We start from the raw sequence: 56,977 nt of genomic DNA, 5'->3' as shown, positions 1-56,977 counted from the left end.
TCCAAGTTTTGCCCGAACGCCAAGATCATTCACATCGACATCGACCCGGCTTCGATTTCCAAGACCATCAAGGCCGACGTGCCTATCGTGGGTCCGGTCGAGAGCGTCCTGACCGAAATGGTCGCGATCCTCAAGGAAATCGGCGAGACCCCCAACAAGGAGTCCGTGGCCAGTTGGTGGAAACAGATCGACGAGTGGCGCGGTGATCGCGGCCTGTTCCCTTACGAAAAGGGCGACGGCAGCAAGATCAAGCCGCAAACCGTGATCGAAACCCTGTGCGAAGTGACCAAGGGCGACGCCTTTGTGACCTCCGACGTAGGTCAACATCAGATGTTTGCTGCGCAGTACTACAAGTTCAACAAGCCGAACCGCTGGATCAACTCCGGTGGCCTGGGCACCATGGGCTTCGGTCTTCCGGCAGCCATGGGTATCTCGTTGAGCTTTCCGGATGCGGACGTCGCCTGCGTAACGGGCGAGGGCAGCATCCAGATGAACATTCAGGAGTTGTCCACCTGCCTGCAATACGGTTTGCCGGTCAAGATCGTCATCCTGAACAACGGTGTACTGGGCATGGTTCGCCAATGGCAAGACATGAGCTATGGCAGCCGTCACTCGCACTCCTACATGGAGTCCTTGCCTGATTTCGTCAAGCTGGCAGAAGCCTACGGTCACGTCGGCGTGCGCATCACTGAATCGAAAGATTTGAAGTCGAAGATGGAAGAGGCGTTCGCCATGAAAGATCGCCTGGTGGTCATCGATATTTCGGTCGACACCAGCGAGCACGTCTATCCGATGCAGATCAAAGACGGCTCCATGCGCGATATGTGGCTGAGCAAGACGGAGCGTACCTAATCATGCGGCACATTATTTCCTTGCTTCTGGAAAACGAACCCGGTGCTTTGTCTCGCGTAGTCGGCCTGTTCTCGCAGCGCAACTACAACATTGAAAGCCTGACCGTGGCACCTACCGAAGACCCGACATTGTCGCGTCTGACGCTGACCACTGTGGGCCACGATGAGATCATCGAGCAGATCACCAAGAACCTGAACAAATTGATCGAAGTGGTCAAATTGGTCGACTTGTCGGAAAGTGCTCATATCGAGCGCGAACTGATGCTGGTCAAGGTCAAGGCTACCGGTGCCCAGCGCGCCGAGATCAAACGCACTACCGATATTTACCGTGGGCAGATTGTTGATGTCAGCGCCAGCGTTTATACCGTTCAACTGACCGGTACCAGCGACAAGCTCGACAGCTTCATCCAGTCCATCGGCACCGCTTCGATTCTGGAGACCGTCCGCAGTGGCGTCACCGGGATTGCCCGCGGCGACAAAGTACTCAGCATCTAAACCAAATTAGCGAATGGCCTGAACGGCCTGGATATATAGGGGAAATTCATGAAAGTTTTCTACGATAAAGACTGCGACCTGTCGATCATCCAGGGCAAGAAAGTTGCCATCATTGGTTACGGCTCCCAGGGCCACGCTCAAGCGTGCAACCTGAAAGACTCCGGCGTTGACGTTACCGTTGGTCTGCGTAAAGGTTCGGCTACCGTTGCCAAGGCTGAAGCCCACGGCCTGAAAGTGACCGACGTGGCTGCCGCCGTTGCTGGTGCCGACCTGGTCATGATCCTGACTCCGGACGAATTCCAGTCCCAGCTGTACAAGAACGAAATCGAGCCGAACATCAAGAAAGGCGCCACCCTGGCCTTCTCCCACGGCTTCGCGATCCACTACAACCAGGTTGTACCGCGCGCCGACCTCGACGTGATCATGATCGCGCCGAAGGCTCCAGGCCACACCGTGCGTTCCGAATTCGTGAAAGGCGGCGGTATCCCTGACCTGATCGCGATCTACCAGGACGCTTCCGGCAACGCCAAAAACGTTGCGCTGTCCTACGCTGCAGGCGTGGGTGGCGGTCGTACCGGCATCATCGAAACCACCTTCAAGGACGAGACTGAAACCGACCTGTTCGGCGAACAAGCCGTTCTGTGCGGCGGTACCGTTGAGCTGGTGAAAGCCGGTTTCGAAACCCTGGTTGAAGCTGGCTACGCGCCGGAAATGGCCTACTTCGAGTGCTTGCACGAATTGAAGCTGATCGTTGACCTCATGTACGAAGGCGGCATCGCCAACATGAACTACTCGATCTCCAACAACGCCGAGTACGGCGAGTACGTGACCGGTCCGGAAGTGATCAACGCCGAATCCCGTCAGGCCATGCGCAACGCCCTGAAACGTATTCAGGACGGCGAGTACGCCAAGATGTTCATCAGCGAAGGCGCTACCGGCTATCCTTCGATGACCGCCAAGCGTCGTAACAACGCCGCTCACGGTATCGAAATCATCGGCGAGCAACTGCGCTCCATGATGCCGTGGATCGGTGCCAACAAGATCGTCGACAAAGCCAAAAACTAAGTCTGACACTTGTACGAAAAACGCGGCCCAGGCCGCGTTTTTTCGTTTGGCCGACCGGTTCTGGTATAAAGCTGCATCGTTTGCGATGCGAACCGGTGTCGCAGACATCTGTCGAAACTTTCCACCCCGTTGCAAGGTATTGTCCATGAGCGAACGTCCCGAAGAGCCAAACCAGGCTTCTGACGCCGAAAGCCTGCTGCCCATTGATGAACATGTCGAAGAAGGGCATGACGCAGAAGGCCGTAAAGTCCGGCATCGTGGCATCTATCTTCTGCCGAATCTGTTTACCACTGCGAATCTGTTCGCAGGGTTCTACTCCATCATCAACTCCATGAGCGCCCAGAGTGCCTTGAGTGCCGGTGATTCTGTGGGGGCGAGCAAGTATTTTGCTTTCGCCGCCATCGCCATTTTTGTCGCCATGGTGCTCGACGGCCTCGACGGTCGCGTTGCTCGCATGACCAATACCCAGAGCGCCTTCGGTGCCGAGTACGACTCGCTATCGGATATGGTCGCTTTCGGTGTCGCGCCGGCATTGCTGGCCTTTGGCTGGGCCTTGGGTGACATGGGCAAGGTCGGCTGGATGGTGGCCTTCATCTATGTTGCGGGCGCGGCGTTGCGTCTTGCGCGCTTCAATACCCAGGTTGGCACTGCCGACAAGCGCTACTTCATTGGCCTGGCCAGCCCGGCTGCCGCCGGAGTGGTGGCGGGAATTGTCTGGGCGTTCAGCGACTACGGCATTCAGGGTTCCAAGATGTCATTCCTGGTGGCGTTGATGGTTGCAGCTGCGGGTATGCTCATGGTCAGTAACATCAAGTACAACAGCTTCAAGGAATTGGACCTGAAAGGGCGTGTGCCATTCGTGGCAATCCTCGCTGTGGTGCTGGTGTTCGCGGTCGTGTTCAGTGATCCACCGCGCATTCTGTTGCTGGTTTTCCTTGCTTACGCAGCATCCGGTCCGGTGCAATATCTGTTACGTCTTCGTCGGAACAAAAACGCGTAATTTCCCCCATACTCCGCAGTCTATTGGTACATACATCCTCCAGTACTGCGGAGTAGCCATGCTGATCAAAGTCCCCAAGACCTCCGACTGTCGTGAGTCGGAGGTCACGCCTGAATCCTTCTATTTTTCTCGACGTAATGTATTGGGTGCAGCCGTTGCCGGCTTGGCCATGAGTGGTCTGCCGCGCTGGGCAAGCGCCGAGAGCGCGACGCGTTATGCCGATGCCGAACCTGGTCAACCGCCCTCATGGTTTAGCGAAAAACTTCCGTCAACCAAGTGGGGGGAGGTCAGCGTCAAGGATGAGGCGATAACGCCGTTCAAGGATGCAACCCACTACAACAATTTCTATGAGTTCGGTACTGACAAGAGCGATCCGGCTGCAAATGCCGGTGGACTAAAGACTGAGCCATGGACGGTGGTGGTGGATGGTGAGGTGGGCAAGCCTGGGCGTTATGCGCTGGAGGACTTCATGAAGCCTTATCAACTGGAGGAGCGCATCTACCGTCTTCGTTGTGTTGAGGCCTGGTCGATGGTCATTCCATGGATGGGGTTCCCTGTTTCGGCTTTGCTTAATCAGGTCGAGCCAACGTCAAAAGCCAAATTCATTCGTTTCGAAACCCTGCAGGACCCGCAGAGCATGCCCGGGCAGCGGTCGGGGTTCGCCTTGATCGACTGGCCCTATGTAGAAGGGTTGCGACTGGATGAGGCGATGAATCCATTGGCGATGCTTGCAGTGGGGATGTACGGGCGAGAGTTGCCGAATCAGAACGGGGCGCCGCTGCGATTGGTTGTGCCGTGGAAATACGGTTTCAAGAGCATCAAGTCTATCGTTCGGATCAGTCTGGTGAGTGAACAGCCAAAAACCACCTGGCAGAGCATTGCCTCAAATGAATATGGCTTCTATGCCAATGTGAACCCGACAGTTGATCATCCGCGCTGGACGCAGGCTCGTGAGCGGCGCTTGCCAAGTGGCCTGTTCAAGCCAAATGTGCGCGACACACAAATGTTCAATGGTTATGCGGATGAAGTGGCCTCTTTATATACAGGGCTCGATCTGCGGAAGAACTACTGATGCGATATCCGCTTTGGCGTATGGGTGTTTTTGTAGTCGCGGTGGTGTGGCCGCTGCTTTGGTTGTATCAGGCTTGGACGGACGTGCTGGGGCCTGATCCGGGAAAGGTGCTGGTAGACCGGTTGGGGTTGGGGGCGCTTGTCCTGCTGCTCATTACATTAAGCATGACGCCGCTGCAGAAGCTCTCGGGGTGGGCTGGATGGGTTGCTGTCCGGCGGCAGCTGGGTCTTTGGTGTTTCGCTTACGTTGTTCTTCATTTGAGCGCCTATTTGGCATTCATCCTTGGGTTCGATTGGTCTCAGCTGGGCGTCGAGTTACGCAAGCGTCCGTACATTATTGTTGGTGTGTTGGGGTTTCTTTGTTTGTTCGCGTTGGCGGTGACTTCCAATCGATACAGTCAGCGGCGTCTGGGGAGGCGTTGGAAGCAGCTGCATCGTCTGGCGTATCTGGTTCTCGGGCTTGGATTGCTGCATATGCTCTGGATTGTGCGCGCCGATCTAAAGGAGTGGTCGATCTATGCCGCCGTTGGAGCGTTGCTATTAGTGTTGAGGCTCCCTCCTGTTACTCGGCGAATCCCACGAATAATGGCTAAAAAGGCACCATCTGCGAAAAAAGCGTAATTAGTGGTTGACGGCAGATTCTGGAGGCCTATAATTCGCCCCACTTCCGGCGCAGTCGAAACGGAAAACTCCTTGGTAAACAATGAGTTACGCAGTTTTCGGCGGCAGGTTGCTTCAGGTCATCGAAGCCGAAAGGAAGTTGAAAAAGAGGTGTTGACAGCAGCGAGTAACGCTGTAGAATTCGCCTCCCGCTGACGAGAGATCGAAAGCGCAAGTGGTTGAAGTTGTTAAGGAAATCCTTGAAAACTTCTGAAAATAATCACTTGACAGCAAATGAGGCTGCTGTAGAATGCGCGCCTCGGTTGAGACGAAAGATCTTAACCAACCGCTCTTTAACAACTGAATCAAGCAATTCGTGTGGGTGCTTGTGGTATCAGACTGCTAGTCAACAGATTATCAGCATCACAAGTTACTTCGCGAGAAATCAAAGATGTAACCAACGATTGCTGAGCCAAGTTTAGGGTTTTCTCAAAACCCAAAGATGTTTGAACTGAAGAGTTTGATCATGGCTCAGATTGAACGCTGGCGGCAGGCCTAACACATGCAAGTCGAGCGGATGAAAGGAGCTTGCTCCTGGATTCAGCGGCGGACGGGTGAGTAATGCCTAGGAATCTGCCTGGTAGTGGGGGACAACGTCTCGAAAGGGACGCTAATACCGCATACGTCCTACGGGAGAAAGCAGGGGACCTTCGGGCCTTGCGCTATCAGATGAGCCTAGGTCGGATTAGCTAGTTGGTGAGGTAATGGCTCACCAAGGCGACGATCCGTAACTGGTCTGAGAGGATGATCAGTCACACTGGAACTGAGACACGGTCCAGACTCCTACGGGAGGCAGCAGTGGGGAATATTGGACAATGGGCGAAAGCCTGATCCAGCCATGCCGCGTGTGTGAAGAAGGTCTTCGGATTGTAAAGCACTTTAAGTTGGGAGGAAGGGTTGTAGATTAATACTCTGCAATTTTGACGTTACCGACAGAATAAGCACCGGCTAACTCTGTGCCAGCAGCCGCGGTAATACAGAGGGTGCAAGCGTTAATCGGAATTACTGGGCGTAAAGCGCGCGTAGGTGGTTTGTTAAGTTGGATGTGAAAGCCCCGGGCTCAACCTGGGAACTGCATTCAAAACTGACAAGCTAGAGTATGGTAGAGGGTGGTGGAATTTCCTGTGTAGCGGTGAAATGCGTAGATATAGGAAGGAACACCAGTGGCGAAGGCGACCACCTGGACTGATACTGACACTGAGGTGCGAAAGCGTGGGGAGCAAACAGGATTAGATACCCTGGTAGTCCACGCCGTAAACGATGTCAACTAGCCGTTGGGAGCCTTGAGCTCTTAGTGGCGCAGCTAACGCATTAAGTTGACCGCCTGGGGAGTACGGCCGCAAGGTTAAAACTCAAATGAATTGACGGGGGCCCGCACAAGCGGTGGAGCATGTGGTTTAATTCGAAGCAACGCGAAGAACCTTACCAGGCCTTGACATCCAATGAACTTTCCAGAGATGGATTGGTGCCTTCGGGAACATTGAGACAGGTGCTGCATGGCTGTCGTCAGCTCGTGTCGTGAGATGTTGGGTTAAGTCCCGTAACGAGCGCAACCCTTGTCCTTAGTTACCAGCACGTTATGGTGGGCACTCTAAGGAGACTGCCGGTGACAAACCGGAGGAAGGTGGGGATGACGTCAAGTCATCATGGCCCTTACGGCCTGGGCTACACACGTGCTACAATGGTCGGTACAGAGGGTTGCCAAGCCGCGAGGTGGAGCTAATCCCATAAAACCGATCGTAGTCCGGATCGCAGTCTGCAACTCGACTGCGTGAAGTCGGAATCGCTAGTAATCGCGAATCAGAATGTCGCGGTGAATACGTTCCCGGGCCTTGTACACACCGCCCGTCACACCATGGGAGTGGGTTGCACCAGAAGTAGCTAGTCTAACCTTCGGGGGGACGGTTACCACGGTGTGATTCATGACTGGGGTGAAGTCGTAACAAGGTAGCCGTAGGGGAACCTGCGGCTGGATCACCTCCTTAATCGACGACTCAGCTGTACCATAAGCTCCCACACGAATTGCTTGATTCATTGAAGAAGACGATAGAAGCAGCCCGAAATTGGGTCTGTAGCTCAGTTGGTTAGAGCGCACCCCTGATAAGGGTGAGGTCGGCAGTTCGAATCTGCCCAGACCCACCAATTTTGTGTGGGAAACGCCTGTAGAAATACGGGGCCATAGCTCAGCTGGGAGAGCGCCTGCCTTGCACGCAGGAGGTCAGCGGTTCGATCCCGCTTGGCTCCACCACTACTGCTTCTGAAGTAAGAGCTTAGAAATGAGCATTCCATCGAGTGATGGTGAATGTTGATTTCTAGTCTTTGACTAGATCGTTCTTTAAAAATTTGGGTATGTGATAGAAAGATAGACTGAACAGCACTTTCACTGGTGTATGTTCAGGCTAAGGTAAAATTTGTGAGTGACTCTTAAGAGTTTTGCGAATTTTCGGCGAATGTCGTCTTCATAGTATAACCAGATTGCTTGGGGTTATATGGTCAAGTGAAGAAGCGCATACGGTGGATGCCTTGGCAGTCAGAGGCGATGAAAGACGTGGTAGCCTGCGAAAAGCTTCGGGGAGTCGGCAAACAGACTTTGATCCGGAGATGTCTGAATGGGGGAACCCAGCCATCATAAGATGGTTATCTTGTACTGAATACATAGGTGCAAGAGGCGAACCAGGGGAACTGAAACATCTAAGTACCCTGAGGAAAAGAAATCAACCGAGATTCCCTTAGTAGTGGCGAGCGAACGGGGACTAGCCCTTAAGTGGCTTTGAGATTAGCGGAACGCTCTGGAAAGTGCGGCCATAGTGGGTGATAGCCCTGTACGCGAAAATCTCTTAGTCATGAAATCGAGTAGGACGGAGCACGAGAAACTTTGTCTGAATATGGGGGGACCATCCTCCAAGGCTAAATACTACTGACTGACCGATAGTGAACTAGTACCGTGAGGGAAAGGCGAAAAGAACCCCGGAGAGGGGAGTGAAATAGATCCTGAAACCGTATGCGTACAAGCAGTGGGAGCAGACTTTGTTCTGTGACTGCGTACCTTTTGTATAATGGGTCAGCGACTTATTTTCAGTGGCGAGCTTAACCGAATAGGGGAGGCGTAGCGAAAGCGAGTCTTAATAGGGCGTCTAGTCGCTGGGAATAGACCCGAAACCGGGCGATCTATCCATGGGCAGGTTGAAGGTTAGGTAACACTGACTGGAGGACCGAACCGACTACCGTTGAAAAGTTAGCGGATGACCTGTGGATCGGAGTGAAAGGCTAATCAAGCTCGGAGATAGCTGGTTCTCCTCGAAAGCTATTTAGGTAGCGCCTCATGTATCACTGTAGGGGGTAGAGCACTGTTTCGGCTAGGGGGTCATCCCGACTTACCAAACCGATGCAAACTCCGAATACCTACAAGTGCCGAGCATGGGAGACACACGGCGGGTGCTAACGTCCGTCGTGAAAAGGGAAACAACCCAGACCGTCAGCTAAGGTCCCAAAGTTATGGTTAAGTGGGAAACGATGTGGGAAGGCTTAGACAGCTAGGAGGTTGGCTTAGAAGCAGCCACCCTTTAAAGAAAGCGTAATAGCTCACTAGTCGAGTCGGCCTGCGCGGAAGATGTAACGGGGCTCAAACCATACACCGAAGCTACGGGTATCACTTAGGTGATGCGGTAGAGGAGCGTTCTGTAAGCCTGTGAAGGTGAGTTGAGAAGCTTGCTGGAGGTATCAGAAGTGCGAATGCTGACATGAGTAACGACAATGGGTGTGAAAAACACCCACGCCGAAAGACCAAGGTTTCCTGCGCAACGTTAATCGACGCAGGGTTAGTCGGTCCCTAAGGCGAGGCTGAAAAGCGTAGTCGATGGAAAACAGGTTAATATTCCTGTACTTCCGGTTATTGCGATGGAGGGACGGAGAAGGCTAGGCCAGCTTGGCGTTGGTTGTCCAAGTTTAAGGTGGTAGGCTGGAATCTTAGGTAAATCCGGGATTCTAAGGCCGAGAGCTGATGACGAGTTACCCTTTGGGTGACGAAGTGGTTGATGCCATGCTTCCAAGAAAAGCTTCTAAGCTTCAGATAACCGGGAACCGTACCCCAAACCGACACAGGTGGTTGGGTAGAGAATACCAAGGCGCTTGAGAGAACTCGGGTGAAGGAACTAGGCAAAATGGCACCGTAACTTCGGGAGAAGGTGCGCCGGTGAGGGTGAAGCACTTGCTGCGTAAGCTCACGCCGGTCGAAGATACCAGGCCGCTGCGACTGTTTATTAAAAACACAGCACTCTGCAAACACGAAAGTGGACGTATAGGGTGTGACGCCTGCCCGGTGCCGGAAGGTTAATTGATGGGGTTAGCTAACGCGAAGCTCTTGATCGAAGCCCCGGTAAACGGCGGCCGTAACTATAACGGTCCTAAGGTAGCGAAATTCCTTGTCGGGTAAGTTCCGACCTGCACGAATGGCGTAACGATGGCGGCGCTGTCTCCACCCGAGACTCAGTGAAATTGAAATCGCTGTGAAGATGCAGTGTATCCGCGGCTAGACGGAAAGACCCCGTGAACCTTTACTATAGCTTTGCACTGGACTTTGAATTTGCTTGTGTAGGATAGGTGGGAGGCTTTGAAGCGTGGACGCCAGTCTGCGTGGAGCCATCCTTGAAATACCACCCTGGCAACTTTGAGGTTCTAACTCAGGTCCGTTATCCGGATCGAGGACAGTGTATGGTGGGTAGTTTGACTGGGGCGGTCTCCTCCTAAAGAGTAACGGAGGAGTACGAAGGTGCGCTCAGACCGGTCGGAAATCGGTCGTAGAGTATAAAGGCAAAAGCGCGCTTGACTGCGAGACAGACACGTCGAGCAGGTACGAAAGTAGGTCTTAGTGATCCGGTGGTTCTGTATGGAAGGGCCATCGCTCAACGGATAAAAGGTACTCCGGGGATAACAGGCTGATACCGCCCAAGAGTTCATATCGACGGCGGTGTTTGGCACCTCGATGTCGGCTCATCACATCCTGGGGCTGAAGCCGGTCCCAAGGGTATGGCTGTTCGCCATTTAAAGTGGTACGCGAGCTGGGTTTAGAACGTCGTGAGACAGTTCGGTCCCTATCTGCCGTGGACGTTTGAGATTTGAGAGGGGCTGCTCCTAGTACGAGAGGACCGGAGTGGACGAACCTCTGGTGTTCCGGTTGTCACGCCAGTGGCATTGCCGGGTAGCTATGTTCGGAAAAGATAACCGCTGAAAGCATCTAAGCGGGAAACTTGCCTCAAGATGAGATCTCACTGGAACCTTGAGTTCCCTGAAGGGCCGTCGAAGACTACGACGTTGATAGGTTGGGTGTGTAAGCGCTGTGAGGCGTTGAGCTAACCAATACTAATTGCCCGTGAGGCTTGACCATATAACACCCAAGCAATTTGACTACTCGAAAGAGCATCAGATTGCGGTGTGTGAAGACGCAATGAACCGAAAGTTCGCGTAACTCGCAAATCACCGAAAGCTGTCACATACCCAATTCGCTGGAACGTCGCAAGACGGCCCGGCTCAAGAATTTCTTGACGACCATAGAGCATTGGAACCACCTGATCCCATCCCGAACTCAGAAGTGAAACGATGCATCGCCGATGGTAGTGTGGGGTTTCCCCATGTGAGAGTAGGTCATCGTCAAGATTAAATTCCGAAACCCCTATCTGCGTATGCAGGTAGGGGTTTTGTTTTTGCCCGCTGTAAAAGCACGATGTTCGCACAAATTGCACAGTTATTTTCGATTCAGGGCACTAGAATAGTCCCAACTTTTTCGGAGCCAGAGCCTTTATGCCAGATCCGGTTGACGCCTCCGGGCTGTCAGAATTACCGCTGGACGATTTGGTGGCGTGTCATGAGTGCGACTTGCTGATGCGCAAGCCTGAGCTCACTCATGGTGAGAAAGCCCTGTGCCCGCGCTGTGGTTACGAGCTCTACGCCCATCGATACAACGTCGTGCAGCGCAGCCTCGCCTTGGTGATTGCCGCACTGTTGCTGTACATCCCGGCGAACTTTTTACCCATCATGCAGCTCAATCTACTCGGGCAGTCATCGCAGGATACTGTCTGGAGTGGTGTTCTCGGCCTTTTCAACACGGGCATGCAAGGCGTGTCCGTGGTCGTGTTCCTGTGCAGCATGGGGATTCCGCTGCTCAAACTGCTCTGCCAACTGGCCGTCCTGCTGACTATCCGTTTTGATGTTGGACGCAGTTACGGCTTGTTGCTCTATCGGATTTATCACCACCTACGCGACTGGGGAATGCTTGAGGTCTACCTCATGGGCGTGTTGGTGGCAATCGTAAAACTGGCAGATATGGCAGCCATGACCTTAGGTCTGGGGCTGGCATGCTTCATCGGATTGTTATTGGTCCAGGTCTGGTTGGAGGTCGTGATGTCGCCTCATCAGATCTGGCAGGCGTTATCAGGAGAGGATGCCCATGCGGGCGATTGATGCAGGCATTCTGATTTGTGCCGAATGCCATGAATTGAACAGACAGGAAGCTGATACGGATGAACAGGTCTGCACTCGCTGTGGTGCGCTGGTTCATGCTCGACGTCCAAACAGCCTGGCGCGGACCTGGGCGTTGCTGATCACGGCGGCAATTCTCTATATCCCGGCCAATGTGCTGCCGATTATGACCATAAACTCACTGGGCAAAGGCGATCCCAGCACCATCATGTCCGGTGTAATTCTCCTGGTTCAGCACGGCATGATTCCCATCGCAGCCGTGGTGTTTATCGCGAGCATCCTGGTGCCCACCTTCAAATTGGTTGGCATTGCACTCCTGTTGTATTCCGTGCAACGCCGTCAGCCTCTCTCGGCCCGACAACGCATCTGGATGTACCGCTTCATTGAGTTCATTGGCCGCTGGTCGATGCTTGATATCTTCGTGATCGCGATCCTGGTGGCGCTCGTGAATTTTGGACGGCTTGCCAGTATTGAGGCCGATCTAGGCGCTATCGCCTTCGCCAGTGTGGTGATTTTGACAATGCTTGCCGCAGTAACTTTCGATCCCCGACTGATTTGGGATAACACGGAGTCGGACGACGACCATGACTGATTTGCCTGTAGCGAAAACCCGACCAGCCTCGAACTGGTCCGCCATCTGGGTATTGCCCCTGATCGCCTTGATCATCGGTGGCTGGCTTGGCTGGCGTGCCTATAACGAGACAGGTATCGAAGTCCAGGTACGCTTCGAAAGCGGCGAAGGCATTCAAGCCAACAAAACCGAAGTGGTCTACAAAGGCATGTCGGTCGGTAAGGTGAAGGCGCTCAAGCTGGATGACGAGGGCGCGTCCAAGGGCGTCATAGCCACCATCGAGATGAACAAGGATGTGGAGCAGTACCTACGTACCAGTACGCGTTTCTGGCTGGTCAAGCCGAGCGTGAGCCTGGCCGGTATTACGGGGCTGGAGACGCTTGTTTCCGGCAATTACGTCGCGGTCAGCCCGGGCGAAGGCGAGCCGACCCGCAAGTTCAAGGCACTGGCCGAAGAACCGCCATTATCCGACGCCCAACCTGGCCTGCACCTGACGATCAAGGCTGATCGACTGGGGTCGCTAAACCGAGGCAGCCCAGTGTTTTACAAGCAAATCAAGGTCGGCCAGATCAAGAGTTACTTGCTATCCGAGGATCAGAGCACTGTTGAACTGAAGGTGTTCATCGAGCCGACTTACGCCAAATTGGTGCGCAAACACACGCGCTTCTGGAACGCCAGCGGTATCAGCATCGACGCCAATCTGTCCGGCGTTAAAGTGCGCAGCGAATCCCTGGCCAGCATCGTCGCTGGCGGTATTGCCTTTGCCACACCGGAAAACCGCAAAGACAGCCCACCGACCGATCCGAGCCTGCCGTTCCGTCTCTACGAAGACTTCGATGCCGCAGCGGCGGGGATCAAGGTCAAGGTCAAGCTCAGCGATTTTGAAGGCTTGCAGGCCGGTCGCACACCCGTAATGTACAAAGGTATTCAGGTCGGCACGCTCAAGGGGCTGAAGGTTGATCCGGATCTGTCCGGCGCCACGGCCGAATTGACGCTCGATCCGTTGGCCGAGGACTACCTGGTCGATGGCACTCAGTTCTGGGTGGTCAAGCCTTCGATCTCCCTTGCCGGCATCACGGGGCTTGAGGCGTTGGTCAAAGGTAACTACATCGCCGTGCGTCCTGGGGATAAAGGTGCAGCACCGCAGCGTGAGTTCGTCGCAAGGCCCAAGGCGCCGCCGCTGGATTTGCGTTCGCCGGGACTGCACCTGGTGTTGTTCACTGAAAACCTCGGTTCGCTGGAAGTCGGAAGCCCGGTGCTCTACAAGCAGGTCAAAGTAGGCTCGGTTCAGAGCTATCAGTTTTCGCGCAAGAAAAACCAGTTGGTGATCGGTGTCCACATCGAGAAAGAGTACGAAAATCTGGTCAACGCCTCGACGCGATTCTGGAATGCCAGTGGCATTACGCTCACGGGTGGGTTGACTGGCGGAATCCAGGTTAAAAGCGAGTCGTTACAAAGCCTGATGGCCGGTGGCATTGCGTTTGAAACGCCGGAAGCAAAGGCGCCGCTGCAGAAACGCATTCCTCGCTTCAAGTTGTTTGCCAGCCACGAAGACGCCACGCAAAAAGGCGCAGTGATCACCATCAAGGTTGACCGTGCCGATGGCTTGCGCGCCGGGACACCCATTCGCTTCAAGGGCCTGGATGTCGGCAAGATCGAAAATGTCGACCTCAGCGATGATCTGCAATCGGTGCTGTTGACGGCACGCATTACTGAAGTGCCCGAGCGCATTGCCCGGGTCGGCAGCGAGTTCTGGGTGGTCAAGCCGGAGTTGGGGTTGATCAAAACCTCCAACCTTGAAACGCTGGTGACCGGGCAATACATCGAAGTGCAGCCGGCACCGAAAAACCTCGGACCGCAGAAAACCTTCGTCGCGCTGGCCAATCCGCCGGAGGCGGCCAAGCAGGAAGCGGGGCTTAGCTTGGTGTTGAGTGCTGCTCGACGCGGCTCTCTGAAGGCTGGTGTACCAGTGACATACCGTGAAATCACTGTAGGCAAGGTGACGGGATATGAGTTGGGCCAGACAGCGGATCGGGTGCTGATTCACATCCTGATCGAACCGAAGTACGCGCCGTTGGTGCGTAGTGGTACCCGATTCTGGAACACCAGCGGTTTTGATTTCGATGTTGGTCTGTTCAAGGGCGCGACACTGCGTACCGAATCGCTGGAAACCATGATCCAGGGTGGCGTGGCGTTTGCCACGCCGGACGGTGATCGTATGGGCAGCGTGGCACGAGCGGCACAAACGTTCCCGCTGTTCGATAAGTTCGAAGAAGAATGGCTGACTTGGGCGCCGAAGATTCCCCTCGGCAAATAACAGAGGTTTTTTCAGTCGTCTGTGATGACGCCTTCGCGGGCAAGCCCGCTCCCACAGGACGTTGCGGTGTCTAAAAGATCTGTGAACAACTGATACCCCTGTAGGAGTGGGCTTGCCCGCGAAGAGGCCCTTGAGTTCACTGCAAAGCTAAATGACTCACCTATGAAAAAGGACGCGATCCATTGGATCGCGGCCTTTTTTGTTGCCATCAACTAAAACCAATCAAACCGCATCCAGCTCCGGCTCATCGGCTTCGACATTGACGGTCGCCTTCACCTGATCATGACGACGAATGTACTTCCAGTCTGCCTCGTCGATGTAGATGCCGGCCGGGCCGCTGCCGCCTTCCAGATCGATCGCCACACTGGCGCAGACCTGCGGCTTCACGCTCGCCAGGATCGGCACGAAGCCCAGTTGCAGGCTGGTCTCCAGCAGCGCTGCCTGATTCTTCTCGTCGATGTCCGCCGCCTCGTCGAGGTAGTACGGCAAGCGCACACGTCCGGCCAGGTCGCGGTCCATCAAGTGCAGCAACAGGTACATGTTGGTCAGCGCCTTGATGGTCATGGTGGTACCGTTGGACGCGGCGCCGTCGATGTCGGTATGGATCACCGGTTGACCGTTGACCTTGGTGATCTCGAACGCCAGTTCGAACAAGTCCTTGAGGCCGAGCTGGTTGTGGTTGGCGGCCACCAGTCGCGCCAGATACTCCTTGGCCTCTTCGTTTTTGTTGTCCTGCTCTGCACTCTGGCTCAGGTCGAAAACCGACAATGTCTCGCCTTCTTCGTACTGGCCGGCACTGTGGATGATCTGGTCGATGTGCTTGAGCGCTTCCTTGTTTGGTGCGAGGACGATGCGGAAGCTCTGCAGGTTCGACACCTGGCGCTTGTTGATCTCACGGTTGAACAGCGCCAGTTGATGTTCGAGGCTGTCGTAATCGCTACGAATGTTGCGCAGGGTCCGGGCGATGTCGGTTACGGCTGCACGGCGGGCCTTGCCCAGCGTCAGGGCTTCATCGGTGCGGTGTGCATAGGCGTTGATCAGCAGTTGCAGGCGACGCTCCATGTCGTCTTCGCTGTCGAACTTGGCTACACCCTTGAGGCGTACCTGAGCGTACAGCGCTTCGATTTGTCCGTCAGCGCGCAGCAAGCCTTGCCAGCTGTCCTGGTAGTCGTTGAGCAGCGGCAGCAGGTTGTCCATGGAGTCGTCGACCGGGTCCATGAATGGCGTGCCGAATGGCAGGTCCGCTGGCAACAACTGACGGCGGCGCAGGGCGTCATCGAGGGTGCGTTGCTTGGCTTCCATATCGGCGATCTGCCGACCGACCAGTTGCAACTTCGCCGAGAGCTGCTGGACACGCTCGGTGAAGGCATCGCTGGAGCGCTTCAATTCGTCCTGCGCGGCCTCCATCTGCGCGAGCTGCTCGAGTTTGTCGCCTTCCTCGGCACTCAAGGTCTGTGTACGACGGAAATCCTCCAGGGCCTTCTGCGCATCCAGCACTTGCTGATACAAGGCCTCGGTTTGAGTCTTGCTCGCGGCGCGGTCGGCGGCGACGGCCTGCTGGGTTTTCAGCTGCTTGAGTTCTTTTTCCAGACGTTCTTTCTGGTCGCGCAACGCCGCCCGATCAGCCAGGGCTTGCAGAGCCGGTGGTTCGATGTGCGACAGGTCGATGGACAGGCCAGGCACTTCGAAGCGTTCGCCCTTGAAGCCGTCGAGAATCAGCTCCACGGATTTGACCCAATCGCCGTTGTCATCCAGCGCAATGCCGTGCTCACCCAGCGGCAGGCTGAACAGTGCGCTGTTGAACAGGCGCATCAAGCGCTCGACATCCTGTTGCGAAAATTCTTCGCGCAGGCGGGCGTAGCTGTTGTTGTCAGCATGATCGAGTTGCTGCTTGACAGATTTCAGGCGTTTTTCCAGATCTCGCAGGCGCTCTTCCAGATCTTCGGCGCTGAACTGACGGGATTGCGCCAGGGCACCGGCCAATTCGTCGTGAGCATCCTTGGCCGCCAACAATTGCTGTTCCAGCACCTTGACGTCGTCGACCAGGGCGAAGCGATGCTTGAGCACGGACAACTCGCCAAGCCAGCGCTGGATGCCGGTGATTTCCCGCTCCAGGCGCATCAGTTCCTGAGTGCCACCACGTTGGTCGTTTTGCAGGTCGTCCTGCTCGCGACGGTAGTGCTCGGCCTGGATGGTCAGTTCTTCCTTACGCGCACTGGCGTAGTCCGACCAGGTGCCGAGCAGCGAGTCGAGCAGTGGCGACAGGCGATGCAGCTTGCCGCGCAGCACGTCGCGCTGTTTCACGCCGTTGGCCAATGCTTCGACCAATGGACCGGCGGCGACCAGGGAGTTGTAGTCCTGCTCCATGCGTCGTACATCGCGGAAGGCTTCTTCGCACGCGGCGATGTAGTCCACGCTGCCGGAACGCAGGCTATGCTCGAAGGCATCGAGGAACAGCTGCTTGAGCTTGGCCGCAGTGATTTCGCGCATGTGCAGCAGGTTGATGAACAACGCGCGGAAGGTCTTCAGGCTCTGTTCGCTGGTGGAACGCAGTGGAATCAGCGTCAAGTCCAGCGGAATCGAGGTGTGACCACCGACCAGCAGTCGGCGCAACTCGTCCGGCTTCAGCTCGTAAGCTTTCAGGCCCTCGCGCTCAAGGTTGGTGAACAACTCTTTCTGGCGCAGGCAGGTGTCGTTTTTCTGGTAATGGGCCAGGTCCAGTTTGCCGGCGTAAGCAAAGAACTGGTGACTGAAACCGCCCCCAGGGCCGCGACCGACCACACCGATCACATGCGGGCCATGGGGCAGCGAGACTTCCACCAGGATGTAACTGGTGTCCGAGGCGAAGTAGAAACGTCGGGATTGTTCCAGGCTGTACTTGCCGAAGCTCATGTCCGACATGCGCGCCAAGATCGGGAACTGCAGCGCGTTGATCGAAGCGGATTTACCGAGGTTGTTCGCACCGTAGACCGACAACGGCTCCTCCAGCGGGAACAGGCCGAGGCTATAGCCGGCGGTATTCAGAAGGGCAAAGCGGCGGATACCGTAGCGTTCCTTGCTCATGCGTCGAGCTCCTGTTCTTCGGCAATGGCGCGGGCCAGTGCGTCTTCTTCGCTTTCTTCTTCAAACTCGGACAGATCGAGCGGATCGTCGGACTTCAGGAATTTCGCTTCGGCTTCTTCGTCGATCAGAACGGGCGTCGGCAGCGGCAGAACGCTGTGCACGCTGGCTGCCAGATCGCGGTCTTGCTGTACCGACAGGCAAACGTCGAGGAAACGGTGCATCGGTGGCAGGAAACGGTAAACGCCGTTTTCTTCGCTGGCAAAGCCGAGTTGGGTCATGCGGCGCATGATCTTTTCTTCCAACTCATCCTGGGTCTGCACTTCGGCCTGGATAAACAGGTCGCGGTACTTTTCCAGCAACGACGGCAACTCTTCGCGGCCCAGGCTGCCGCCATCCAGCACGGAGATCGGGTCGCGGCCCTGGTCAGCCAGGTGCTCGACAAGGATGAAGGTGAACAGCGCCAGGCGCTGGGCAGTCTTGTTCACGGCGGCGGCAGCGAGGTCCGGCACGAAGTAGTAGAAACCACGGGTGTCGCAGACCAGTTCAAAGCCCAGGGCCTTGAACAGCGTGCGGTACTGGTCCTGAAAGTTGGACAATTGCGCGTACAGTTCCGGGTCGCGGCGGCTGACGTGGTAACCCTTGAACAGCTCGCGAAAGATCGGTGCCAGATGGGACAGTTCGGATAGATCAAGATGCATGGGACGTACCTGCAGAGAGAGGGCTCGCAGAATTCTCGGTGGCGTCGTTGCCGGCCGAGAGCAGGGCGAAGGAGCGCAGGCTCACCTGGTGCTCGTGTGTGTAGTACTCGCGGCGTTCCAGGCGCTCGCGCTTGAAACGTTTCTCCCGGGACAGGCGCGAGAACCAGTACAGCAATTCGTCGGTGGCGCTGTCCGGCTCCTGTTCCAGCAACCAGGTCATCAGGTCCGGCATGGGCAGGGCGTCTTCGCAGCGCTCGAGCATCTCCCGGACCGTGCGCGGTGCGCGGGGAGCATCGCCGCCCTTGTGCGTCTTGTGCGCCTTGGGGAAGCGTGCCGGTTTCGGCTCGAAACGGGCCAGGGCATAAACGTAGGCCTCAACCTGGCTGGCGCTGCCCAGGAAGGTACTTTGCGGTCGTGTGAACAGGGGCATGGCCGCTTGCGGCACGGCGTCGATGCCTTTGCGACGAATCATCGACAGGGCCAGCGCAGCGCCACGGGTCACGGCGTTGTGCCGGCGGGCTTCTTCACGCAGCGGCAGCAGCAGTTCGCGGGCATGACGCAGGGTCAACTGGGCACTGGTCTGCATTTCGAGGATGCGCGCGTGGGTGCGCAACAGCATGTCATCGTCAACCAGATGGCCGAGGCGCTGCTGTTCGCTGAGCATCTTCAATAGCACGGTTTCGACCTTGCGTACGCCTTGTTCGAAGGCGCCGTCGGCGTTCACCAGATCAATCATCGGCTCGACGTATTCGTCCCAGGTCGCCAGTACTTCAGCGTAACGCTGGCGCAACGGAATCTGCCGGTCGCTGGTTTTTGCCCGTTCGGCGACGGCCACCAGGGCCTGTTCGTCGTTATCGAGTTTCTTCAGTACATCGCGAACCCGCATGTCGAGCAGGCGCAGTTGTCGGGCCAGGTCGTTGCCGTCGCGGATGTCGAAGGCGTCCTGGATATAACCGGCCAGGCGTTCGAGGTGGCGCAGGTAGGCTTCGATCTCCAGGCACAGGCCCAGGCGGTGTTCACGGCGCAGGTAAGCGAGGAAGTCGTGGATCTGTGCATTGAGCTCGAAACGGTTCGGGCTTTTCGCCACGGGAACCAGAATATCGAGGCGAATCCACACGTCCAGCAGGCTGGTGATGTCCTGCGGCGTACTGTCCAGTTGCTGGGCGGCCAACTGTGAACGCAATTCGTTGAGGCTCAGGGTGCCTTGGTCGAAGTGCTCGCACAGAGGCTCCAGAAGTGCCCAGTGTTCAGCGAGGGCGCGCAAGACGCGCTTGGGTTCGATCATCGGAATGGCCGGCTGGTTGGCGATTAAAAGCCGCGATTGTACTGCATCAGGCGCGATGCGATTCACTCTCGGGACGGGCTGTCGCTTTTTTATAGGTGCAGAGACTGTTGGTGAAGACTATCGATCAACTGCGGGCGATCTTGAGCGAAGGGCGGTAGAATCATCCACTTTAGTTATCCACAAGTGGCTGACCTTTGCTTATCGAGTCCCGTCGCCGCGCCTATCTGAGCGCCATGCAGGTGGTCAACTGGCTGCCGCGTACCGAATTGCCCTTTGCTGCGCCGTCGCGGCCCGAACTGCTGGCGCCGCCCGAGCCGTTGGTCGTTGCGCCGGTTGTACCGGCACCACAGGCAGAAACCGCGGCACAACCTGTTGTGCGCCCGGTAGAGCGGGCGAAGATCGAAGTGCCACGTCCGTCCCCGGCCGGCACCCGTGCGGCGAGCAAACCGGTAGAAGGCGCCGAGGAGGCGCCGGTGGTCGCCAAGCCAGCGCCTGTGCCACCACCGCGTTTTGCGCTGCAGCTGTTGCGCGCCGGACGTTGCTTGCTGCTGGTGGAGTTACCCACAGGCGAAGCCTTTCAGAGCCGCGACCCCGCCTATTTGTTGCTCAAGGACATGCTGCGCGCGGCCGGTCTGCCGGACAGCCCGCAAATCATCGGCGAGCCGGTGCGCTGGCCGCTGCTGGTGCGTGGCTCCATGGACCAGGGGCCGGAAGCTGCTCGTGATTTCGTGCAAGGTTTTCTTTCGGCTCGACTGGAAGACGCACCGTGTGTCTGTCTATGGCTGATCGGTCTGCCGGCAGTGCGTTTTGCCGGTGAGGCGAACGCCGAATCCTACAACCGCGAACTTCAGGTCGAAGGCCTGGGTTCGGTCTGGGCCCTGCCGGGCCTGGAGTCATTAATGGAAGAGCCACAGCGTAAGGCTGATGTCTGGCAAGCCATGCGTCGGCTGATGGCGCGCTGGAAAGAATCGAATGAGTGATGCTGTATCGTTCCGCCCGATGATCGAGGCGGACCTGGACGCTGTACTGAAAATCGAATACGCCGCCTACAGTCACCCCTGGACCCGGGGGATTTTTCTCGATGGGCTGGGCAAGTATCAGATCTGGCTAATGTTTGAAGGCCAGCAGCAGGTTGGCCACGGTGTGGTGCAGATCATTCTCGACGAGGCACACCTGCTGAACATCACCGTCAAGCCGGAAAACCAGGGCCGTGGCCTGGGTTTGACGCTGCTGGAGCATCTGATGTCGATCGCCTACAAGGCCGACGCACGGGAATGTTTCCTGGAAGTGCGAGACAGCAACACCGCTGCGTTCAAGTTGTATGAGCGCTATGGTTTCAACGAGATCGGTCGGCGTCGGGATTATTATCCCGCGGTCGGCGGGCGCGAAGATGCGGTGGTCATGGCCTGTACGTTGGTGGATTAGGGTATTCGCGGGCAAGCCTCGCTCCTACAGGGTTCGTCCTCCAGACGTGCGCAAATTCTGTAGGCGCGAGGCTTGCCCGCGAAGGCGTCCTGATTGATTGGATCAACGTTTTTTATCGAGTGGATCAAGGCGCGCCAATTCCGCTTCATCCAGTCCCTTGCCACCCCCGATGTCGTCCTCATCGACAATGCTCAAATCCCAATCAGCCCGGCTGTCTGCACCTGACTCATAGGCATCACGGGCACCATCTTCGCGGATCAGGGTTTCAGGGCTCATATCATCATCAGTAGGCTCGCCGGTCATGCCGCCTTCACGCACACGCCGACGCGGCATCGATTGTTCGCGCTCGTTTTCCGGCAGTTCGTCGCCAATTTTCACACCGGACTGTTCGTCGTCGAAATCCAGCTCATGCACCGAACCCATGCGGTCTTCGTTATCATCGATGGGTTCCGGTTGCACTGCATCGTATGGGCGTCGTGAGTCAGTCATGGTCATTGCTCATAATGTAGGTCTTACTAGGGTGGACTCACCCGGCACACGAGAATTCCAACGAAAACACCTGCAATCCATTCGTGACCCCGACGGACGGCTGTGTGTCAAAGCAGCAAATCATTCTTGAGGCTTCCCAGCATGCACGACTTACAAGACCTGATTGATAACAACGAGCGTTGGGCTGACGCGATCACCAAGGAAGATCCGGACTTCTTCGCCAAGCTGGCTCGCCAGCAAACCCCTGAATACTTGTGGATCGGCTGCTCTGACGCGCGCGTGCCGGCCAACGAGATCGTCGGCATGCTGCCGGGAGATCTGTTCGTGCACCGCAATGTGGCCAACGTGGTGCTGCATACCGACCTTAACTGCCTGTCGGTTATTCAGTACGCGGTCGACGTGCTCAAGGTCAAACACATCCTTGTCACTGGCCACTATGGCTGTGGCGGTGTGCGCGCCTCGATGCAGGATCGCCAATTTGGTCTGATCGATGGCTGGCTGCGTTCGATTCGCGATCTTTATTACGAGAAACGCGAAGAACTGGCCCAGTTGCCCACCGAGGAAGAGCGGGTTGACCGCCTCTGCGAACTCAATGTGATCCAGCAAGTGGCCAATGTCGGTCACACCAGCATCGTGCAAAACGCCTGGCACCGTGGACAGAACCTGTCGATCCATGGCTGCATCTACGGCATCAAGGATGGTCGTTGGAAAAGTCTGAACACCACCATCAGCGGTTTTGAGCAATTGCCGCCGCAGTACCGCCTGCGTCCGTTCGAACCGCTGTAAAACCTGTAGGCGCTGAGCTTTTGCTCGCGGGGAGAGGGTGATAGTGAATCCGCCATCGCGAGCAAGCTTCGCTCCTACAGCCGACGCCAGTGCTTCAAAAAAATCTGGCCGTCGGTGTTGGGTACCTCGTCGTAACCGGTAATCCAGCCCCGACAATTGTGCGAGCCGCAGCGACAGGCGAACTGCTGCAGCAGTTTGTCTTCACTGACGGTGAAGTCCATCGTCAGCCAGTCGCCTCTTTGTATGTCTTGCAAAGCCCATAACCACAGATCGTTCAATTCCAGATAGACGTTGGGGTTACACGAGTGGCGTAGCAGTCCGCAAAAGCGTGGGTCGTAGACGTGCACTCCAGGTGTCAGTTGCCGTGTATGTTGGCAGCGATAGGGCAACAATTGCCCCGATACCCGACAAATCTGGCTCATTCGTGGGAAATCACGCAATGCCATTGCGGCTACAGCCTCGCCAGTGGTGTTCGTGAGGATTTCGAAGTCGGCCAAGGAAGGAAACCCGAGCTGCAGCGGCAGTTCGGCATAGGGATAAATACCTTCAGGGAGACGTGCCAGAGGCTTGCGCAATGCATTGGCTTTCATAACGATCCTTGTTGGCTAGGTGTTGTGACTTCCATCCGCTGACGATCCTGTCAGCATAGCAGCACATGAATACGCTCCAAGACTCTCGCAAATAGAATGAGCGGCATACTGTCGTAATTGACAGGTATACCGCCGTTCGTCGATTTACAGCGGCGGTGGAGGGAGCGCAGTGGCCGGTGCTGGCGCCTTGAGCTGTTTGAGCTGGGGCGCGATGGTCGCTGACGCGCATTTGCCTGCGGCCTGTGCGGGCGTCAGGCTGCGGATGGAGGTGTAGAACAACTGGCAGGTTTTCTCTTTCTCGGCCACTTGCCAGGTTTGCGTGCAGCTTTTGAGCTCAATGTCGGGATTGCTCTCCGGATCACGGCCCATGGCGGCCTGCCAGCAGGCGACGCTCAAATCCTGGCCCATGACTTTCAGTCCCGCCGTGTCGGCCTTGGCCTGGGCATCTTTGCCGGTATAGCTAGCCGGGTCAGCGGCGTACCAGATGTAACTTGGGTGGTTGGAACCGAGCACCGGTACTTTCAGCCCTTCGCGAGGGCTGATGCTGACCAGGCTCAGAACATTCACGGTCGGCCCGTATTGCTGCTTGACCCAGTTACGCACCGGAGTACCAAAGGCAACCATCGGTAATGCATCGCTGCTGCCACGTTCGGTGATGTCCCTGACCATGGTGGTCTGGTAGTCCTTGAAGTAGTCGTAGACACCTTCCAGGTCTTTGCCGGCGTTGGATGGTGCTGCAATCGGGGCAATATCGATAATGGTCTGGAAGGCCGGTATCTGTTCGGCCGGGATGCCATTGAGGGTCAACAACGAGGCCCAGCGATCGGTGGTGGCGGACTTCAGGTAATCCTGGGCCTGGGTCAGCGAAGTGTCCGGTGGGAAGTGCAGCAACTCGACGCTTCTGCGGTTTTCCAGCGCCAGGCCCAGTGGCAGGAACAGGTTCCAGCTATAAGCCCACTTGCCATCTGCGTTCAATTTGCTGGCGCCGGTATAGGCCAGGTCGCCAGCATCGAGCAGTGCAGCTAAAGGCTTTTCATAACTTTTGGGCACTCCGCTGATGTCGACGTAGAGCTGACCCTTATCGGTCTTTACCAAAACTTTCGCATCGCTGTAACCATCACGCTGCACGCTCTGGGTCAGGTAATGCTCAACGGTTTGCTCCAGCGTCCAGTTGCGAAAGCAAATCACGTTGCAATTATTGGGGTATGCAAACAGGCGGGTGACGCGTTCGGGGTCGCCCAACTTAAGGCTGACATCGGCGTGGGCGGTGGCACTCAGGGCGAGGGCGGCGAGGGAGAGTCCTGCAAATTTGAACATGCACCGGTCCTTTTCAGCGTTTAGATCCAACACTTATTGAAGCAGACATGATCGGACAAAGAGGGGAGCCAATAAAAATATTGGCTCCTTTTGGTGTTACGGCATCACCGGCGCCGTGTACGCCAGCGTTGTCCCCAGCGCCCACAGCAACACCAACACCAGCGGCGTGTGCACCAGCAGTTGTACAAACGAAAACCCGATCAAGTCCCGCGCCTTCAACCCCAGCACGCCCAGCAACGGCAGCATGTAGAACGGGTTGATCAGGTTGGGCAGCGCTTCGGCGGCGTTGTAAATCTGAACGGCCCAGCCCAGGTGGTAGTTCAAGTCGTTGGCCACTTGCATCACGTAGGGCGCTTCGATGATCCATTTGCCGCCGCCGGACGGGATAAAGAAGCCGAGAATCGCCGAATACACGCCCATCAGCAGCGCATAAGTGTCGTGGGAAGCGATGCTGACGAAAAAGCTCGAGATATGGTGGGCCAGCGTCTGCGCATCGGCGCCTTTGACTGTGGTCATCAGCGCGGCGATCGAGCCGTACAGCGGGAACTGGATCAGCACGCCGGTGGTGGTCGGTACCGCGCGGGCCACTGCGTCGAGGAAGCTGCGAGGACGCCAGTGCAGTAAGGCACCGAGCATGATGAACAGAAAGTTGTAGGTGTTCAGGCCGGAAATGGCACTGATGGCCGGTTTGGTCGAGAACTCATGGAACAGCCATCCGGCCGCCAGCAGCACCAACAGAATGATCAGCAGCGGGCTGTGTTCCAGCCATTCGCCGGGACGGGTACGCGGTTGCAGGGGCGGCAGGTTGAAGCTCGGGTCGACGCCGCAAGCCTTGGCGTCACGGGCCGAAGCAGGACCTGGGGCCGTGGCGTAGGCAATGATGATCGAAATGACGACCAATGCCAGCAGCATCACACCGGACTGCCAGAGAAAGATTGTTTGGGTGAATGGAATCACCCCGGTAATCGACAGAATCGACGGTGGCAAGCTGGCCGGGTTGGCCTGCAATTGTGCTGCGGACGACGACAGGCCCAGGGCCCACACCGCGCCCAGTCCAAGGTAAGCCGCTGCCCCCGCTGCGCGGTAGTCCATTTTCAGATCGGTACGGCGGGCGAGGGCGCGTACCAGCAAGCCACCGAACACCAGCGACAAACCCCAGTTCAGCAGGGAGGCGACCATGGAGATCAAGGCAACCCAGGCCACGGCGGAGCGACCGTTTTTCGGCAACTTCGCCAGGCGATCAATCAGTTTCACCGCCGGCGGCGAACTGGCGACGACATAACCGCCAATGACCACGAAAGCCATCTGCATGGTGAAGGGGATCAGGCTCCAGAAACCGTCGCCAAACGCCATGGCGGCGTCGGTGGGTTTGGCGCCCATGAACAGGGTCGCCACGGTGACGATAATCACCGCCAGGGCGGCAAACACCCAGGAGTCGGGAAACCAGCGTTCGGCAAAGCTTGAGCAGCGCAGGGCAAAGCGGGCGGAGCGGCTATCTTCGATATCAGCGGCCACGGGAATACCTCGGATTTTTATGTTTATTGTGGTCTTCGGGGCGGCACCGGCCCGTCTAGACAGGCACTAACAGTAAATCAAGCAGTGTTTTTTTGCGGGGCTGATTTGCGGCTATGGGACTTTGGTCTAACGGGTTGTCCGTGGGCGCGTTTGCGTAGACCATGGGCGCCTTGGTTTTTGCCTGTGCCAGAGTTCTTTCAATGACTGCCAACATCGATACGCGCCCGACGCCGTTCAATCGCTCGGACTACAAGACCCTGGGGCTCGCGGCCCTCGGCGGGGCGCTGGAAATTTACGACTTCATCATCTTCGTATTTTTCGCCCTGACCTTGAGCCAACTGTTCTTCCCGCCGGAAATGCCCGAGTGGCTGAGGTTGCTGCAAAGCTTCGGGATTTTTGTCACGGGTTACCTGGCGCGACCGCTGGGTGGCATCCTGATGGCGCATTTCGCCGACCGGCTAGGGCGCAAGCGGGTGTTCAGCCTGAGCATCCTGATGATGGCGCTGCCGTGCCTGCTGATCGGGATCATGCCGACCTACGCGCAAATCGGCTATTTCGCTCCCCTGTTGTTGCTGATGCTGCGCGTCCTGCAGGGAGCAGCCGTGGGCGGAGAAGTGCCGAGCGCCTGGGTGTTCGTTGCCGAGCATGCGCCGGTGGGGCATCGCGGTTATGCCTTGGGCTTTTTGCAGGCGGGGCTGACCTTTGGCTACTTGTTGGGCGCCTTGACGGCGACGTTCCTGGCCCAGGCGTTCACCCCGGCAGAAATTCTCGATTACGCCTGGCGCCTCCCGTTCCTGCTCGGTGGTGTGTTCGGTGTGATTGGCGTCTGGTTGCGTCGCTGGCTCAGCGAAACCCCTGTATTCATGGCCATGCAGGCGCGACGTGAAGAGGCGGTCGAATTGCCGTTGCGGGCAGTCCTGCGTGAGCATCGACTGGCGATGTTGCCAGCGATGATTCTGACCTGCGTACTGACCTCGGCCGTGGTGGTGTTCGTGGTCATCACCCCGACCATGATGCAGAAAACGTTCGGCATGACCGCCAGCCACACCTTCGGCTTGAGTGCGCTGGGCATCGTTTTCCTGAACATTGGCTGTGTGCTCGCCGGATTGCTGGTCGACCGTATCGGCGCCTGGCGCACCGTCATGCTGTACAGCCTGCTGCTGCCACTGGGCATCGGCGTGCTCTATGCCTGCCTGATCAATGGTGGTCAGTGGATCGGTCTGGCCTACGCGGTAGCCGGCCTCGCTTGCGGGGTGGTCGGCGCGGTGCCATCGGTGATGGTCAGTCTGTTCCCGGCACGAATTCGCGTTTCGGGAATTTCCTTCACGTACAACATTGCCTACGCCGCATGGGCGAGTATCACACCCTTGCTACTGATCGGTCTGATGCCGTGGAGCCCATGGATCTGCGTGATTTTCTGTGCGGTGATGGGGGCGGTGGGGGTGAGCAGTGCGGCGTATTTCGGCGCGCGCATGCCGAGAGTGGCTGGCTGTTCGACGGCCAGTGCGACGTGATCGACAGGCATCGCTGGCACTGCGCAACTTTTTTTGTAGGACAAAGCTGAAGCGCTCTTAAGAAAAGGCTCCCAAGGCCGATGGTTAGGCTGCATATCGCTTTCTATCCCAGTCCATCGGTGCATCCCCATGTTCAATAAACGCTTGAAGCAGGAGCTGTCGGCTCTTCGTGAAGAACTTTCCAGCCTCCAGCAAGTGAAGGAAAGCCTGGAAAGCGAGATGCTCGTGCTGACCGTTGGTTCTGATGGGCGGGTGCAATCGGTCAATCAGAACTTCCTCGACGAAATGCGCTACAAGCGCCACGAACTGATCGACCGGCACATTGAAGACATCGTCCCTGATCATGTAAAAACCGATGAATTCCACCAACGGTTCAAAAGCGCACTGACCCGTGGCGAGCACTTCGCCGGTGCCGTGCGCTTGTCGCGTGGAACCGGTGAGGAAGCCTGGTTGCGTTCAATCGTGCAGCCTGTGCGGTCCTCCGATGGCCGGATCAAACATTTCTCGATTTTCTCCAGCGACCTGACCCGCACCATCGAAGCCTCCCGCGAACACGAAAACCTGATCGGCGCCTTGGTCCGTTCGACGGCAGTGATCGAGTTCGACCTCAATGGCAATGTGCTGGCGGCCAACGATCGCTTTCTTTCCGGGATGGGTTACAGCCTGGCGCAGATCAAGGGCAAGCATCACCGCATGTTTTGCCTGCCGGATGAAGCCAATAGCGCCGAGTACCAGAATTTCTGGCGTCGCCTGAACGCGGGTGAGTACGTGGCGGCTCGTTTCAAGCGTATCGATAGTCATGGTCGTGCTGTTTGGCTGGAGGCGTCCTACAACCCGGTGGTCGATGCCAACAACAAGCTCTACAAAGTGGTGAAGTTCGCCACGGTCATCACCGACCAGGTCAATCAGGAACAAGCCGTTGCCGAAGCCGCGAACATTGCCTACAGCACTTCGCAACAAACCGACCAATGCGCCCAGCGCGGCAATACGGTGGTCACGCAGGCAGTGGATGTGATGCGTGATTTGGCCAAGCATATGCAAACCGCAGGTGATGGCATTGAGGCCCTGAACGAACAGTCGTTGGTGATCGGCACCATCGTCAAAACCATCAGCGGCATCGCCGAACAAACCAACCTGCTGGCGCTCAATGCCGCTATCGAGGCGGCGCGTGCCGGTGAGCAGGGGCGCGGTTTTGCCGTGGTGGCGGACGAGGTGCGGCAACTGGCTTCGCGTACCAGCCAGGCCACCGATGAGATCGTGTTGGTGGTACGTCAGAACCAGGAGATGGCCCGTAACGCCGTGGCCCTGATGACCGACGGCAAGCTCCAGGCGGAGCAGGGGCTGGCGCTTGCTGCGGAGGCGGGCACAGTGATCGTCGAGATCCAGGACGGTGCTCAGAAAGTGGTGAATGCGGTGGGGCAGTTCGCCAATCAGCTGTCGAGTTGATGCCTTCTCCTGTAGGAGCGATGGAGGTCAACGAAAACGCGTGCTGTCTGAATGCCCGCGTTGTCCTGACGCCCATCGCGAGCAAGCATCGCGCCTACAGGTTTTTGAGACTCTTATCCCGCTACAATCGGCTCTTTTCCCCAAGGAGCAGACATCCATGAGCGCCTCCCACCGCCGCCCGGTCCCTTTGCCCAAGGCTTATCGTTTGCTCAATCACGGGCCGACCGTGCTCGTCAGTGCCTCCCACGGCGGCGAGCGCAATATCATGGCGGCGGCTTGGGCCATGCCCCTGGATTTCGAGCCGCCGAAAATCGCCGTGGTGCTGGACAAGTCCACCTGGACTCGCCAACTGCTGGAAGCTTCGGGGACCTTCGTGCTGAATGTTCCCTGCGCCGCACAAGCCGACATCGTGCAAACCGTTGGTTCGACGTCAGGCCTGGAACTGACTCGGGACCAGGGGCGTGACAAGTTCCAGATTTATGGCTTGCAAACCTTCAATGCCGAGCTGATCGACGCGCCGATGCTCGAGGGTTGCGTTGCCTGGCTGGAATGTCGACTGCTGCCGGAGCCCAATAATCATCAGCAATATGATCTGTTCCTGGCCGAAGTGATTGCCGCCCAGGCCGATGAGCGCGTATTCAGTGACGGGCGCTGGCACTTCGAGGGACGAGACGCATTGCGTACTCTGCACCACGTGGCGGGTGGACACTTTTTGACCATCGGCCAACCGGTGGACGGCAAGACTTTGCAGCCGTAGGTCGCTGCTAACCTAGCCATAAGCACATTCACATCGAGGCTAGGTAATGAGCAAATTGCGTGTGGGAATTATCTTTGGCGGCCGCTCGGCAGAGCATGAGGTGTCACTGCAGTCGGCGAAAAACATTGTCGATGCCCTGGATCGTTCGCGTTTCGAACCGGTGCTGATTGGCATCGACAAACAGGGCCATTGGCACCTCAACGACCCCTCGAACTTCCTGCTGAACCAGGAAAACCCGGCCCTGATTGCCCTGAATCAGTCCAATCGAGAATTGGCCGTGGTTCCGGGCAAGGCAAACCAACAACTGATGGAAACCTCCAGCCAGGAGCTGCTGGGGCACGTTGATGTCATTTTCCCGATTGTCCACGGTACCCTCGGCGAGGACGGTTGCCTGCAAGGCCTGCTGCGCATGGCTGACTTGCCGTTTGTCGGCTCCGATGTGCTGGGGTCGGCAGTGTGCATGGACAAGGACATCAGCAAGCGCCTGCTGCGCGACGCCGGGCTGGCAGTCACGCCGTTCGTGACACTGACCCGCACCTCTGCGGCTCGGATCACATTCGCCGGGGTTGTGGATAAGTTGGGATTGCCGCTGTTTGTCAAACCCGCGAACCAGGGTTCCTCCGTTGGCGTGAGCAAGGTCACCGACGAAACTGAATTCGTGGCGGCAGTCGAACTGGCGCTGGGATTCGATGAAAAAGTATTGATCGAAACCGCCGTCAATGGTCGCGAGATCGAATGCGCAGTACTCGGCAACGAAGACGCCGTCGCCAGCGGTTGCGGCGAGATCGTGGTGCACAGCGGGTTTTATTCCTACGACAGCAAGTACATTGATGACAAAGCTGCTGAAGTGGTGGTGCCCGCCCATATCAGTGTGGAGGCCAGCGAACGTATCCGCGCCATGGCCGTGGAGGCGTTTCAGGTACTGGGTTGTTCCGGGCTGGCTCGGGTCGATGTCTTTCTGACCGACAGCGGCGAAGTGCTGATCAACGAAATCAACTCGCTGCCGGGATTCACCCGCATCAGCATGTACCCGAAACTGTGGCAGGCCACAGGCATGACCTACAGTGAACTGGTCACACGGCTGATCGATCTGGCGCTGGAAAAACACCGGGCTCGACAGGCGCTAAAAATCAGTCGTTAAGTGGGTGCGACATTGCGTCCTGCCCGCTCAGAGAGAATGTTGCTGTGTTTTGTATACAAAAATAACCAGCAGAGGCTACAAAGCAATGAAAGTCAGCGCCCGTAACGTGTTCAAAGGCACCATTAGTCAAGTGCAGTCCGGTGCCGTCAACGCCGAGATATCCCTGAAGTTGCCGGGTGGCAATGAGCTGGTGGCCGTGGTCACGATGGAAAGCGTGAAGAACCTCGGTCTGGCGGTTGGCAAGGAAGCGGTCGCGTTGGTCAAGGCGCCGTGGGTCATGCTGATGACCGACTCCAGCGACATTCGCCTGTCGGCGCGCAACTGCCTCGAAGGCAAGGTCACCAAGGTCAGCGATGGCGCGGTGAATGCCGAGGTGGTGATCAAGCTCGACGGCGGCACTGAGGTTTACTCGATCGTCACCCGCGAAGCCGTGGCTGAGTTGGGCCTAGCGCCGGGTGTGAGTGCGACGGCGGTGATCAAGGCGTCCCACATCATTCTGGGTGTGCCGGCCTGATTTCAGACCTTCCATGAGAAAGGGTCTACCACTTGGTAAGCCCTTTCTCACACCTGCGTACGACTCAATCCCCCAGCGCCTCTCCCTCTCGCCGAGGATCGGCGCCTCCCGTCAGTGTCGCTTTACCCTGCGCATCCTTGACCCGAACAATCGCCTGGGTGCCGCTGGTCATGTCGATTTCGGTCACATTGTGGCCTTTGTCCTTCAGCGCCTGGATCAGGGCGGGGCTGAATTGGCCTTGTTCCAGTTCGGTCGGGCCGTTGCGGCTGCCGAAGTTCGGCAGGTTAATGGCCGCTTGTGCATCGAGTTCCCAATCCAGCAAGCCGACAGCGGTTTTGGCGACGTATTCGATGATTTGCGAGCCTCCGGGTGAGCCGACGCTGGCGACGAATTCACCGCTCTGGCGGTCGAATATCAGCGTCGGGGCCATGGAAGAGCGCGGACGCTTGCCAGGCTCGACACGGTTGGCGACTTTTTGCCTCTTCTCCTCAGGGATGAACGAGAAGTCGGTCATCTCGTTATTGAGCAGGAAGCCCTGAACCATCAGGTGCGAGCCGAAGGCGGACTCGATGGTGGTGGTCATGGACACCGCGCCCCCCTGGTCATCGAAGGCCACCACTTGTGAAGTGGAGATGCGCAGCGGCGAGCGGTCCGGCGCGAAAGCAACCTGGATGCCCGGTGGAGTCCCCGGTGTCGCCGTACCCATGCTGCGCTGACCGATCAGCGCGGCGCGGCTGGCCAGGTACGACGGGTCCACCAGCCCTTTGACGGGCACCGGCACAAAATCAGTATCGGCCACGTATTGGGCGCGATCGGCATAGGCCAGGCGCTCGGCCTCCGAGATCAGGTGCACGGCCTCAGGAGACGGCTCAAGGCCGGCGGGGGCGTTGGTCCTGACCGGTTTCATCGGCGCCAGGGCAAAGCGTTTGTCACGGCTCTCAAGGGCTTGCAGCGTGCCGAGGATCTGCGCCACGGCAATCCCGCCCGATGACGGTGGCGGCATGCCGCACACCTGCCAGCGTTTGTAGTCGGTGCACAGGGGCGCACGCTCTTTGGCGCGGTAACCTTGTAGATCGTTCAGCGACAGGCTTCCCGGGTTGGCGTGCCCCTGTACCTTGGCCACGATTTCCTCGGCGATAGCACCCTTGTACAGGGCATCCGGCCCTTCTTTGGCGATGCGCCGGAACACGGCGGCCAATGCCGGGTTTTTCAGGCGTGTGCCGACGGCTTTCGGGCTGCCGTCGGCATTCAGAAAGTACGCTGCCATGTCGGGTGAGTTGGGTAGTTTTGAGTCCGAAGCGATCAGCAGATGCAGGCGCGGAGAGATGGCGAAGCCTTGCTCGGCAAGTTCAATGGCCGGTTCGAACAGCTGCGCCCAGGGCAGGCGCCCGTGCTTTTGATGGGCCAATTCGAGGGCGCGTAAAACACCTGGTGTGCCCACCGAGCGACCGCCGATCTGCGCCTGGGGGAAGGGCATCGGCTGCCCGTCAGGCTGTAGGAATAGTTTCTCGGTGGCGCCGGCCGGTGCCGTTTCGCGACCATCGTAAGTGCGCACGGATTTGCCATCCCAGAGCACGATCAATGCGCCGCCACCGATGCCCGACGATTGCGGCTCGACCAACGTCAATACCGCCTGCATGGCAATCGCCGCATCGATGGCTGAACCACCACGACGGAGCATCTCCCGCCCGGCCTCGGCCGCCAATGGGTTGGCCGCTGCGGCCATGTGCCGAGTGGCATGTCGGGTTTGCAGATCGGTGCGAAACCCGGAAGCGTTTTCCGGCGCCAGTGGCAGCGTTGAAACCGAAGGTGAAGAAGGGGGAGCGTTGCAGGCGGCCAGCGTTAAAGCGATGGCCATCAGCGACAGCGCCGACAGGCGAAAGCGGCTCAAGTGGAAGGCTGAAAACACGTTGGGCACTCCGTCCGTTGGAAAGGGGGTCAGGGGACTTTATCGGCCACCACTCGATGGCGCAAACCGAGTCCTACGACAAGGCCGTTTTTGTCCTTCATCAATGGAGGGAATTTCTGTAGGGTCGTATCCAATCGCCTGACTAGAAAAATCAACAAGAGGCCCCTATGCACACTGAGTTTCCGACCCAGCCAAGCTACCGTTCACAACGCGAGCAATTTCTCTCGACGGCCACTGCGGCCGGGGCGACGCTGACCGAGTATTCACACCCGCTCACAGGGCCGTTTGGCGAGCACTTGAGCACTGATGTGGCGGTACTGGGCGATCCGGATGCCAAACGTCTGCTGATCGCGCTCAGTGGCACCCACGGCGTCGAAGGCTTCTATGGCTCGGGTTGTCAAATCAAATGGCTGCAGGAGCTGGGCAAACGCTCGCTGCCGGCGGATGTCGCCGTGGTGATGATCCATTCGATCAATCCGTGGGGCATGGCGTGGTTGCGCCGGGTCAATGAAGACAATATCGACCTGAACCGAAACCATCTGAACTTCGACGGCCCCTTGCCGGATAACCGGGCCTATGACGCACTGCATGAAATTTATGCGTGCTCACAGTTGCAAGGTCCCGAGCGTGATCGCGCCGACGGGCTACTCGATGAGCAAATCCGCAATCATGGTTGGCCGGCGGTGATGTCGATTGTCGAAGGGGGCCAGCATCGGCATCCCGACGGCTTGTTTTTTGGCGGGCTGGCGCCGAGCTGGTCGAATCGTACCTTGCACCAGATCCTCCAGAAGCACGTCGCCCATGCCGACGTCGCCATGTGCTTTGACTTGCACACCGGCGCCGGCGAATACGGTCATCCGATGTTATTGACGATCACTGAAGCGGCTTATCCGGCGCTGGCCGATGCCCAGGGGATTTATGGTCCGTGGCTCTACACCCTGCATACCGGCGCCGACACACTGAGTGAAACCGGCGTGGCCGCCACGGCGACCGGCTACACCTCACAGGCGTTACTCAATGCGCTGCCGCAGGTGCGGTTGATGCCGTTCGTCATCGAGTGTGGAACGTATCCCGGCCCGCAGGTGCATCGCTATTTGCGCGATGATCACTGGCTGCATCTGCATGGCAATCCGAGTGATGGGGTAGGGCGTGATATCAAGTTGAATCTGCTCGAGCAGTTCTATCCAGCCGACAGCGATTGGCAGGCGATGGTCTGGCTACGGACCTGGCAGATCTGGGAGCGGGCGTTGTCGGCGCTGCCGGCGATTCGCATCTGAAACGATTTGCCGAAGGGCGGTACGCTCCCCCTGTAGGAGCTGCCGAAGGCTACGATCTTTTGATCTGGTTTTTTTCAATCAAAAGATCGCAGCCTTCGGCAGCTCCTACGCAAAGCGCAAGGCATTCTGTTTTCGGCATTTTCTCGAGGCATAAAAAAACGGCCTACCTTTCGGTAAGCCGTTTTTAGTACTTGGTGGCTACACAGGGACTTGAACCCCGGACCCCAGCATTATGAATGCTATGCTCTAACCAACTGAGCTATGTAGCCAAGTGGCGCGCATTATTCACCGGTAATGCAGATGCGTCAAGCATAAATCTAAAATATTTCTCTACACTTTCAACCGCTTATCCTCCTGAGCCGAAAAAACGGCTCAGGGGAGGGGCTCAATTGAGCTGAAATCTGCCGGTGTTGGCGCTCAACGCCTTGCTGCCCTGGCTCAAGGTATCGGCTGCAAGGTTCACGGCCCGCGCGCCTTCGAGCAAACGGACCGCCGCCTGATCGACTTGTTGAATGTTGCCACTGACTTCGTCGGCGGTGCTTGCCTGTTCGTCGACCGCCGTAGCGATCTGCGCCAGCGTGTCGGTGACGCCCTGCACGGCACTGGCAATTTCTCCCAGCCGCTCACCCTTGCCCGCTCTGTAGGCCGACTCTGTGACGAAACTTCCCATTCTCGGTCCCCTTTGTAAGGGGGCCGCGTTGAAGCGGAGTAGCAAGGCAAGATTCAGACCATGGCTATGAGCTATCAATTTTTCGGAAGTGAGAATCCAGTTCGTTAGCAGGCTAAGGGGATGGCGCTTGTGCACAAAAAAATGGCACATTGGCGCACCTGCCTGTGTGCACCTACCTGTTGTCCGGAACCTCTCATGGCTATCAGCAACATTCAGTCGGCCACCGCGTCGACGTCCGCCTCTTCACAAAGCAGTCCGCTGGTTATGCGCATCATCGGCGCGGTGGCGTTGGCGCATTTGATCAACGACTTGATTCAGTCGGTGCTTCCATCGATTTACCCGATGCTCAAGGCCAGCTACGGCCTGACCTTCACTCAGGTCGGCCTGATCACCCTGACCTTTCAACTGACGGCTTCATTGCTGCAACCCTGGGTCGGTTATCACACCGATCGCCATCCTAAGCCGTGGCTGCTGCCCGCTGGTACGGTCTGCACATTAATCGGGATTCTAATGATGTCGGTCGTGGGCAGCTTCCCGTTGATTCTGTTGGCTGCAGGGCTGATCGGTATTGGTTCTTCAACCTTTCACCCTGAAGCTTCTCGTGTGGCGCGGCTGGCTTCGGGTGGGCGTTTCGGGCTTGCACAGTCCACCTTTCAGGTTGGCGGTAATGCGGGGTCGGCCTTCGGTCCTTTGCTGGCGGCAGCGATCATTATTCCCTTTGGTCAAGGGCATGTGGCCTGGTTCGGGCTGTTCGCGGTTTTCGCGTTGTTTGTGCTCTACCGGATCAGTCGCTGGTACGCCAACCACTTGAACCTGTTCAAGCTCAAGCAAGGTCAGGCGGCGACTCATGGTTTGTCCAAGGGGCGAGTGATGAGCGCGCTGGTGGTGCTTGGGCTGTTGGTGTTTTCCAAGTACTTCTACATGGCGAGTTTCACCAGCTACTTCACCTTTTACCTGATCGAGAAGTTCGATCTGTCGGTGGCCAGTTCCCAGTTGCACCTGTTCCTGTTCCTTGGGGCAGTGGCGGCGGGGACCTTCTTTGGTGGGCCGATCGGCGACAAGATCGGGCGTAAGGCTGTGATCTGGTTCTCGATCCTCGGCGTCGCGCCGTTCACGCTGATCCTGCCCCACGTCGACCTGTTCTGGACCAGCATCCTCAGCGTGGTGATCGGCTTCATCCTGGCGTCGGCGTTCTCGGCCATCGTGGTCTATGCCCAGGAGCTGGTACCGGGCAATGTCGGGATGATCGCTGGGGTGTTCTTCGGGCTGATGTTCGGCTTCGGCGGGATAGGGGCGGCGTTGCTTGGGCATCTGGCGGACATCCACGGTATTGAATACGTGTACTTCCTGTGTTCGTTCCTGCCATTGCTGGGTGTACTGGCGATCTTCTTGCCGCGTACCAAAAAGGCCTGACCGCACACTGGCCTGTAGGAGCGAGGCTTGCCCGCGAAGAACGATGGCGCGGTGAATCATTCAAGCCGCATAACGGCCTTCGCGGGCAAGCCTCGCTCCTACAACAGGCACAAAAAAGCCGCGTCTAAACGCGGCTTTTTCTTGGGCGGGTGCTTCGTCGTGAAAAACTTAAACGTTGAAGCGGAAGTGCATCACGTCGCCGTCTTTAACGACGTATTCCTTGCCTTCCAGGCGCCATTTGCCGGCTTCCTTGGCACCGGCTTCACCCTTGTACTGGATGAAGTCGTTGTAGGCGATCACTTCGGCGCGGATGAAGCCTTTTTCGAAGTCGGTGTGGATCACGCCAGCGGCTTGTGGTGCGGTGGCACCGACGCGGACGGTCCAGGCGCGGACTTCTTCGACGCCGGCGGTGAAGTAGGTCTGCAGGTGCAGCATTTCGTAGCCGGCGCGGATCACGCGGTTCAGGCCAGGTTCTTCAAGGCCCAGGGCTTCGAGGAACATGTCTTTTTCTTCGCCGTCATCCAGCTCGGCGATTTCCGCTTCGATCTTGTTGCAGACCGGTACAACTACGGCGCCTTCTTCTTCGGCAATGGCCATGACCACGTCGAGGTGCGGGTTGTTTTCGAAGCCGTCTTCGGCCACGTTGGCGATGTACATGACCGGCTTGGTGGTCAGCAGGTGGAAGCCCTTGATCACCAGTTTCTCTTCGGTGCTCATGTTCTTCATCAGGCTGCGCGCAGGCTTACCTTCGGTGAAGTGAGCGATCAATTGCTCCAGCAGGCCTTTCTGAACCACGGCGTCCTTGTCTCCGCCCTTGGCATTGCGCGCGACTTTCTGCAGTTGTTTCTCGCAGCTGTCGAGGTCGGCGAAGATCAGCTCCAGGTCGATGATTTCGATGTCGCGTTTCGGGTCGACGCTGTTGGAAACGTGAATCACGTTCTCGTCTTCGAAGCAGCGGACCACATGGGCGATGGCATCGGTTTCGCGGATGTTGGCCAGGAACTTGTTACCCAGGCCTTCACCTTTCGACGCGCCGGCAACCAGGCCTGCGATGTCGACGAACTCCATGGTGGTCGGCAGGATGCGCTTTGGATTGACGATGGCTGCCAGGGCATCCAGACGCGAATCCGGCATCGGCACGATACCGCTGTTGGGCTCGATGGTGCAGAAGGGGAAGTTCTCGGCCGCGATACCGGATTTGGTCAGGGCGTTGAACAGGGTGGACTTGCCGACGTTAGGCAGGCCGACGATGCCGCAATTGAATCCCATGGTGTTTCCCCTCGGGTAAAAGTCAGGCCTTCTGGCTGTGCAGGTTTTTCATCGCGCGGTTCCATTCACCGGCGAGGATATCCGGCAGCACGCCGAGGGCAAAATCGATGCTGGCATCGAGTTTTTCCTGTTCGGCGCGTGGCGCACGACCCAGGACGAAATTTGAAACCATACTGGCAACGCCCGGATGGCCAATGCCAAGCCGCAAGCGGTGGAACGTGTTCTGATTGCCCAGTTGCGCAATGATGTCGCGCAACCCGTTGTGACCGCCATGACCGCCGCCCACTTTGAGTTTGGCAACGCCCGGAGGCAGGTCGAGTTCGTCATGCGCCACCAGGATTTCTTCAGGCTTGATGCGGAAGAATCCGGCGAGTGCCGCCACGGCCTGGCCGCTGCGGTTCATGTAGGTGGTGGGAATCAAAAGACGAACATCCTGACCCTGGTGCGAAAAGCGCCCGGTCAGGCCGAAATATTTGCGATCGGCCACAAGGTTCACGCCCTGTGCGTTCGCGATGCGCTCAACAAAAAGGGCCCCTGCGTTATGCCGGGTCTGTTCGTATTCAGCGCCTGGATTTCCCAGGCCAACGATCAGTTTGATGGCAGTCACGATAGGGGCCCTTCCTTGAAGTGGTGGATAACATCGCCGCGATCAGGGAAAGCGGCGAAAGTGGACGAAAAATGCTCATTTACCATGAATGTAAACTCCGCGTTCCCGCCCGCTTTCTCGCTATGTTGCAGTCCGCGATGTTTCCGTCACTCCGGCGTACAGAGTGAAATTACTCTGCAGCGCCTTCTGCAGCTTCTGGAGCAACACGTGGAGCGTGGACGTTGGCAACAGCCTTGTCATCGCCGTGTGCCAGAGCAACGAACTCAACGCCTTTAGGGGCTTTGAGGTCGGACAGGTGAATGATCGAGCCGATCTCGGCGTTAGCCAGGTCAACTTCGATGAATTCAGGCAGGTCTTTTGGCAGGCAGGAAACTTCGATCTCGCCAACAACGTGGGAGATTTCGCCGCCTTTCTTGGTCGGTGCTTCTTCGTTGATGAAGTGCACTGGAACGATAGCGGTCAGTTTCTGGCCAGCGACTACGCGTACGAAGTCAGCGTGCATCACGTGGCCTTTGGCCGGGTGACGTTGCAGAGCTTTGATCACGACGTTTTGCTTGGTGCCACCAACGTTCAGCTCGATGATGTGGCTGTAAGCCGCTTCGTTTTCGAGCAGTTTGGCAACTTCTTTGGCCAGCATGCTGATGGATTCAGGGGCTTTGTCGCCACCGTAAACTACAGCTGGAACCAGGCTTGCGAGACGACGCAGGCGGCGGCTCGCACCTTTCCCCAGGTCGGAACGCACTTCAGCATTCAGAGTAAAATCGTTCATGTTGTATCTCCAAAATAACCACATTCGCCCCAGCGTTTGCGACCAGCGCTAAAGGCGATATGGGCAAAAAAGCCCCGCCCCGACAGGAATGCCGGGGCGGGGCGCTTTTCGTCAACGAGATGTTCGAGAAGGGCAGGGCCCTTAGCGGAACATCGCGCTGATCGATTCTTCATTGCTGATGCGGCGGACCGCCTCGGCAACTACCGGTGCGATATCCAGTTGACGGATACGCGCACAGGCTTGTGCTGCAGCGGACAGCGGGATGGTGTTGGTCACCACCAGCTCGTCCAGCACGGAATTTTCGATGTTTTCGATCGCCCGACCCGACAGCACAGGGTGCGTGCAGTAGGCGAAAACCTTGGCAGCGCCATGCTCTTTCAAGGCCTTGGCCGCGTGGCACAGGGTGCCGGCGGTATCGACCATGTCATCGACCAGGATACAGGTGCGCCCTTCGACATCACCGATGATATGCATCACTTCAGAGTGATTGGCTTTCTCACGGCGTTTGTCGATGATCCCGAGATCTACGCCCAGGGATTTGGCAACAGCACGTGCACGCACGACGCCACCAATGTCCGGGGACACGATCATCAGGTTTTCAAAGCGCTGATCTTCGATGTCATCCACCAGAACCGGGGAGCCGTAGATGTTATCTACCGGAATATCGAAGAAACCCTGAATCTGGTCAGCATGCAGATCAACCGTGAGAACACGGTCGATGCCGACTACGGTAAGCATGTCAGCAACGACTTTCGCGCTGATAGCTACACGTGCGGAACGCGGACGGCGATCCTGACGGGCATAACCAAAGTAAGGAATAACAGCAGTGATACGAGTAGCCGAGGAGCGGCGGAAGGCATCAGCCATCACTACCAGTTCCATCAGGTTATCGTTGGTCGGAGCGCAAGTCGGCTGAATAATGAAGACGTCTTTACCGCGGACGTTTTCATTGATCTCGGCTGTAATTTCGCCGTCGGAAAACTTACCGACAGAGATGTCACCGAGAGGGATATGCAGCTGACGTACGACACGCCGAGCCAGATCGGGGTTAGCATTCCCCGTAAAGACCATCATCTTGGACACGCGCAGTACCTAGAGGCTGAGGGTAACCTGGATGAGTATAGAAAATGGCAGGGGCGGCTGGATTCGAACCAACGCATGGCAGGATCAAAACCTGCTGCCTTACCGCTTGGCGACGCCCCTGTATCTGTTGCAACGAGTACCCAGTACTCGTGTTCCTTTAGAGCAGGTCTTGCAGCTTGCGATGCAACATCGAAACGTTGCTTCCTTTTGCTACAAATCCTGTAAGGGTCTCTGTAAGAAGGGCCGAGACTTTATCAGCTTCAGCTTTGCTTGGGAAGCCCCCAAACACACAACTTCCAGTTCCGGTGAGTTTTGCTTCGGTAAATTTACCTAGCAAATTCAAGGCGTTACGCACTTCTGGATAACGTCTTGTTACCACCGGCAAGCAGTCGTTTCGACTGTTTCCCTTGGGAACGGGGCGCACTTTAATGGGAGGCGTGTTACGTGTCAACAACGGATCAGAAAAAATTTCTGCTGTGCTGACAGAGACTTGCGGCACCAGTACGACATACCAGGGTTCCTCGGGATCAACCGGCGTCAGTTTCTCTCCAACGCCCTCGGCAAAGGCCGCGTGACCGCGCACGAAAACCGGGACATCGGCGCCCAGCGTCAGACCCAGGGTGGCCAACCGGTCTTCGTCCCAGCCCAGTTGCCAGAGATGATTCAGGCCGAGTAGCGTGGTTGCCGCGTTCGAGCTTCCGCCGCCGATCCCGCCACCCATTGGCAGGATTTTATCGATCCAGATATCGATGCCGAGTGAACAACCGGATTGCGCCTGGAGTTTCTTCGCGGCTTTCACGATCAGATTACTGTCGTGGGGAACGCCTTCGAATTCGGTATGCAACTGAATGACACCGTCTTCGCGCACGGCAAAAGTGATTTCGTCGCCGTAATCGAGAAACTGAAACAGCGTCTGCAGTTCGTGGTATCCGTCTTCACGACGACCGAGAATGTGCAACATCAAATTGAGTTTGGCCGGGGAAGGCAAGGTCAGTTGATTGGTTGCCATGTCAGCTCCCCAGTTTGCGCGGTTGCCAGGCCTTGATCACCAGGGTGACATCAAGGTCGGTGCCGTGCAGTTTGATCCGCTCGGGCAGCCAGTAACCGTTTTGCTCGGTATAGGCGGTGTATTCGACCTGCCAGCCGTCCTGTTCCAGATTGGCCAGGCGGCTGTCGCCGTCCAGGGTCAGGCGGCTCTTGGTGTCCGGAGCCGGGAGCCCGCGCACCCACCAGGCCAGATTGGAAACGGGAAGCTTCCAGCCCAGTTGTTCTTCAAGCAACGCATCCGGGGACGGCGCTTCATAGCGCCCTTGATTGGCGACTTCGAGGGAGACTTTTCCGGGGCGCCCGGTCAAGCGGGCGGCGCCGCGACCCAAGGGGCCGGAGAGGCGAATGTCGTAGTAGTCCTGGCGCTGTAACCAGAACAGCGTGCCGCTGCCCGAATCCTTGGGGGCGCGAATGCCGATCTTGCCGTCGATTTGCCAGCCGTCCAGGTGGGTCAGTTGTTCTTTGTGTTCACGCCATTGGGTGGCGTTGCCGTGCCCGCCAACCGACTCGCGGGAACCCATGCCGGCGCAACCGGCCAGCAGGGCGATGAGGCTGAAAACAATGATGTGGCGCAAAAACATAATCTTAAAGAGTCTCTGATCCGGTCAGGCGCTTGATGGTGCTGCGCAGGGTAGGGCTGTCGGGTTGTTCCTTGAGGAATTTGCCCCAGATTTGTCTGGCTTCGCTTTGCTTGCCATTGGCCCACAGGACTTCGCCAAGGTGGGCGGCGACTTCCTGGTCGGGGAAGCGCTCCAGTGCCTTGCGCAGCAAGCGTTCGGCTTCGTCCAGATTGCCAAGACGGAAGTTCACCCAGCCGAGGCTGTCGAGTACCGCCGGGTCTTCCGGATTGATCTGGTGGGCCTGTTCGATCAGGGCCTTGGCTTCGGCGTAACGCGTTGTGCGGTCGGACAGGGTGTAGCCGAGGGCGTTCAGCGCCATCGCATTGTCCGGGTCGCGCTTGATGATCAGCCGCAGGTCTTTTTCCATTTGCGCCAGGTCATTGCGTTTTTCCGCCTGCATGGCGCGGGTGTAAAGCAGGTTCGGATCGTCAGGGTACTTCTGCAGCGCCTGTTGCAGGACGTTCCAGGCCTTGTCGCCCTGATTGTTGGCGGACAGGGTTTCCGCCTCGATCAGGTACAACTGGATCGCATAGTCCGGTTGCTCGTCGCGTTCGGCCGCGAGTTTGCGCTGGGCTTCGGCGGTCTTGCCGTTGTTCATCAGGATATCGGCCTGGCGCAATTGTGCCGGCAGATAGTCGTTGCCAGGGCCGACCTGGCCATATTCGATCAGCGCCCCTTGCGGATCGTTGCGCTCTTCGGCGATACGCCCCAGGTTCAGGTGTGCGGAGTCAACATGGCTTTCGCGGGCGATCAGGTCTTCCAGATAGCCTTTGGCCTCGTCCCAGGCCTTGGCTTCCAGGCATACCAGTGCCAGGGAGTAACGCAGTTCGTCGTCTTCCGGGTATTGCTGGACCAGGCTCGAGAATTCGGCCTTGGCGTCATCCATGCGGTTTTGTTCGACCAGCATGCGGGCGTAGGTCAGGCGTAATCGCTTGTCGTCCGGGTATTTCTTGATGCTTTTTTGCAGCAGCGGCAAGGCTTCGTCGCCTCGATCGAGGGATTGCAGCAGGCGTGCGCGCAGCAGGATCGGAGCGATTTCGCCGTCTTCCGGCGGATTATTTTCCAGCAGCGTCAGCGCGCCTCGGGAGTCGCCGTCCTGTTGCAACAGCAAGGCCTTGCCGAAAATCAGCTGGCCGTTGTTCGGGTGACGCTGCAGCAAACGGTCGAAACTCTTCATCAGGCCGTTACGCGTGTCCTGGTCGGTATCGGCCGCGGACAGCGCGAGAAAGTCGAAGTGGGTGTCGCCCTTGCCCTGCAGGACTTTTTCCATATAGACCATGGAGTCGTCATAACGACCGGCGCGCGCGAGCTGCACCGCTGCGGCCCGTTGCGCCTCAAGGTCGTCCGGGGCGTTTTTTGCCCAGATCATTGCGGTGTCCAGGGCAGCTTGATCGGCACCCAGGTATTCGGCAATGCGAAATGCCCGCTCGGAAATGCCCGGGTCCTGGGTATTGATGGCCTGGGTCACATAGTTGTCCAGGGCAATGTCGAAACGATTGCGCTGGCCAGCCAGTTCGGCGCTCAGCAGGCTGAAGACTGTGTCTTCGCTGAATGAGCTGTAAACCTTGGGTTTTTCAGGCGCCGGTGCGCTGTCTTCGGTCGGCGACGTACCGTCCGACGAGACGGGGGCCAAGGCTTGGCAGCCGCTGAGGAAGACAAAAGCGAGAAGCAACGCGGAAGATCTATTCATATAGGAAGAGGACGACTAACCTGCGGTCGGATCATCATGACACAAGCCTTGGGCCAAACATAACCGGCCGGGCAATTTACCCGTTCGGGCGTTATCTGTAGGAGCTGCCGAAGGCTGCGATCTTTTGCCTTTACGACAAGATCAAAAGATCGCAGCCTTCGGCAGCTCCTACAAAAGCGGGTTAACGAGAATCGATCTCGGTATGCGGCGATGCCTACCCGGGCGATAGATATCCAATAGTTGTTCTGAATCTGACGAAGTAGGACAATTGCCGGCTTCACGTCACCATCAGCGACTTTGAATGGCCTTCCTTGCACTCGGTATTAACCACAAGACTGCTTCAGTAGACGTCCGCGAGCGCGTGGCCTTTACCCCTGAGCAGCTGGTTGAGGCCTTGCAGCAGCTCTGCCGACTCACCGACAGCCGCGAAGCTGCGATCCTCTCCACCTGCAATCGCAGTGAACTTTATATAGAACAGGATCACCTGTCGGCCGATATCGTGCTGCGCTGGCTGGCCGAATATCATCAATTGAGCTTCGAAGAGCTGCGTGCAAGTGCTTATGTGCACGAAGATGATGCGGCAGTTCGTCACATGATGCGGGTGGCTTCCGGTCTCGATTCGCTGGTGTTGGGCGAACCTCAGATTCTCGGCCAGATGAAGTCGGCCTACGCCGTGGCCCGTGAAGCCGGGACCATCGGTCCGTTGCTCGGGCGATTGTTCCAGGCCACGTTCAACGCGGCCAAGCAAGTGCGCACCGACACCGCCATCGGTGAAAACCCGGTGTCCGTGGCGTTTGCCGCGGTTAGCCTGGCGAAACAGATTTTCAGCGACCTGCAACGCAGCCAGGCCTTGCTGATCGGTGCTGGCGAGACCATTACTCTGGTCGCCCGCCATCTGCATGACCTGGGGGTCAAGCGTATCGTGGTAGCAAACCGCACATTGGAGCGGGCGAGCACTCTGGCGGAGCAATTCGGCGCCCACGCGGTGCTGCTGTCGGAGATTCCGGCCGAACTGGTGCGCAGCGATATCGTCATCAGTTCCACGGCCAGCCAATTGCCGATCCTCGGCAAGGGCGCCGTGGAAAGTGCTCTGAAGTTGCGTAAGCACAAACCGATTTTCATGGTGGATATCGCCGTTCCGCGAGATATCGAACCGGAAGTCGGCGAGTTGGACGACGTTTATCTGTATAGCGTCGACGATCTCCACGAAGTGGTCGCCGAGAACCTCAAGAGCCGTCAGGGCGCCGCGCAGGCCGCCGAAGAGATGGTCTCGGTCGGCGCCGAGGATTTCATGGTCCGCCTGCGCGAACTGGCGGCGGTGGACGTGCTCAAGGCGTATCGTCAACAGAGCGAGCGCCTGCGCGACGAAGAACTGCAAAAGGCCCAGCGCCTGCTGGCCAATGGCGGCAGCGCCGAAGAGGTGCTGGTGCAACTGGCCCGAGGCCTGACCAACAAACTGTTGCACGCCCCGAGCGTGCAGTTGAAAAAGCTCTCTGCCGAAGGGCGCCTCGATGCGCTGGCGATGGCCCAGGAACTCTTTGCCCTTAATGAGGGCTCATCGGAAAGCTTTTCGGAAAAGAAATCGCAATGAAAGCGTCACTGCTCAATAAGCTGGATGTCCTCCAGGATCGTTTCGAAGAATTGACCGCCTTGCTGGGCGACGGTGAGGTCATTTCCGATCAGGCCAAATTCCGCACCTACTCCAAGGAATACGCGGAAGTCGAGCCGATTGTCGAAACCTATAAACAGTTGGTCAAAGTACAGGGCGACCTCGAGGGCGCCCAGGCCCTGCTCAAGGACAGCGACCCGGACATGCGCGAGATGGCCGTGGAAGAAGTCCGCGAAGCCAAGGAACAACTGGTCGAACTGGAAGCCAGCCTGCAACGCATGCTGTTGCCCAAAGACCCGAACGACGGACGCAACGTGTTCCTCGAAATTCGCGCCGGCACCGGTGGTGACGAGGCAGCGATCTTTTCCGGCGACCTGTTCCGCATGTATTCGCGCTACGCCGAGCGTCGTGGCTGGCGCGTGGAAATCCTCTCGGAAAACGAGGGTGAGCATGGCGGCTATAAAGAGGTCATTGCCCGGGTCGAAGGCGAAAATGTCTACGGCAAGCTCAAATTCGAATCCGGCGCCCACCGCGTGCAACGGGTTCCAGCGACCGAATCCCAAGGGCGCATCCATACTTCAGCCTGCACCGTGGCGGTATTGCCCGAGCCGGACGAGCAGGAAGCGATCGAGATCAACCCGTCGGACCTGCGCATCGACACCTATCGCTCCTCCGGTGCTGGCGGTCAGCACGTCAACAAGACCGACTCGGCCATCCGCATCACTCACTTGCCGTCGGGCATCGTCGTCGAGTGCCAGGAAGAACGTTCGCAGCACAAGAACCGTGCCCGGGCGATGGCCTGGCTGTCGGCCAAGCTCAATGACCAGCAGACCAGCGCTGCCGCCAATGCCATTGCCAGCGAGCGCAAATTGCTGGTGGGTTCCGGTGACCGTTCCGAACGTATCCGCACTTACAACTTTGCCCAGGGTCGAGTCACCGATCACCGGGTCAACCTGACGCTGTATTCCCTCGACGAAATTCTCGCCGGGGGCGTCGAAGCGGTGATCGAGCCGCTGCTGGCCGAGTACCAGGCCGATCAACTGGCAGCGATAGGTGAGTAAATGACGATCATTGCCAGTTTGTTGCGCGCCGCCGATTTGCCCGACTCGCCTACGGCGCGTCTGGATGCCGAGCTGTTGCTGGCGGCGGCGTTGGGCAAGTCCCGCAGCTTTTTGCACACCTGGCCGGAGCGCATTGTCCCAAGCGAAGCGGCACTGACCTTCGCCGAGTACCTGCGGCGTCGCCGCGGTGGTGAGCCGGTGGCCTACATTCTCGGCCAGCAAGGTTTCTGGAAGCTTGATCTGGAAGTGGCGCCGCACACGCTGATCCCGCGCCCGGACACCGAGTTGTTGGTGGAAGCCGCACTTGAATTGTTGCCCGCCACAGCTGCCAAGGTACTGGACCTGGGCACTGGCAGCGGGGCCATTGCACTGGCCCTGGCCAGCGAGCGTCCGGCCTGGAAGGTCACGGCCGTGGACCGTGTACTGGAAGCCGTGGCCCTGGCCGAACGCAATCGCCAGCGCCTGAATTTGAACAACGCCACGGTGCTCAGCAGTCACTGGTTCAGCGCACTGCAAGGCCAGCGTTTTCAATTGATCATCAGCAATCCGCCTTACATTGCTGCAGCCGATCCGCACTTGGTGGAAGGCGATGTGCGCTTCGAGCCGGCCAGTGCGCTGGTCGCGGGTGTCGACGGGCTCGACGATCTGCGTCAGATCGTCTCCCAGGCACCGGATCACCTGGAGACTGGCGGTTGGGTGATGCTCGAACACGGTTACGATCAAGCCGAGGCCGTGCGTGATCTGTTGCTGAGCCGTGGCTTCGAAGAAGTCCACAGCCGTACCGATCTAGGCGGTCATCAACGCATTAGTCTGGGGCGCTTGCCGTGCTGAATGATCAGGAATTGCTGCGTTACAGCCGGCAGATTTTGCTGGCGCACATCGATATCGATGGTCAGTTGCGACTCAAGGACAGCCGCGTTCTGATCGTCGGCCTTGGCGGTCTCGGTGCACCGGTCGCCCTTTACCTCGCCGCCGCGGGTATCGGTGAGTTGCATCTGGCGGACTTTGACACGGTCGATCTGACCAACCTGCAGCGCCAGATCATTCACGACACCGACAGCGTCGGCCTGAGCAAGGTCGATTCGGCGATCAAGCGCCTGACGGCCATCAATCCCGAGGTTCGACTGGTTGCCCATCGCGCGGCACTGGATGAAGACTCGCTGGCGGCTGTCGTGGCCGGGGTGGATCTGGTGCTCGATTGTTCCGACAATTTTTCTACCCGTGAAGCAGTCAATGCCGCCTGTGTGGTTGCCGGCAAACCGCTGGTCAGCGGTGCGGCGATTCGTCTGGAAGGGCAATTGTCGGTGTTCGACCCGCGCCGTGCCGAGAGTCCTTGCTACCACTGTTTATACGGGCATGGCAGCGAAGCCGAATTGACCTGCAGCGAAGCGGGCGTGGTCGGCCCGCTGGTGGGGCTGGTCGGCAGCCTGCAAGCCCTTGAAGCGCTGAAGTTGCTGGCAGGATTTGGCGAACCGCTGGTAGGGCGCCTGTTGCTGATCGATGCATTGGGCTCGCGCTTCCGTGAGTTGCGGGTCAAGCGTGATCCGGGCTGCAGCGTCTGTGGGGCCAGGCATGCGTGACGCGCCGATCGGCGTGTTCGACTCCGGTGTCGGCGGGCTTTCGGTACTGGCCGAGATCCAGCGTTTGTTACCCAACGAATCCCTTTTGTACGTCGCCGATTGCGGGAATATTCCTTACGGCGAGAAAACCCCGGAATTTATCCGGCAGCGTTGCAGCGTCATGGCCGATTTTTTTCAACAGCAGGGCGCCAAGGCGCTGGTGTTGGCCTGTAACACGGCAACGGTCGCGGGCGTGGCTGACCTGCGACGCGATTACCCCGAGTGGCCCATTGTCGGTATGGAACCTGCGGTCAAGCCCGCCGCCGCCGCCACCCGCAGCGGCGTGGTCGGCGTGCTGGCCACGACGGGCACGCTGCAGAGTGCCAAATTCGCGGCGCTGCTCGATCGGTTTGCGACCGATGTCCGGGTGATCACGCAACCGTGTCCCGGCTTGGTGGAACTGATCGAGAAGGGCGATCTGCACAGTCCAGCCCTGCGCCAGTTGCTTGAAGATTATGTTCGACCGCTACTGGGCGCGGGTGCGGACACCATCATTCTCGGTTGCACTCACTACCCCTTTCTCAAACCATTGCTCAAGCAGATGATCCCTGACGACATCAGCCTGATCGATACCGGCGCGGCGGTCGCGCGGCAGCTTCAACGCTTGCTGGCCGAGCGCGACTTGCTCGCGTGTGGCACCCGTCAGGAGGCCGCACAGTTCTGGACCAGCGCCGATCCGGTTCATTTCACAAATATATTGCCGATACTGTGGAATACCGCTGGCATTGTGAGAAGCTTCCAAAGGTAAGCAAGTCCGGGGTAAAGCAAGATTGGGGTGAACTTCTTATAAAACGTCGACTTCTATAGCGGTGTGCGTCAAGCGATAAAAAAACTAAACGAAATCGTGCGAAAAGGATGTTTCTATGAAGCGACTGATTTGCTTGGCTGCGATTGCGGCCGCATTGATGGGGAGCAGTTTGACTGCGCAAGCTGCAGGCGTGGAGTTCTCGGTCGGCGAGACCGGCGAGTCGACCATGACTTATCGCTTGGGCATGCAATGGGATTGGGACAAGAGCTGGTGGCAGAGTGACGTGGGTCGATTGACCGGTTACTGGAGTGGCGCCTACACCTATTGGGACGGCGACGAAACCGCCAGCAATCACAGCCTCTCTTTCTCACCCGTGTTTGTTTACGAGTTTGCCGGCCAGAACGTCAAACCGTACGTTGAGCTGGGGGTTGGGGTGGCGTTGTTTGCCGATACCGAAGTTGAAAGCAACAACTTGGGTAGCTCGTTTCAATTCGAAGACCGTTTCGGCTTCGGTCTGCGCTTTGCCGGCGGACATGAAGTCGGGATTCGTGCGACGCACTATTCCAACGCCGGAATCACTAATCCCAACGATGGTATAGAAAGTTACGCCCTGCACTACACGATGCCGTTGTAATCAGGCAACGTTTTTAATGTGGGAGCGAGCCTGCTCGCGAAAGCGGTATAACATTCAACACTTGTGTTGTCTGAAACTCCGCCTTCGCGAGCAGGCTCGCTCCCACATGAGTCATCAGTGAACGCCACCTTATCGATACGCCGTGGAGATTCCCTGGCGTTCATCAATGCATTCCGGTGCGCCCATCTCGAACTCCCGGCAGATCAGCGGGCGTTTTTCGTAAATGGTGCACATCATCGTGTCGCGATCCAGAGCTGCGCACCAGCCGTCATCCAGGCGCAACATGACTTCCCCACCCCAGTCATCGGTATCGATGTACTGCTCGGGCACGCCTGTGTCGGTGATCAGCATGACTTCGAGCTGGCAGCAGCAGGCTGCACAGGTCGAGCAGGTGACGGCGGTCTCGGTGATTTGTGTGTGGGGGATGGTTTTCATGGCGCGCAGTGTAAGGCAGTCACTGGGTGGTGTGTGAAAGCGCTGACGGGCGCCCAGTGTTATCCGCCAGCAGTTATGGCCATGCTCATGACTAGTCCTTGATCGGCGGGCTGCTGTGCAGCTTCACAGGGTCAGGCATTTTCGAGAGAGGCCAGAGCTCGGCCATGAACAATCCTGGAAACGCAATTTCCAGCGGACGATCCTTGAGCTTGTCGAAAATGTGTTGCGCGGCTTTATCCGCCGGCCAACTGAGTGGCGCTGGCAAGTCACTCTTCTTCGCCAGCGCAGGGTCAACAAAATCCGGGCCGACAACCGTGACTTCGATGCCTTCTGGTGCCAGCGCAATGCGCCGGGATTCAAACAGATGTCGCATCCCGACTTTCGCAGCACCCTGGGTCTCAGTCCGGGGCAGCGGCAGGAAGGTCACTGCACTGGCCAAGCCCACCAGATGTGGCGCGATGCCTCCCTGTAACAGCGGCAGGGCGGCTTCGATGCAGTAGCTGCTGGCGAGCAGATTGGTGCGCAATACGTGCTCGATGATCGAGGCATCAAACTGCTTGGCGTCTACGTACTCGCAGGTTCCAGCGTTGAGAATCAACGTGTCCAGTGAGCCCCAGAGTTCGGTGATCTGTTCTGCGATTTCTCGCACGGCCTGACTGTTGGTCAGGTCGCCACAGGCCACCAGGACCTGGCCTGGATAGCGTTGGGACAAGACTTTCAACGGCGCCGCCGAGCGTGAGCTCGCGGCAAGGTGAGCGCCGGTTTTCAATATTTCTTCCGCCAGGGCCGCGCCAATGCCGTTGCCGGCACCGGTCAGCCAAAATCGTCGTGGACGCGCGAGGCTCATCCTATTCTCCTTTTCTGGCTAGCAATCATTCGCTCCAATACCGCTAAACGTTCACCCTGCAGTAACCCGACATTAAAGTTAACCCACCGGCAATAACATTCATTGCGCTGGATCAATGGTTCTGATTGTTGGTGCGTATACCGCAAGCAACTATGCATGGTCGCCTCCGGCGTGTTGCCTGGACGGCAAGTTCCTGAACGCGGCGAGCGCCCGTGTCCGGGATGCGTGCAGGTCGACAATCGGGGACGGATAATCCGCCACCCTGAACAAACCGCCGAGATTCGCCGGGTTGTGCACCTCTTTTTTGTTCAGTCCTACCAGTTCCGGTAACCAGTGCTTGATAAACAGGCCCTCGGCGTCGAACTTCTCCGACTGGCTCAATGGATTGAAAATCCGGAAGTAGGGCGCTGAGTCGGTCCCGGTGGATGAACTCCATTGCCAGCCGCCGTTGTTGGCTGCCAAGTCGCCATCGATCAAATGCTGCATGAAAAAGCGTTCGCCTTCGCGCCAGTCGATCAACAGATTTTTGGTCAGGAACATGGCAACAACCATGCGCAGGCGATTGTGCATCCAGCCGGTTTCCAGCAATTGGCGCATGGCCGCGTCGATGATGGGCACGCCGGTACGGGCTTGTTGCCAGGCAGCCAGTTCTGCCGGTGCATCGCGCCAGGCCAGGGCCTCGGTTTCCGGGCGGAACGCGCGATGCCGGGAAACCCTTGGGTAGCCCACCAGAATGTGTTTGTAGAATTCACGCCACAGCAGTTCGTTGATCCAGGTGACCGCGCCAACCTTGCCGCTTTCGAATTCGCCCTGATTGCTTTGCAGTGCCGCATGCAAACACTGGCGTGGGGAGATCACTCCGGCAGCCAGGTAGGGGGACAATTGACTGGTGCCGGGCTTCGCCGGGAAGTCCCGTTCGTTCTTGTAGTCATCGATCCGGTCGTCAGTGAAGGTATCGAGGCGGCTTCGTGCTTCGCCTTCACCCGCCGGCCACAATGCACGCAAGCGGTCGGTCGGTGGCGTGAACCCGTTGATTTGGGACGGGATCTTGTCGCTGGAAATGTTCAGCGGTGCTTGCACCATGGGGGCGCTGACCAGGCGGGGTAACGACCGGTACAGGCGTTCGTAACAGACTTTGCGGAACTGGCTGAACACCTGGAAGTACGTACCGCTTTTGGTCAGCAGGGTACCGGGTTTGAACAGCAACTGATCGAGATAACTGTGAACGGCAATGCCTTCGGCTTGCAGTGACCTCATCACCGTGGCGTCGCGGCGGGTTTCATGAACACCGTATTCCTCGTTGAAATGCACGGCATCGATCGCCAATTGCCGGCACAGTTCGAGCAATACCCTGGGCGCTTCTTCCCAGCGCGGAGCCTCGCGAATCAGCAGGGGAATGTTCAGCTCGCCCAACGCCTGGCTCAATTGATCAAGGTTGCGTAGCCAGAAGTCCACTTTGCACGGCGCATCGTCGTGCGCCAGCCATTGCTCCGGGCTCAGCAGGTACACCGCCACGCACGTGCCAGCCGCAGCGGCGGCCGAAAGGGCAGTGTTGTCGTTTACGCGCAAATCGCTGCGCAGCCAGATCAATTGCATGTTGTTAACCATTAGATGAGCCCACGCTGAACGAGTGCCTGGTGTGCCAACAACGGATCTGCGGCCAGGTACAAATCAGCAACCACGGCAGTTTTCTCGGACAACTCGGTGGAGTGAATGCACACCGTTGGTCCGGCGATCATTTTTGGGCAGCTGACGCCATTCAAAAGTTTCGTCAGCTGCGAAAGGTTTATGGCTTTGCTGGAATACAGCAGTACGCCTCGGGGTTGCAGATGTTCAACCGCCAGCGCCAGTTCACCGGTGGGCAACGGCCAGTCGAACACCTCCACCGGGCAATCGGCGCTGCTGATCAGCCACGCGGTGAGCCACAGATGAGGTTCCAGTGGCAAGTCCGAGTGGTTGATCAACAGCAGTGGCGTGGTGTTTAGCTGGCGGTTGTTATGGTAGATGCGCGCGCCGAATTTGCTGCGTAGCCAGGAATAAAAAAACACGCGTTCCATCTGTGCGCCGAACTGGCCCTGCCAGCGCTGTTCCAGTTCAGCCAGCAATGGCATCAACAGGTGTTCGCACAAAGTGCGTGGCGGGTACAGTGCCATGGCCTGATTGACGGTGTCGTCCAGCGTGCGTTCGGTCAGTCGCGAGACCGCCTGGAGCAGTGTCTGGCGCAGCCGTTGCCAATCGTTTTGTGCGGATTCGGTGAAAGTTTGTGGGGTGTCGAGCAGTTGCTTGACCTGGCTGACGGCGACGCCGCGATTGAGCCATGTGAGGATCGCCAGAATACGTTGCACATGCTCGGCCGAAAACAGTCGATGCCCCTTGGGAGTGCGTTGCGGCACGATCAATCCATACCGCCGTTCCCAGGCGCGCAAGGTGATGGCGTTGACGCCGGTCTGCCGGGCCACTTCGCGAATCGGCAGCCAGCCTTCGTCGAGCGCTTTGTTGAACGCCGCGCCATGGCCATCGCTGGCACTCTTGTCGAGTAGAGGTTTCATTAAATGGTGTTTCGCAGGCTGAGGTTTTCCGGATGCGGTTGCAGGTAAACCTGCTGCGCGATGTAAGGGTCCGGATGGTGGCGAAAGTGATGCTTGAGCAGTGTCAGCGGCACCACCAGTGGCACGATACCGTGGCGATATTGGCCGATGACCTGCTGCACCTCTTGCTTGTCCTCGGCACTGATCGCTTGTTTTAGATAGCCGCTGAGGTGCTGCAAGACATTGGTATGGGTGCGGCGCGTGGCGCATTTTTTCAGGGCGGTCATCAGCTCACTGAAATAGTACGGGCCCAGTTCATGTGGGGCGCTGCGCCCCATGTTGCCCAGCAGCGCCCCCAGTTTTTTGTATTGCACCGGGTTATGGGCCATCAACAGGTACTTGTAGCGCGCATGAAAGTTCGTGAGGCCGCGGCGGCTCAACCCTTCTTTGCGCAGTTGTTGCCAGGCACTGTAGGCGAATACGCGGGTGAGGAAGTTTTCTCGTAGCACCGGGTCGTTGAGCCGGCCGTCCTCTTCGACCGGTAAATCCGGATGCAATGCGCAGAACGCTTGGGCATAGATACCGCGACCACCACTGCCCTGCAGTGATCCGTTGGCGTGGTAGACCTTGACCCGCTCCAGGCCGCAGGACGGGGATTTCTGCATGAAAATGTAGCCGCAGATGTCGTCCAGGCTCACCGCCATCTGTTGGCCGAAGTCGGCCAGTGGCCGGGTGACATTGAGCTCGCGATCAACCGTGCCGACGGCCTCGAGCTGATCGGGATTACCCACCAGGCGGATCGGTTCGCGAGGAATACCCAAGCCAATGGCCACTTCCGGGCAGACCGGCACGAAATCGAAGTAATCGGTGAGGGTTTGGCTGCATAGCCGTGACGCCTTGTGCCCACCGTTGTAGCGCACTTCGGCTCCTGTCAGGCAGGCGCTGATGGCAATTTTGGGCTTGGGGGCGGACAGGGGCATGGCAGCACCTCGGAATCAAAACCTGTACAGATATTTTTATCTGTACAGTTTAGGTTCATCATAGATTCAAAGGTGTGCAAGTCAAATTTTTTGTATAGGTTTTTGTAGAAGCTGCCGCAGGTTGCGAACGTTTGATCTGATTCTGGGGCGTCTGCAAAGAGCAAGATCAAAAGATCGCAGCCTTCGGCAGCTCCTACGAAGGCGCCACGATCTCACTGCAAATGCGCGTGCAGACGGCGGGCGGCCTCCTGACCACTAAGCCAGGCCCCTTCGACTCGTCCGGACAGGCACCAGTCGCCGCAGGCATACAGACCCAGATCGGCATCGGCCAACGTGCCCCACTCGTGGGTGGCGCTGGGGCGAGCATAGAGCCAGCGGTGGGCGAGGCTGAAGGTCGGCGCGGGCATCGAGTCGTGCAGCAATTCGGCGAAAGCGCCGTGCAACTGTTCGATCACAGCCTCTTTTGACAGGTCAATGTGCTGTCGGCTCCAGGCGCTGTTGGCGTGCAGGACCCAAGTATCGAGGGTATTGTCGCGGCCGGGTTTGCTGCGGTTGCGCGCCAGCCAGTCGAGGGGGCTGTCCTGCACGAAGCAGCCTTCCATGGGGGTGTCCAAAGGCGTTTCGAAGGCCAGTGCGACGGCCCAGGTGGGGTCCATTTTCACACCGGCGGCCGCACCGGCGAGTTTAGGTGCAGACGCCAGTAATGCCGTCGCCTGCGGGGCTGGCGTGGCGATCACGACATGGCTGAACGGGCCGTGGGTAAAACCCTCGGAGTCCTGCAGATGCCAGTGTTCTTCGCCCCGGTAGACTTCGGTGATCCGGCAGGCGAAATGCACTTCGAGATCGCCGATCAAGGCGCGGGTGATGGCGCTCATGCGCGGCGTGCCGACCCAGCGTGTCTGTTCGTCCGGCGACAGGTTGAGCTGGCCACCCTGGTAGGTGTACAGCTGCGGTGCCCATTCGGCGACCCAGCCCTTGGCTTGCCAACGCTGGACTTCGGTCACGAAGCGACGGTCACGGGCAGTGAAATACTGCGCGCCCAAGTCCAGGGCGCCCGCATCGCTACGTTTGCTCGACATGCGTCCGCCGCTGCCACGACTTTTGTCAAAAAGTTGCACGACATGCCCTGCGTCTGTCAGGGCTTGTGCGGCTGAGAGCCCGGCAATGCCGGTGCCGATGATTGCGATAGGTACAGTCATAAGGGCCTCGTTTACCTTTCTGTACAGACTACGCCGGGGTTTAAACCTGTACAATATTGTTTTTCGGTATAACTTTCAGCGTTCTCGTTCTGACAGCTTGGCCTATTGTTAAACACAGAGCCTGCCCGATATCAAAGATCCCTTGCTTATAAAAATAGACTAGTGATCAGGGTAAAACGCCACGCGAGGAAGAAGTCATGCACATATTGCTGACCGGCGGTACTGGTTTGATAGGACGTCAGCTCTGCCGACACTGGTTGAGTCAGGGGCATCGACTCACGGTCTGGAGTAGAACGCCATCAAAAGTCGCCAAGGTCTGTGGTACTCAAGTGCGTGGTATCGCTCGACTCGAAGAGGTGGGGCAGGAGCCTGTTGATGCCATTATCAATCTCGCCGGCGCACCCATCGCTGACCGTCCTTGGACCACCAAACGTAAAGCGTTGCTCTGGAGCAGTCGCATCACTCTGACTGAAACACTGCTGGCCTGGCTCGAAAGTCGCGAGCAAAAACCTGGGGTATTGATTTCCGGTTCTGCGGTCGGTTGGTATGGCGATGGCGGCGAGCGTGAATTGACCGAAGACTCACCCCCGGTAATCGATGATTTTGCCAGCCAGTTGTGCATCGCCTGGGAAGAAACCGCCCAGCACGCCGAGGCCTTGGGCATCCGCGTAGTTCTCATTCGCACCGGGCTGGTGCTGTCCGCCGAGGGCGGCTTTTTGTCGCGGCTGTTAATGCCATTCAAACTGGGGCTGGGCGGGCCGATTGGCAATGGCCGGCAGTGGATGCCGTGGATTCACATCGACGATCAAATCGCCCTGATTGATTTTCTTCTGCATCGCAATGAAGCCGGCGGTCCCTATAATGCCTGCGCACCGAAGCCGGTGCGCAATCGCGAGTTTGCCAAAACCCTGGGCAGCGTATTGCGCCGCCCGGCGTTCATGCCGATGCCGGCCCTGGTACTGAAGGTCGGCCTGGGCGAGTTGTCGTTATTGCTGCTGGGAGGCCAGCGGGCGACACCGGCACGCTTGCTCAAGGCGGGTTTTACTTTCAAGTTTACCGATTTGCGCGCGGCCCTGGACGATCTGTCCAGCCGCCTCTGAAATAGGACGTTGCATGACCGATCACGCATTGCTTCTGGTCAACCTGGGCTCACCTGCCTCCACCTCGGTGGCAGATGTGCGCAGCTACCTCAATCAATTTCTGATGGACCCGTATGTGATCGACTTGCCATGGCCCGTGCGGCGCCTGCTGGTGTCGCTGATTCTGATCAAGCGCCCAGAGCAGTCGGCTCATGCCTATGCCTCGATCTGGTGGGAGGAGGGCTCGCCACTGGTGGTGCTCAGTCGACGCCTGCAACAGGCCATGACTGCCCAATGGCACCACGGGCCAGTTGAGTTAGCGATGCGTTACGGCGAACCGTCCATTGAATCGACCTTGCTGCGCCTGACGGCTCAAGGCCACAAGCGCATCACCCTGGCACCGCTTTACCCACAATTCGCCGACAGCACGACGACCACTGTGATCGAGGAAGCCAAGCGGGTCGTGCGTGAGAACAGACTTGATGTGCAACTGTCGGTGCTCCAGCCGTTCTACGATCAGCCGGAATACCTCGATGCCCTGGTGGCCACTGCCAACCCGCACTTGCAACAGGATTACGATCACTTGTTGTTGAGCTTCCATGGTCTGCCGGAGCGGCACCTGAAGAAACTCAATCCGGGCCACAGCTTTGACGGCGGCGGTGATTGTTGCGCCGGTGCGCCGCCAGAAGTGGTCGCCACCTGTTATCGCGGCCAGTGCCTGCGAACCGCAAAAGAGTTTGCCAAGCGCTTGGGCCTGCCGGACGGCAAGTGGTCGGTGTCTTTCCAGTCGCGTCTGGGCCGCGCCAAATGGATCGAACCTTACACCGAAGCGCGCCTCGA

The 56,977-nt window shown here is 57.9% G+C and carries 48 protein-coding genes, 4 tRNA genes, 3 rRNA genes and 2 pseudogenes (2 of these 57 running past the window's edge); 33 read left to right on the top strand and 24 right to left on the bottom strand.

Annotated features, from left to right (window positions below):
- The 14 genes from ABTV22_RS25430 to ABTV22_RS25365 form a co-directional block, all read left to right on the top strand.
- Positions 1-852: the end of an acetolactate synthase 3 large subunit gene (locus tag ABTV22_RS25430; protein ID WP_433737138.1), read on the top strand. Its footprint begins 873 nt before the window's first position; only the last 852 of its 1,725 coding nucleotides appear in the window; the start codon falls outside the window, past its left edge; the stop codon is at positions 850-852.
- Between the two features lie 2 nt (positions 853-854).
- The gene (ilvN, locus tag ABTV22_RS25425) at positions 855-1,346 is read left to right on the top strand and encodes an acetolactate synthase small subunit (RefSeq protein WP_003205610.1); all 492 of its coding nucleotides are present in this window, start codon (positions 855-857) and stop codon (positions 1,344-1,346) included.
- 48 nt (positions 1,347-1,394) lie between these two features.
- Complete coding sequence (gene ilvC, locus ABTV22_RS25420; RefSeq protein WP_007959661.1) at positions 1,395-2,411, top strand: ketol-acid reductoisomerase; 1,017 nt, start codon at positions 1,395-1,397, stop codon at positions 2,409-2,411.
- A gap of 145 nt (positions 2,412-2,556) precedes the next feature.
- Positions 2,557-3,411, top strand: a complete 855-nt coding sequence (pssA, locus tag ABTV22_RS25415; RefSeq protein WP_433737137.1) for a CDP-diacylglycerol--serine O-phosphatidyltransferase — start codon at positions 2,557-2,559, stop codon at positions 3,409-3,411.
- A gap of 58 nt (positions 3,412-3,469) precedes the next feature.
- Positions 3,470-4,483 (top strand): protein-methionine-sulfoxide reductase catalytic subunit MsrP, encoded by a 1,014-nt coding sequence (gene msrP, locus ABTV22_RS25410; RefSeq protein WP_433737136.1) that lies wholly within the window; start codon positions 3,470-3,472, stop codon positions 4,481-4,483.
- Complete coding sequence (msrQ, locus tag ABTV22_RS25405; protein WP_433737135.1) at positions 4,483-5,103, top strand: protein-methionine-sulfoxide reductase heme-binding subunit MsrQ; 621 nt, start codon at positions 4,483-4,485, stop codon at positions 5,101-5,103. Before msrP ends, msrQ begins: the two co-directional genes overlap by 1 nt.
- Positions 5,104-5,590: 487 nt before the next feature.
- Positions 5,591-7,127: ribosomal RNA gene (locus ABTV22_RS25400) — 16S ribosomal RNA — on the top strand.
- A gap of 80 nt (positions 7,128-7,207) precedes the next feature.
- Positions 7,208-7,284 (top strand) — tRNA-Ile (locus ABTV22_RS25395).
- 30 nt (positions 7,285-7,314) lie between these two features.
- Positions 7,315-7,390 (top strand) — tRNA-Ala (locus ABTV22_RS25390).
- 243 nt (positions 7,391-7,633) lie between these two features.
- Positions 7,634-10,525: ribosomal RNA gene (locus ABTV22_RS25385) — 23S ribosomal RNA — on the top strand.
- 153 nt (positions 10,526-10,678) lie between these two features.
- Positions 10,679-10,794: ribosomal RNA gene (gene rrf / locus ABTV22_RS25380) — 5S ribosomal RNA — on the top strand.
- The 16S, 23S and 5S rRNA genes sit together here with 2 tRNA genes alongside, the layout of an rRNA operon.
- 144 nt (positions 10,795-10,938) lie before the next feature.
- Positions 10,939-11,598 (top strand): paraquat-inducible protein A, encoded by a 660-nt coding sequence (locus tag ABTV22_RS25375; protein WP_433737134.1) that lies wholly within the window; start codon positions 10,939-10,941, stop codon positions 11,596-11,598.
- On the top strand, positions 11,585-12,208 hold the full coding sequence (locus ABTV22_RS25370) for a paraquat-inducible protein A (protein WP_433737133.1): 624 nt from the start codon (positions 11,585-11,587) through the stop codon (positions 12,206-12,208). Before ABTV22_RS25375 ends, ABTV22_RS25370 begins: the two co-directional genes overlap by 14 nt.
- The gene (locus ABTV22_RS25365; RefSeq protein ID WP_433737132.1) at positions 12,201-14,504 is read left to right on the top strand and encodes an intermembrane transport protein PqiB; all 2,304 of its coding nucleotides are present in this window, start codon (positions 12,201-12,203) and stop codon (positions 14,502-14,504) included. The genes ABTV22_RS25370 and ABTV22_RS25365 overlap by 8 nt, the downstream gene beginning before the upstream one ends.
- A 222-nt stretch (positions 14,505-14,726) precedes the next feature.
- Here the strand turns inward: ABTV22_RS25365 and mksF are convergent, their stop codons facing one another.
- From mksF to mksB, 3 genes are read right to left on the bottom strand one after another with little or no spacing between them, the layout of a single operon-like run.
- Positions 14,727-17,567, bottom strand: coding sequence for an Mks condensin complex protein MksF (gene mksF, locus ABTV22_RS25360; RefSeq protein WP_433737131.1), 2,841 nt, complete (start codon positions 17,565-17,567; stop codon positions 14,727-14,729).
- The gene (gene mksE, locus ABTV22_RS25355; RefSeq protein WP_433737130.1) at positions 17,564-18,265 is read right to left on the bottom strand and encodes an Mks condensin complex protein MksE; all 702 of its coding nucleotides are present in this window, start codon (positions 18,263-18,265) and stop codon (positions 17,564-17,566) included. The genes mksF and mksE overlap by 4 nt, the downstream gene beginning before the upstream one ends.
- Positions 18,255-19,550: an Mks condensin complex protein MksB gene (mksB, locus tag ABTV22_RS25350; protein ID WP_433737129.1), complete on the bottom strand. Its 1,296-nt coding sequence runs from the start codon at positions 19,548-19,550 to the stop codon at positions 18,255-18,257. Before mksB ends, mksE begins: the two co-directional genes overlap by 11 nt.
- 233 nt (positions 19,551-19,783) lie before the next feature.
- Between mksB and ABTV22_RS25345 the strand changes: the two genes are divergently transcribed.
- Together ABTV22_RS25345 and rimI are read left to right on the top strand one after the other, a co-directional pair.
- Positions 19,784-20,530 (top strand): energy transducer TonB, encoded by a 747-nt coding sequence (locus tag ABTV22_RS25345; RefSeq protein WP_433741509.1) that lies wholly within the window; start codon positions 19,784-19,786, stop codon positions 20,528-20,530.
- A complete protein-coding gene (gene rimI, locus ABTV22_RS25340) occupies positions 20,523-20,975 on the top strand; it encodes a ribosomal protein S18-alanine N-acetyltransferase (RefSeq protein ID WP_433737128.1) in 453 nt (150 codons plus the stop codon). Before ABTV22_RS25345 ends, rimI begins: the two co-directional genes overlap by 8 nt.
- A gap of 102 nt (positions 20,976-21,077) precedes the next feature.
- On the opposite strand, the gene ABTV22_RS25335 is transcribed toward rimI, so the two are convergent.
- A complete protein-coding gene (locus ABTV22_RS25335) occupies positions 21,078-21,464 on the bottom strand; it encodes a serine kinase/phosphatase (protein WP_433737127.1) in 387 nt (128 codons plus the stop codon).
- A 141-nt stretch (positions 21,465-21,605) separates the two neighbouring features.
- Here ABTV22_RS25335 and can point away from each other — a divergent pair, with 141 nt between their 5' ends.
- Complete coding sequence (gene can / locus ABTV22_RS25330) at positions 21,606-22,250, top strand: carbonate dehydratase (RefSeq protein WP_433737126.1); 645 nt, start codon at positions 21,606-21,608, stop codon at positions 22,248-22,250.
- Between the two features lie 74 nt (positions 22,251-22,324).
- Here can and ABTV22_RS25325 read toward each other — a convergent pair whose 3' ends face one another.
- The 3 genes from ABTV22_RS25325 to ABTV22_RS25315 form a co-directional block, all read right to left on the bottom strand.
- Positions 22,325-22,840: a lysine methyltransferase gene (locus tag ABTV22_RS25325; RefSeq protein ID WP_433737125.1), complete on the bottom strand. Its 516-nt coding sequence runs from the start codon at positions 22,838-22,840 to the stop codon at positions 22,325-22,327.
- A 144-nt stretch (positions 22,841-22,984) separates the two neighbouring features.
- A complete protein-coding gene (locus tag ABTV22_RS25320; protein ID WP_433737124.1) occupies positions 22,985-24,157 on the bottom strand; it encodes a hypothetical protein in 1,173 nt (390 codons plus the stop codon).
- A 96-nt stretch (positions 24,158-24,253) separates the two neighbouring features.
- Positions 24,254-25,672: a short-chain fatty acid transporter gene (locus ABTV22_RS25315; RefSeq protein ID WP_433737123.1), complete on the bottom strand. Its 1,419-nt coding sequence runs from the start codon at positions 25,670-25,672 to the stop codon at positions 24,254-24,256.
- 200 nt (positions 25,673-25,872) lie between these two features.
- On the opposite strand from ABTV22_RS25315, the gene ABTV22_RS25310 reads away from it, so the two are divergent.
- From ABTV22_RS25310 to ABTV22_RS25285, 6 genes and pseudogenes are all read left to right on the top strand, one after another.
- Positions 25,873-27,186: an MFS transporter gene (locus tag ABTV22_RS25310; RefSeq protein ID WP_433737122.1), complete on the top strand. Its 1,314-nt coding sequence runs from the start codon at positions 25,873-25,875 to the stop codon at positions 27,184-27,186.
- 129 nt (positions 27,187-27,315) lie between these two features.
- Positions 27,316-28,044 (top strand): annotated as a pseudogene (locus ABTV22_RS25305) (PAS domain-containing protein); the annotation flags it as partial.
- Positions 28,024-28,632: a methyl-accepting chemotaxis protein gene (locus tag ABTV22_RS25300; protein ID WP_433741508.1), complete on the top strand. Its 609-nt coding sequence runs from the start codon at positions 28,024-28,026 to the stop codon at positions 28,630-28,632. The pseudogene ABTV22_RS25305 and the gene ABTV22_RS25300, both read left to right, overlap by 21 nt.
- A 157-nt stretch (positions 28,633-28,789) precedes the next feature.
- Entirely contained in the window at positions 28,790-29,389 is a 600-nt protein-coding gene (locus tag ABTV22_RS25295) for a flavin reductase family protein (protein WP_433737121.1), read from the top strand.
- A gap of 46 nt (positions 29,390-29,435) precedes the next feature.
- Positions 29,436-30,530 (top strand): D-alanine--D-alanine ligase, encoded by a 1,095-nt coding sequence (gene ddlA, locus ABTV22_RS25290; protein WP_433737120.1) that lies wholly within the window; start codon positions 29,436-29,438, stop codon positions 30,528-30,530.
- Between the two features lie 85 nt (positions 30,531-30,615).
- Positions 30,616-31,044: a TOBE domain-containing protein gene (locus tag ABTV22_RS25285; RefSeq protein WP_433737119.1), complete on the top strand. Its 429-nt coding sequence runs from the start codon at positions 30,616-30,618 to the stop codon at positions 31,042-31,044.
- 64 nt (positions 31,045-31,108) lie between these two features.
- On the opposite strand, the gene ggt is transcribed toward ABTV22_RS25285, so the two are convergent.
- On the bottom strand, positions 31,109-32,953 hold the full coding sequence (ggt, locus tag ABTV22_RS25280) for a gamma-glutamyltransferase (RefSeq protein WP_433737118.1): 1,845 nt from the start codon (positions 32,951-32,953) through the stop codon (positions 31,109-31,111).
- Positions 32,954-33,120: 167 nt separating this feature from the next.
- On the opposite strand from ggt, the gene ABTV22_RS25275 reads away from it, so the two are divergent.
- On the top strand, positions 33,121-34,230 hold the full coding sequence (locus ABTV22_RS25275) for a DUF2817 domain-containing protein (RefSeq protein ID WP_433737117.1): 1,110 nt from the start codon (positions 33,121-33,123) through the stop codon (positions 34,228-34,230).
- 192 nt (positions 34,231-34,422) lie between these two features.
- On the opposite strand, the gene ABTV22_RS25270 is transcribed toward ABTV22_RS25275, so the two are convergent.
- Positions 34,423-34,499, bottom strand: a tRNA-Met gene (locus tag ABTV22_RS25270).
- Between the two features lie 116 nt (positions 34,500-34,615).
- A pseudogene (locus ABTV22_RS25265) lies at positions 34,616-34,864 on the bottom strand (methyl-accepting chemotaxis protein); the annotation flags it as partial.
- 231 nt (positions 34,865-35,095) lie between these two features.
- Between ABTV22_RS25265 and ABTV22_RS25260 the strand changes: the two are divergent.
- Complete coding sequence (locus tag ABTV22_RS25260; RefSeq protein ID WP_433737116.1) at positions 35,096-36,313, top strand: MFS transporter; 1,218 nt, start codon at positions 35,096-35,098, stop codon at positions 36,311-36,313.
- Positions 36,314-36,481: 168 nt separating this feature from the next.
- Here the strand turns inward: ABTV22_RS25260 and ychF are convergent, their stop codons facing one another.
- The 8 genes from ychF to ABTV22_RS25220 form a co-directional block, all read right to left on the bottom strand.
- The gene (gene ychF, locus ABTV22_RS25255; RefSeq protein WP_433737115.1) at positions 36,482-37,582 is read right to left on the bottom strand and encodes a redox-regulated ATPase YchF; all 1,101 of its coding nucleotides are present in this window, start codon (positions 37,580-37,582) and stop codon (positions 36,482-36,484) included.
- A gap of 22 nt (positions 37,583-37,604) precedes the next feature.
- Complete coding sequence (pth, locus tag ABTV22_RS25250; RefSeq protein WP_020799735.1) at positions 37,605-38,189, bottom strand: aminoacyl-tRNA hydrolase; 585 nt, start codon at positions 38,187-38,189, stop codon at positions 37,605-37,607.
- Between the two features lie 169 nt (positions 38,190-38,358).
- The gene (locus ABTV22_RS25245; RefSeq protein ID WP_008016617.1) at positions 38,359-38,958 is read right to left on the bottom strand and encodes a 50S ribosomal protein L25/general stress protein Ctc; all 600 of its coding nucleotides are present in this window, start codon (positions 38,956-38,958) and stop codon (positions 38,359-38,361) included.
- A 141-nt stretch (positions 38,959-39,099) separates the two neighbouring features.
- Positions 39,100-40,041, bottom strand: a complete 942-nt coding sequence (locus ABTV22_RS25240) for a ribose-phosphate pyrophosphokinase (RefSeq protein ID WP_003171603.1) — start codon at positions 40,039-40,041, stop codon at positions 39,100-39,102.
- Between the two features lie 45 nt (positions 40,042-40,086).
- Positions 40,087-40,161, bottom strand: a tRNA-Gln gene (locus ABTV22_RS25235).
- 37 nt (positions 40,162-40,198) lie between these two features.
- Entirely contained in the window at positions 40,199-41,050 is an 852-nt protein-coding gene (ispE, locus tag ABTV22_RS25230) for a 4-(cytidine 5'-diphospho)-2-C-methyl-D-erythritol kinase (RefSeq protein ID WP_433737114.1), read from the bottom strand.
- A gap of 1 nt (position 41,051) precedes the next feature.
- Positions 41,052-41,669, bottom strand: a complete 618-nt coding sequence (gene lolB, locus ABTV22_RS25225) for a lipoprotein insertase outer membrane protein LolB (protein WP_433737113.1) — start codon at positions 41,667-41,669, stop codon at positions 41,052-41,054.
- Positions 41,670-41,673: 4 nt separating this feature from the next.
- Complete coding sequence (locus ABTV22_RS25220; protein ID WP_433737112.1) at positions 41,674-43,398, bottom strand: tetratricopeptide repeat protein; 1,725 nt, start codon at positions 43,396-43,398, stop codon at positions 41,674-41,676.
- A 301-nt stretch (positions 43,399-43,699) separates the two neighbouring features.
- On the opposite strand from ABTV22_RS25220, the gene hemA reads away from it, so the two are divergent.
- The 6 genes from hemA to ABTV22_RS25190 all read left to right on the top strand — a co-directional run bounded on the left by hemA (position 43,700) and on the right by ABTV22_RS25190 (position 49,069).
- Positions 43,700-44,989: a glutamyl-tRNA reductase gene (gene hemA, locus ABTV22_RS25215; protein ID WP_433737111.1), complete on the top strand. Its 1,290-nt coding sequence runs from the start codon at positions 43,700-43,702 to the stop codon at positions 44,987-44,989.
- Positions 44,986-46,068 carry a peptide chain release factor 1 gene (gene prfA, locus ABTV22_RS25210; RefSeq protein ID WP_433737110.1) on the top strand — a complete coding sequence of 361 codons (1,083 nt, stop codon included), beginning with the start codon at positions 44,986-44,988 and terminating at the stop codon, positions 46,066-46,068. Before hemA ends, prfA begins: the two co-directional genes overlap by 4 nt.
- A complete protein-coding gene (gene prmC, locus ABTV22_RS25205) occupies positions 46,069-46,899 on the top strand; it encodes a peptide chain release factor N(5)-glutamine methyltransferase (protein ID WP_433737109.1) in 831 nt (276 codons plus the stop codon).
- Positions 46,893-47,648, top strand: coding sequence for a molybdopterin-synthase adenylyltransferase MoeB (locus ABTV22_RS25200; RefSeq protein WP_433737108.1), 756 nt, complete (start codon positions 46,893-46,895; stop codon positions 47,646-47,648). Before prmC ends, ABTV22_RS25200 begins: the two co-directional genes overlap by 7 nt.
- A complete protein-coding gene (murI, locus tag ABTV22_RS25195) occupies positions 47,641-48,435 on the top strand; it encodes a glutamate racemase (RefSeq protein WP_433737107.1) in 795 nt (264 codons plus the stop codon). Before ABTV22_RS25200 ends, murI begins: the two co-directional genes overlap by 8 nt.
- A gap of 115 nt (positions 48,436-48,550) precedes the next feature.
- Positions 48,551-49,069: an acyloxyacyl hydrolase gene (locus ABTV22_RS25190; RefSeq protein WP_433737106.1), complete on the top strand. Its 519-nt coding sequence runs from the start codon at positions 48,551-48,553 to the stop codon at positions 49,067-49,069.
- 129 nt (positions 49,070-49,198) lie between these two features.
- On the opposite strand, the gene ABTV22_RS25185 is transcribed toward ABTV22_RS25190, so the two are convergent.
- The 6 genes from ABTV22_RS25185 to ABTV22_RS25160 form a co-directional block, all read right to left on the bottom strand.
- Positions 49,199-49,504 carry a YkgJ family cysteine cluster protein gene (locus tag ABTV22_RS25185; RefSeq protein WP_433737105.1) on the bottom strand — a complete coding sequence of 102 codons (306 nt, stop codon included), beginning with the start codon at positions 49,502-49,504 and terminating at the stop codon, positions 49,199-49,201.
- 91 nt (positions 49,505-49,595) lie between these two features.
- Positions 49,596-50,351: an SDR family NAD(P)-dependent oxidoreductase gene (locus ABTV22_RS25180; protein ID WP_433737104.1), complete on the bottom strand. Its 756-nt coding sequence runs from the start codon at positions 50,349-50,351 to the stop codon at positions 49,596-49,598.
- 150 nt (positions 50,352-50,501) lie between these two features.
- Positions 50,502-51,947 (bottom strand): deoxyribodipyrimidine photo-lyase, encoded by a 1,446-nt coding sequence (phrB, locus tag ABTV22_RS25175; protein WP_433737103.1) that lies wholly within the window; start codon positions 51,945-51,947, stop codon positions 50,502-50,504.
- An 11-nt stretch (positions 51,948-51,958) separates the two neighbouring features.
- Positions 51,959-52,900 carry a MerR family transcriptional regulator gene (locus ABTV22_RS25170; protein WP_433737102.1) on the bottom strand — a complete coding sequence of 314 codons (942 nt, stop codon included), beginning with the start codon at positions 52,898-52,900 and terminating at the stop codon, positions 51,959-51,961.
- The gene (locus tag ABTV22_RS25165) at positions 52,900-53,859 is read right to left on the bottom strand and encodes a YbgA family protein (RefSeq protein ID WP_433737101.1); all 960 of its coding nucleotides are present in this window, start codon (positions 53,857-53,859) and stop codon (positions 52,900-52,902) included. The genes ABTV22_RS25170 and ABTV22_RS25165 overlap by 1 nt, the downstream gene beginning before the upstream one ends.
- A gap of 212 nt (positions 53,860-54,071) precedes the next feature.
- Complete coding sequence (locus ABTV22_RS25160; RefSeq protein ID WP_433737100.1) at positions 54,072-55,058, bottom strand: NAD(P)/FAD-dependent oxidoreductase; 987 nt, start codon at positions 55,056-55,058, stop codon at positions 54,072-54,074.
- Between the two features lie 197 nt (positions 55,059-55,255).
- On the opposite strand from ABTV22_RS25160, the gene ABTV22_RS25155 reads away from it, so the two are divergent.
- Together ABTV22_RS25155 and hemH are read left to right on the top strand one after the other, a co-directional pair.
- Complete coding sequence (locus ABTV22_RS25155; protein WP_433737099.1) at positions 55,256-56,158, top strand: TIGR01777 family oxidoreductase; 903 nt, start codon at positions 55,256-55,258, stop codon at positions 56,156-56,158.
- Positions 56,159-56,171: 13 nt separating this feature from the next.
- Positions 56,172-56,977: the 5' portion of a ferrochelatase gene (gene hemH, locus ABTV22_RS25150; RefSeq protein ID WP_433737098.1), read on the top strand. Its footprint extends 217 nt past the window's final position; the window shows 806 of its 1,023 coding nt (coding positions 1-806); the start codon lies at positions 56,172-56,174; its stop codon lies off the right edge, out of view.

Source organism: Pseudomonas putida, assembly GCF_050990305.1.
Taxonomy (GTDB): Bacteria; Pseudomonadota; Gammaproteobacteria; order Pseudomonadales; family Pseudomonadaceae; genus Aquipseudomonas; species Aquipseudomonas putida_AH.
The sequence above is the reverse complement of the archived record's forward strand: the minus strand, read 5'-3'. Positions and strand labels throughout refer to the sequence as shown.

What these genes read in the sequence shown, in the direction of transcription:
- ABTV22_RS25310 (WP_433737122.1), top strand. Translation starts at nt 25,873, where the DNA reads ATGACTGCCAACATCGATACGCGCCCGACGCCGTTCAATCGCTCGGAC.
- ABTV22_RS25245 (WP_008016617.1), bottom strand. Translation starts at nt 38,958, where the DNA reads ATGAACGATTTTACTCTGAATGCTGAAGTGCGTTCCGACCTGGGGAAA.
- prfA (WP_433737110.1), top strand. Translation starts at nt 44,986, where the DNA reads ATGAAAGCGTCACTGCTCAATAAGCTGGATGTCCTCCAGGATCGTTTC.
- ABTV22_RS25185 (WP_433737105.1), bottom strand. Translation starts at nt 49,504, where the DNA reads ATGAAAACCATCCCCCACACACAAATCACCGAGACCGCCGTCACCTGC.
- mksE (WP_433737130.1), bottom strand. Translation starts at nt 18,265, where the DNA reads ATGCATCTTGATCTATCCGAACTGTCCCATCTGGCACCGATCTTTCGC.
- ABTV22_RS25165 (WP_433737101.1), bottom strand. Translation starts at nt 53,859, where the DNA reads ATGCCCCTGTCCGCCCCCAAGCCCAAAATTGCCATCAGCGCCTGCCTG.
- rimI (WP_433737128.1), top strand. Translation starts at nt 20,523, where the DNA reads ATGAGTGATGCTGTATCGTTCCGCCCGATGATCGAGGCGGACCTGGAC.
- prmC (WP_433737109.1), top strand. Translation starts at nt 46,069, where the DNA reads ATGACGATCATTGCCAGTTTGTTGCGCGCCGCCGATTTGCCCGACTCG.
- ABTV22_RS25285 (WP_433737119.1), top strand. Translation starts at nt 30,616, where the DNA reads ATGAAAGTCAGCGCCCGTAACGTGTTCAAAGGCACCATTAGTCAAGTG.
- ABTV22_RS25320 (WP_433737124.1), bottom strand. Translation starts at nt 24,157, where the DNA reads ATGTTCAAATTTGCAGGACTCTCCCTCGCCGCCCTCGCCCTGAGTGCC.
- ychF (WP_433737115.1), bottom strand. Translation starts at nt 37,582, where the DNA reads ATGGGATTCAATTGCGGCATCGTCGGCCTGCCTAACGTCGGCAAGTCC.
- ABTV22_RS25325 (WP_433737125.1), bottom strand. Translation starts at nt 22,840, where the DNA reads ATGAAAGCCAATGCATTGCGCAAGCCTCTGGCACGTCTCCCTGAAGGT.
- ABTV22_RS25220 (WP_433737112.1), bottom strand. Translation starts at nt 43,398, where the DNA reads ATGAATAGATCTTCCGCGTTGCTTCTCGCTTTTGTCTTCCTCAGCGGC.
- ABTV22_RS25335 (WP_433737127.1), bottom strand. Translation starts at nt 21,464, where the DNA reads ATGACTGACTCACGACGCCCATACGATGCAGTGCAACCGGAACCCATC.
- ABTV22_RS25370 (WP_433737133.1), top strand. Translation starts at nt 11,585, where the DNA reads ATGCGGGCGATTGATGCAGGCATTCTGATTTGTGCCGAATGCCATGAA.
- murI (WP_433737107.1), top strand. Translation starts at nt 47,641, where the DNA reads ATGCGTGACGCGCCGATCGGCGTGTTCGACTCCGGTGTCGGCGGGCTT.
- ddlA (WP_433737120.1), top strand. Translation starts at nt 29,436, where the DNA reads ATGAGCAAATTGCGTGTGGGAATTATCTTTGGCGGCCGCTCGGCAGAG.
- ilvN (WP_003205610.1), top strand. Translation starts at nt 855, where the DNA reads ATGCGGCACATTATTTCCTTGCTTCTGGAAAACGAACCCGGTGCTTTG.
- ABTV22_RS25160 (WP_433737100.1), bottom strand. Translation starts at nt 55,058, where the DNA reads ATGACTGTACCTATCGCAATCATCGGCACCGGCATTGCCGGGCTCTCA.
- ABTV22_RS25190 (WP_433737106.1), top strand. Translation starts at nt 48,551, where the DNA reads ATGAAGCGACTGATTTGCTTGGCTGCGATTGCGGCCGCATTGATGGGG.
- ABTV22_RS25375 (WP_433737134.1), top strand. Translation starts at nt 10,939, where the DNA reads ATGCCAGATCCGGTTGACGCCTCCGGGCTGTCAGAATTACCGCTGGAC.
- msrP (WP_433737136.1), top strand. Translation starts at nt 3,470, where the DNA reads ATGCTGATCAAAGTCCCCAAGACCTCCGACTGTCGTGAGTCGGAGGTC.
- ABTV22_RS25365 (WP_433737132.1), top strand. Translation starts at nt 12,201, where the DNA reads ATGACTGATTTGCCTGTAGCGAAAACCCGACCAGCCTCGAACTGGTCC.
- mksF (WP_433737131.1), bottom strand. Translation starts at nt 17,567, where the DNA reads ATGAGCAAGGAACGCTACGGTATCCGCCGCTTTGCCCTTCTGAATACC.
- ispE (WP_433737114.1), bottom strand. Translation starts at nt 41,050, where the DNA reads ATGGCAACCAATCAACTGACCTTGCCTTCCCCGGCCAAACTCAATTTG.
- mksB (WP_433737129.1), bottom strand. Translation starts at nt 19,550, where the DNA reads ATGATCGAACCCAAGCGCGTCTTGCGCGCCCTCGCTGAACACTGGGCA.
- hemA (WP_433737111.1), top strand. Translation starts at nt 43,700, where the DNA reads ATGGCCTTCCTTGCACTCGGTATTAACCACAAGACTGCTTCAGTAGAC.
- ABTV22_RS25170 (WP_433737102.1), bottom strand. Translation starts at nt 52,900, where the DNA reads ATGAAACCTCTACTCGACAAGAGTGCCAGCGATGGCCATGGCGCGGCG.
- can (WP_433737126.1), top strand. Translation starts at nt 21,606, where the DNA reads ATGCACGACTTACAAGACCTGATTGATAACAACGAGCGTTGGGCTGAC.
- ilvC (WP_007959661.1), top strand. Translation starts at nt 1,395, where the DNA reads ATGAAAGTTTTCTACGATAAAGACTGCGACCTGTCGATCATCCAGGGC.
- msrQ (WP_433737135.1), top strand. Translation starts at nt 4,483, where the DNA reads ATGCGATATCCGCTTTGGCGTATGGGTGTTTTTGTAGTCGCGGTGGTG.
- ABTV22_RS25155 (WP_433737099.1), top strand. Translation starts at nt 55,256, where the DNA reads ATGCACATATTGCTGACCGGCGGTACTGGTTTGATAGGACGTCAGCTC.
- ABTV22_RS25180 (WP_433737104.1), bottom strand. Translation starts at nt 50,351, where the DNA reads ATGAGCCTCGCGCGTCCACGACGATTTTGGCTGACCGGTGCCGGCAAC.
- phrB (WP_433737103.1), bottom strand. Translation starts at nt 51,947, where the DNA reads ATGCAATTGATCTGGCTGCGCAGCGATTTGCGCGTAAACGACAACACT.
- ABTV22_RS25275 (WP_433737117.1), top strand. Translation starts at nt 33,121, where the DNA reads ATGCACACTGAGTTTCCGACCCAGCCAAGCTACCGTTCACAACGCGAG.
- lolB (WP_433737113.1), bottom strand. Translation starts at nt 41,669, where the DNA reads ATGTTTTTGCGCCACATCATTGTTTTCAGCCTCATCGCCCTGCTGGCC.
- pssA (WP_433737137.1), top strand. Translation starts at nt 2,557, where the DNA reads ATGAGCGAACGTCCCGAAGAGCCAAACCAGGCTTCTGACGCCGAAAGC.
- ABTV22_RS25260 (WP_433737116.1), top strand. Translation starts at nt 35,096, where the DNA reads ATGGCTATCAGCAACATTCAGTCGGCCACCGCGTCGACGTCCGCCTCT.
- ABTV22_RS25295 (WP_433737121.1), top strand. Translation starts at nt 28,790, where the DNA reads ATGAGCGCCTCCCACCGCCGCCCGGTCCCTTTGCCCAAGGCTTATCGT.
- ABTV22_RS25345 (WP_433741509.1), top strand. Translation starts at nt 19,784, where the DNA reads ATGCAGGTGGTCAACTGGCTGCCGCGTACCGAATTGCCCTTTGCTGCG.